This window comes from Nonomuraea sp. NPDC050790 (assembly GCF_044456745.1).
Classification (GTDB): Bacteria; Actinomycetota; Actinomycetes; order Streptosporangiales; family Streptosporangiaceae; genus Nonomuraea.
In genome coordinates, this window is the sequence record NZ_JBITGF010000005.1 from 56,857 (window position 1) to 110,946 (window position 54,090).

Here is a 54,090-nt window from a genome sequence, read left to right on the forward strand (position 1 = left end):
CAGCGCCACCACGCGAGCGTCGCCGACGACCTCCCGCAGCGGTTCGAGGTCGTCCAGGGGCGCGTCGAGGTCCAGCGTGCCGAGGGCGGTTCCGTGCTCGCCGATCCAGTTCGTCAGCTTCATGTTCCCGAGGCTTCCACGCCGGAGCCCGGTCTCTCGTCGTGCCCGTGGAGGCATCCCGGGGCGGCAGCCGTACTACTTCGCCGGTGGTAGGGTCTCGTGAAAATGATTGTCGTTATCGGAGTCATACGTTGCGAACCCTTGTCGTTTTACTGTCGGCCGTCCTCGCGGTCTCGGTGCTGCTGGCGATCGGCGTCGGCGCCGCGGCGGTGCCGCCGGGGCAGACCCTGCGCTACCTGTGGGCGGCGATCTCGGGTGCGGCTATCACGCCCGAGGAGGTGGCCACGTACCAGATCGTCTGGCAGGTGCGCACCCCGCGCGTGATCCTGGCCGTGCTCGTCGGCGCCGGGCTCAGCGCGGCGGGCGTCGCGGTCCAGGCCATGGTGCGCAACGCGCTGGCCGACCCGTTCGTGCTCGGCGTCTCCTCCGGCGCCTCGGCGGGCGCGGTGCTGGTCGGCGTCACGGGTGCGCTCACCGCGCTCGGCATCTACGCCGTCAGCGCGGGCGCCTTCCTCGGCGCCCTGCTCGCCTCCGCCCTCGTCTACGTCGTCTCCCGCCAGGGCGGCGGCCTGTCACCGCTGCGGCTCGTGCTGACCGGGGTGGCGGCGGCGTTCGGCTTCCAGGCCCTGATGAGCGTGATCGTCTACTTCGCGCCGGACGGCGAGGCCACCAGCACCGTCCTGTACTGGTCGATGGGCGGCTTCGGCGCGGCCACCTGGGGCGCCCTGCCCGTCATCGCCGTCGTCACGCTGGCCGCGCTGGCCGTCCTGCGCGGGCTCGGCCGCAACCTGGACGTGCTGGCGCAGGGCGAGGAGACCTCCGCGAGCCTCGGCGTCGACACGGTACGGCTGCGCCGCGGCCTGTTCGTGCTCACCTCCCTGTCCACCGGCGCGATGGTCGCGGTCAGCGGCGCGATCGGCTTCGTCGGCCTGGTCATGCCCCACCTGGTCCGCCTGCTCGTCGGCGCCGCCCACACCCGCGTGCTCACGATCGCCCCGCTGGCCGGCGCGATCTTCATGGTGTGGGCCGACCTCATGGCGCGCACCCTGTTCGCGCCCAGGGAACTGCCCATCGGCGTGATCACCGCCCTGGTCGGCGTGCCGGTGTTCGTCACGCTGCTGCGCCGCCGCGGCTACCTGTTCGGGCGGTCGTGACATGGGCCTGCACCTGGACGGCCTGTCCGTACGCGCGGGCGCGGCCGACCTCGTCCGCGACCTGTCGCTGACCGTCGCCACCGGGCAGGTCGTCGGCCTGGTCGGCCCCAACGGCTCGGGCAAGACCACCGCCCTGCGCTGCGTCTACCGGGCGCTGCGGCCGAGCGGCGGAGTGGTCAGCGTGGACGGCCGGGACGTGGCCGCCCTGCCGATGCGCGAGTCCGCCAGGCTCGTCGGCGCGCTCACCCAGGAGGGACACACCGACCTCGACTTCACCGTCGAGGAGACCGTGGCGCTCGGCCGGGCCCCGCATCTGCGCGGCAACCGCCCCCTCGACGCCCGCGAGCGTGAGCTGTGCCGCCGGGCCATGGAACAGATGGAGGTCGCGCACCTGGCCGGGCGCGGCGTGCTGTCGCTGTCCGGCGGCGAGCGCCAGCGGGTGCTCGTGGCCCGCGCGCTCGTCCAGGAGCCGCGGGTGCTCATCCTGGACGAGCCGGCCAACCACCTCGACCTGCACCACCAGATCAGGCTGCTGTCGATGCTGCGCGGCTCCGGCCGCACGGTGCTGGTCACCCTGCACGACCTCAACCTCGCCGCCTCGGCCTGCGACCGGCTGGCCGTGCTGTACGGCGGCCGGCTCGCGGCCTTCGGGACACCGGGCGAGGTCCTCACCGAGTCGCTGCTGCGCGACGTCTTCGGCGTCGCGGCGGGCGTCGTCCCCCATCCCCTCACCGGCGTGCCCCAGGTCCTGTACGACCTCGGGTCCGCCCACCTGGAAGGAACCCCTTCGTGAACCGCATCCTGACCGCCTGCGCCTTGGCCGGGTCCCTGCTGCTCGCCGGTTGCGGCGCCCGGGTCGAGGGCGGCGCCGCCGTACCGGAGAAGACGCGCGTCAAGCGGTGCGGGCAGGAGGTCGAGTACACGACCCCGCGCCGCGCCGTCGTCTACGAGGCGGGCAGCGCGGACAAGATGTTCGCGCTCGGGCTGACCGCGCACGTCCACGGCTACGTGATGCCGCCCGCCAACCCGCCGGTCGAGGAGTCGCCCTGGGCCGCCGAGTACGCGAAGGTCAAGTTCCTCAGCGACGACCTGCTCAACCGCGAACTGGTCGTGGACGCCAGGTCCGACTTCGTGGTGGCCGGGTGGCGCTCGGGCTTCAGCGACCAGCGCGGCATCACCCCGGCCATCCTCGACGGCCTGAAGATCCAGAGCTTCATGCACGCCGAGTCGTGCTTCAACTACCCCGGCTTCCCCGAGCGCGTCACGCCGTTCGAGGGCCTCTACACCGACCTCGAACGCCTCGGCCGGATCTTCCACGTCGAGGACCGCGCCCGCGCGCTGGTCGACGGGTACCGGCAGCGGGTCGAGGCGGTGCGCGCCAAGGCGCCGAAGGGCGATCCGGCACCCGTCTTCCTGTACGACTCCGGCACCGACAAGCCCTTCACCGCCGGCAGCCAGGTGCCGCCCAATGACATCATCCGCTTCGCCGGCGGCCGCAACGTCTTCGCCGGCCTGGACGCCCGCTGGGGCGAGGTCACCTGGGAGGCGGTCGTGGCGGCCAAGCCCGAGGTGATCATCATCCTCGACTACGGTGACAAGCCCGCCGCCGAGAAGATCCGGTTCCTGAAGGAGTCGCCGGTGACGGCCAAGCTGCCCGCCGTCGTCAACGACCGCTTCTACGTCCTCGACTACAACGAGGGCATCAGCGGCCCGCGCAACATCGACGGCCTGGAGGGCTTCGCCGCCTACCTGCGCGGGCTGCCCGGGTGAGCACGACCGCGGTCCTTCGTGATCCGGGGTTCCTGCGCCTGTGGGCGGGCACGACCGCGTCGGGGCTGGCGACGTGGGCGCTGCCGTTCGTGCTGGGGCTGGCGGTCCTCGACCGCGGCCTCACCGCGACCGGCCTCGGCCTCGTGCTGGCCGCGCGGACCGCGGGGTTCCTGGTCGCGGTGCCGGTCGGCGGCGTGCTCGCCGACCGGTACTCGCGCCGCGCCGTGGTCCTGTGGGCGGGCCTGGCCGGGGCACTGGCCACCCCGGTCATCGCGCTGGGCCTCGGCCGCTCGGTCCTGCTCATGAGCGTGGCCGCCGCGCTGGCCGGGGCGGGCCAGGGGGCCTGCCGTCCCGCCTTCCAGGCGCTGACCGCGGAGGTGGTCGAGCAGGACGCGCGCCAGCGCGCCAACGCCGCCATCACGCTCGCGGTGCGCGCGAGCACGCTGGCCGCCCCCGCCGCGACCGCACTGCTGGCGACCGTCCTCGGCACCCAGGCTTTGCTGACCGGCATCGCCCTGCTGTGGCTGGCCGCCGCCCTGCTACCACCCCGCGGCACTCCCCACGCACCCGCCGCGCTCCCCCTGCCGCAGGGCCGCCGCCGCGCGCTCGCCGCGCCGGTGGCGCTGCTGGGCGAGTTCGCCGAGGGCGTGCGCGAGGCGCGGCGGCACCCGTGGTTCCTGGCCGGGCTGGGCGCGCTGACCGCCGTCGTGTTCACCGGCTACTCGGTCACCGGCGTCGCGCTCCCCCTGATCAGCCGCGACCGCTACGGCACCGAGGCGGTGCTGGCCGCCGCCCTGACCGCCTACACCGCGGGCGCGCTGGCGGGAGCCCTCCTCATGTCGCGCCGGCGACCGCGCTCCCAGGGCTGGGCCGCGCTGGCCGGTCTCGCCCTGTACGGCTGCGCCCCGCTCAGCCTGCTGCTGCCGGTGCATCCGGTGCTGGTGGCGGTGGCGTACCTGCTGGCCGGGCTGGGGATCGAGCTGTTCAACGTCCCGTGGTTCACCGCGACACAGCGCGAGGTGGAGCCCCGCCTGCTCGCCCGCGTCTCCTCGCTGGACTTCCTGCTCTCCTACGGCCTGGCCCCCGTCGGCCTGGCCCTCCTGGCTCCGGCCATGGACCACTTCGGCGCCACCCCGGTCCTGGCCTTCTGCGCGCTGGTCTGCTTCGCCGCCCCGGCCGCCGCCGCCCTCACCCCGTCCGCCCGCCACTTCCGCCGCCGGTGACGCACGCCGACCCCGCCGGCCGCGCCGAGGACGCTCGGATCGAGCGCGGTGATGTCGGCCACGACACCGCCGGGCGCTCGCTGCCGGGTCAGGCCAGGGCGGCGAGCACCCGGCGGTGGCCGCCCAGTCTTCCGGCCCTGCGCGAGCGGGGTCACTGCAGCCTGCTGCTCTCCTCGGGCGGTAGCAGGCTGGTGGCGAGGTCCTTGACGGCGGCGGTGAAGCGGCCGGGGCCCACGTGGCGGATCAGCGCGCCGTCGAAGAGGGCGAGCAGGGCGTGGGCGCGGAAGTCCGGGTCGGGGCCGGACAGCAGGGAGCTCAGGTGGGCGTGCCAGAAGCGGTAGCTCGGGTCGGCGTACTTGTCGTCGGCACAGGCCTGCTCGTGCGCCGACAGCAGGACGGCGTTGCCCTCCGCGATCGCGCACAGCCGGTCGAGGAAGGCGAGCAGCCGCTCCCCGGCCGGAGCTCCCGGGCCCAGGGGCGGCGGGCCGGAGACGACCGCCTCGCGCAGCTCGCGCGAGCGCTCCTCCAGCAGTGCCTGCAGCAGACCGGCCCGGTTGCCGAACCGGCGGAAGACCGTCCCCTTGCCGACCCCGGCCAGCGCCGCGACCCGGTCGAGCGAGACGTGATCGCCGCCGCCCTCGGCGAGCAGTCGCTCGGTGGCCCTGAGCACGGCCTGGCGGTTGCGGGCGGCGTCTGCGCGCTCCACTCGGGCACCCCCTCTAGCAATCGGACCGACGGTCCGCTTATATTACCGGACTATCGGTCCGCATCTTAGGAGACATCATGCTCGCACTCGTCGTCGACCCCGGCGCCCCCGCTTCGCTCCGCCTCGCCGAGGCGCCGGAACCCCAGCCCTCCCCCGGCCAGCTTGTCGTGGAGGTGAGCCACATCTCGCTCAACCGGGGCGAGGTGACCTTCGCCGGCAGCCGTCCGCCGGGCACCGTGCACGGCTACGACGCCGCGGGCGTGGTGGCACGTCCCGCCGCCGACGGGTCGGGGCCCGCCGCGGGCACGCCGGTCGCCGCGTTCGGGGCCGGGGCGTGGGCGCAGCGGATGGCGGTGGAGACCAGCGCGGTGGCCGAGGTTCCGGCCGGAGTGGATCCGGCCGCCGCCGCGGCGCTGCCGATGGCGGGGCTCACCGCGCTGCGCACCCTGCGTACACGTGACATCCTGGGCCGCCGGGTGCTGGTCACCGGGGCGGCGGGCGGGGTGGGGCGCTTCGCCGTACAGCTCGCCAGGATGGGCGGGGCGCACGTGATCGCCTCGGTCGGCTCGCCCGCCCGCGCGGAGGGGCTGGAGGCGGACGAGATCGTGATCGGCCTCGACGGCGTCGACCGGCCCGTGGACCTGATCCTCGACAACGTGGGCGGGCCGCAGCTCAGGGCCGCGTGGGAGCTGCTCGCACCGGGCGGGAGCGTGCGGAACATCGGGTGGGCCTCGGGCGAGCCCGCGGTGTTCGAGCCCTACTCGCTGTTCTCCATCGGGCCGGCCAAGACGATGAGCACGTTCGGCGACGTGCGCGAGGTGGGGCCGGACCTGGCCACGCTGCTCGGGTTCGTGGCCGAGGGACGGCTCTCGCCCCAGGTGGGGTGGCGCGGGAACTGGACGGAGTACGACAAGGCGGCCGCCGCCCTCCTCGCCAGGACCATCCCCGGCAAGGCGGTCCTCTCGCTCGCCTGACCCGGGGAATGCGGAACGCTACATGGGATATAGCGGATGCCAGAGCGCGTCTGGCGCCTGAAGGGTGAGCGAAAAGAACGAGAGGAAACGCGATGAGCATCCGTCCCTTCCGCATCGAGATCCCGCAGGAGCAGCTCGACGACCTGGCCGCCCGCCTGGACGCGACCCGCTGGCCGGACGAGCTGCCCGGCGTCGGCTGGAGCCGGGGCGTGCCCGTCGGGTACCTGCGGGAACTGGCCGGCCACTGGCGTACACGCTATGACTGGCGCGCGCACGAGGCGGAGATCAACGAGCACCCGCAGTACCTCACCGCCATCGACGGGCAGAACGTCCACTTCCTGCACGTCCGCTCCCCCGAGCCGGACGCCACCCCGCTGCTCCTGCTGCACGGCTGGCCGGGTGCGGTGACCGACTTCCTCGACGTCATCGGCCCGCTGTCGGACCCGTGCGCCCACGGCGGCGACCCGTCGGCCGCCTTCCACCTGGTGATCCCGTCGCTGCCGGGCTTCGGGTTCTCCACGCCGCTGGCTGGGCCGGGCATGAACGCGGCCAGGATGGCGGGGGTGTTCGTGCGGCTCATGGCCGAGCTCGGCTACGACCGCTACGGCGCCCACGGCTACGACACCGGCTCCTGGGTGGCGCCCGAGATCGGCAGGCAGGATCCCGAGCGCGTGATCGGCGTGCACATGAACGGCATGATCACCTTCCCGGTCGGCGCCGAGGGCGAGATGGACGGGTTGTCGGCGGACGAGCAGGCGCGGTGGGCGCGGATGCAGGACTTCAACGACGGCTACCTGCAGTGCAACTCCAAGCGCCCGCAGACCGTCACCTACGGCCTGCACGACTCCCCGGTCGGCCAGCTCGCCTGGATCATGGAGAAGTTCAAGGAGCTCACGCTGCCGGAGGACGGCCTGCCCGAGGACGCCATCGACCGCGACCGCATGCTGACCGACGTCTCGATCTACTGGCTCACGGGTACGGCGGGCCCGGCGGCCCAGATCTACTACGAGGAGCTGTCGGCCGTGGAGTGGGGTGGCGTGAGCGAGCGCGGGAAGGTGCCGACCGGGGTGCTGGTCACGGCCCACGACGTGACCGTCCGGCCGTGGGCCGAGCGCGACCACAACGTCGTGCGCTGGACCGAGCTGGGCGAGGGCGGCCACTTCCTGTCGATGGAGCGGCCGGAGCTGCTGGTGAACGACCTGCGCGCGTTCTTCAGTGCTTCGCTTCGATGATCATCTGAGGGCGGCCGGTGACCAGCAGCCACGCGGGCAGCAGGGCCAGGCAGAGCACGGGGATCAGTTCGAGGTCGGTGACGACGGCCGCCGCCATGAACAGGCTCAGCCAGCCCTGCTGGGTCACCGCCAGCGTCATGCCGAGAACGCCGCAGGCGACCGACAGCGGCGTCGGCACGCCGGGCACCAGGGCGGAGGCGAGCAGGCCGACGGCGACGCCGACGAAGACCGCGGGGAAGATCCGGCCGCCGATGAACGCGGAGGTGGAGGCGATGAGCAGGGCGACCAGCTTCACCACGATGATCAGGGTGAGGGAGGCGGCGCCGCCGTGGTCGGCGGCCAGTTCCTTCATCTCCTCCAGCCCCTTGAACAGGGTGATCTGGCCGCCGATCATCCCGGCGACGCCGAGGAGCACACCGGCGAGGGTCAGCCGGAGCACGGGGTGGCGTACCCGATGGAACAGGCGGTGGACGTGCGGGAAGGCGTAGACGGCCGCGAGCCCGGCGAGGACCGCCACGCAGGCGATGACCATGCCGGTGAGCAGGTCGAGGGGCCGCATGGAGTACTCGGGCAGGCCCAGGTGGAAGACCGGGCTGGTGACCAGGACGGTGGTGATCGCCCCGGCGCCGGCCGCGACCAGCGGGGCGAACAGGCGGTCCCACAGCGGCACGTCCTTCGGGCCGAGCGCCAGCTCCGACAGGATCAGCGCGGCGGCCACGGGCGTGCCGAACAGCGCGCCGATCGTGCCGGCCGCGGCCAGCCCCAGCCACGTCGGCGCCTTGATCCCGGGCAACAGGCGCACGCCCAGCGCGACGGCCAGGGCGATGTTGGCGGCGGTGATCGGGTTCTCCGGTCCGAGGCTGACGCCGCCGGCGAGGGTGAGCGCGGTGGCCAGCAGCATGCCGGGAACGACCGACATCGGCAGCGGCTCGCCCACCAGCCCCTCGGTGGCCGGGTCGGGGCCCGTGGGGATCTTCCACACCACGAGCCCGACCGCGAGGCCGGTGAGCGTGAGGATGGTCAGCGTCCACCAGGGCGAGGCGCCGTTGAGGCCCATCGCGGCCGGCAGGTGGTGCCACAGCACCTCCTGCAGCGCCTCGGCGGCGAAGCTGACCGCCATCAGGATGAGGCTGCAGGCCACGCCGACGACCAGCGCGGGCAGCGCGAGCCTGGCCAGCGCGGCGGCGGGTCGGCCGTGCGTCATGCCCTTTCCCTAGCCTGGCCGCCCTCTAGCCAAGATCAAGCCCGCGTAAGCTTTTCCTCCGCGAGGGCGCCGGGGTCCGCGGTGAGCTCGGGCGAGCGGCTCATCAGCCGGAGCATCGCGCGATGGAAGTCCGCGCGCTCCTCAGGCGTCCAGTCACCGGTGAGCCTGGCGAAGACCGCCTCCTGCCAGGCGTGCGCCGCACGCAGCAGGTCCCGTCCGTCCTCGGTCAGCTCCACGGTACGGCGCCGCCCGTCCGCGGCCGAGGCGGTGACCTCCAGGTAGCCGCGCCCGGCGGCCTGGGCGACCAGCCGGGAGGCGCCCGACTGGTCGAGCCCCAGCTCGGCGGCGATCTCGTTGACGGTGATCTCCGGCCGACCGGCCAGCGCGTGGACCGCCTCGGCCACCATGACGTCCCGGCCGCGCTCGGCCCCGGCGTTCCACCGCCGCGCCCAGTGGCGGACGAACTGGAACAGCGCCTGCCCTGGCCCGCTCATTCGGTCGCGGCCAGGTCGGCGTACAGGCGGGCGAACTCGAGCGCGGCCCGCAGCCCGGGAAAGCGCAGCGCGGCTGAGACCCGGTCGCCGCTGGCCCGGAACACGGTGGCGACCCGGCTCCATTCGGCGTCCTGCGGCCAGCGGGCGTCCTGCTCGACGACCACGACTCGCTCGCTGACCGGATGCCACGAGCGGGGACGCAGTTCGATCCCCGACCGCACGATCCACTCGGCGAAGTCGCCCGGCGTGATCGGCCCCGAGCCCTTGGGCCCGTTGACCACGACGGGGTCGGCGACGACCCCGCGCACCCGGTCCGGGTCGCCGTCGTTGACGACCTCGTGCCAGCGGCCGACGGCCGCCTCGGTCCGCTCCGACGCGTTCATGCCCCGATATTACATGCGATTCGCATATATCTAATGCGGAACGAAATATGCCGCCTCAGCTCCTACCGTGGGCGGCATGACGATCACCCACGCGACAGAGCTGCGACTGGCCGCCCGCCCCGGCGCCGAGCTGCGGAAGGACCACTTCGAGCTCGTCCACACCGAGATCGGCCCGCCGGGCGAGGGCGAGTTCCTGGTGCGCAACGACTGGATGCTGCTGTCGGTCGTCATGCGCGATCTGATGGAGGCCGAGCCCCATCCGGAGCTGCCGATGTCCGCCTATGAGCTGGGCCGGCCGCCGTGGGCTCCGGCGGTCGGCACCGTGCTCGCCTCGCGTAGCGCGCGCTTCCGCGCGGGTGATCTGGTCCAGCACGTGTACGGCTTTCGCGACCACGTCCTGGCCGCGGAGGGCGACGCGTCGGTCACCAGGCTCGATCCGGGCCTGCTGCCCGGTCCCGAGTACCACCTCAACCAGGGCGCCACCGCCTGGCGCGGCATGGTGACGCTGGCCGGGGCCGGCCCGGGTGACACCGTGTTCGTGTCGGGCGCCACCACGGGGGTCGGCTCGGTGGCCGGGCAGATCGCCCGCTGCCGCGGCGCCGCGCGGGTGATCGGCAGCACGGGCAGCAAGGACAAGATCGACTACCTGGTCGGCGAGCTGGGCTTCGACGCCGCCTTCGACTACCACGACGGCCCCGTCGCCGCCCGGCTGGCGGAGCTGGCGCCGGACGGCGTGGACGTCTTCTTCGACAACGTCGCGGGAGAGCAGTTCGAGGCCGCGCTGGCGCTGGCCGCGCCCGAGGCCCGCTTCGTGCTGTGCGGCTCGCTGTCGGGCCGCAACCCGGTCCTCGACCTGGAGCCCGCCGTGCTGCGTGACGTGACGATCCGCGGGTTCACCACCCCCTACGAGAACGACCCCGCCTGGACCGAGCACTTCGGCAGGTGGCTGCGCGAGGGCCGGTTCGTCTTCCCGCGCACCGTGGTCGAGGGCGGCCTGTCCGCGGTGCCCGGCGCGCTGGTCGCCCAGTTGAACGGCAGGCACCGGGGCACGACCCTGGTCCGGCTGTGACCTCAGAGCCCTGAGGCGATCTTGAGCGTGATCACCCCGAGGATGATCGCGGCGAACGACAGCAGCTTCGGCAGGGTGATCTTCTCCTTGTAGATCAGGGCGCCGAGGACAACCGTGCCGATCGCGCCCAGCCCCGTCCAGATCGTGTAGCCGACGCCCACGTCCAGGGTCTTGAGCGCGAGGCTGAGGAAGTAGATGCCACCGGTGGCGGCCACCACCGTGAACACCGACGGCCACAGCTTGGTGAAGCCCTTGGTGGCGTTGGTGCCGAGGGCGAAGGCGATTTCGAAGACGACGGCGAGCGCGAGATAGAACCAGGCCATGATGGGTGTGCTCCTCAGAGGTCAGGCGGCGGCGGTGAGCTTGTCGGACAGCTTCAGCCCGAGGACTCCACCGATGATCAGGACGAAGGCGAGCGCCTTCCAGACGTTCATGGACTCGCCGAAGATCAGCGTGCCGAGCACGACGGTGCCGGTGGCGCCGATCCCGGTCCAGACCGTGTAGCCGACGCCCACGTCCAGGGTCTTCAGGGCCAGGCTGAGGAAGAAGATGCCGCCCGCCGCGGCGACGATCGTCACGATGGAGGGCACCAGTTCGGTGAAGCCGTTGGTCGCGTTGGTGCCCAGCGCGAACACCACCTCGAAGACCGAGGCCACGAGCAGATAGATCCAAGCCATAGGGAGAACTCCTTGCACATACAAGCGGTTGAGCAGAAGTATGTATGTGCAAGCAAATGAAGTCAACTCCCGGTACGGCGGCGCTGAACCCTGGCCGCCAGCGACCAGAAGATCATCCGAGCCATGGCCACCGGGCCGTACGAGACGCCGTCCGCGTAGGGGCCGTCGCCGCGCAGGGTCGCGTCGGCCCCGCCGTCGACGTAGATCACCTGGCCGGTCATGAACGCGTTCGCCGGGCTGAGCGTCCAGGCCAGCGCCTCGGCCACGGCGTCGGCCGGGCCGGGGAAGCCGAGCGGCTGCGGCAGGGCCTCGGCCATCAGCTTGGCCTGGGCGGGGGTGGCCAGCATCGTGGTCATGGCCGTCTCGGTGCCGACGATGCCGGGGGCCACGACGTTGAGCGGGATGCCGGATTCGGCCCAGCCGGGGGCGGCGCGGCGTACCCAGCGGTTGAGGGCGATCTTGGTGGAGCGGTAGAGGACGGCGCCGCGCCCGCGCCCGATCGCGCGGCGGGCCGCGGCCACGGCGGCGGGCTCGTCCTCGCGCAGGCAGGCGGCGATCACGTCGCCGTCGCCCGCGGACAGCGACGACGCCGACGAGACCACGACCGCGCGCGGGGCGCTCGACCGGGCGAGCAGCGGGCGCAGGCCGCGCAGGACCGCGAGCGTGCCGAAGTGGTTGACGCGGACCGTCGCCTCGGTGGGCGCGGCGATGCCCGCGACCAGCGCGAGGCCGTCCACGCCCGAGGGGGCCAGGCGTTCCACGGCGCCGAGCAGCGCGGCCCTGCCGTCGGCGGTGCCGAGGTCGGCGCGGACGTCGGCCGACTCCCCCACCCCGCACCTGATCACCCGGGCGCCGCGATCGGCCAGGAGCCCGGCGGTGAGCGCGCCAATGCCGCTGTCGGCCCCGGTCACCACGTAGGTACGCGTCATGATCCATCCTTTCACTGCACTTCTGCATTTATGCACTAATGTAGCGAAAGGCGATAGGATGTGCGGCATGCCGAGATCGACGGGGTTGCGGGAGCACAAGCGGCGGATGACGCGGGAGGCGATCGTCCGGGCGGCGACCGAGCTGTTCACGGGGCAGGGGTTCGCGCGGACCACCGTGGCCGACATCGCCGGGCGCGCCGGGGTGGCGCCGCGGACGTTCTTCCTGCACTTCGCCTCGAAGGAGGACGTGCTGTTCCACCACGTCGAGCGTTACGTCGAGATCGCGCTCGCCCGCGTGGCCGCGCTGCCCGACGGGACGACGCCGTGGGAGGCGGTCCAGCGGGCGGTGGAGTCGCTGGTCGACGCCCTGAACGTGGCCGGCACCAACATCGACGCGCTGGCGCCGGTCCGGGTACAGGTGGCCAGGGAGTCGGGCGGGATGCCGCCGTCGCTGGCCGTACGCCTGCATGGGGTGCAGACGCGCATCCTCGACGCGATCCGCGCCCGCCACCCGGGGCTGGATCCGGTGCGCTGCGCCGCCCACCTCGGCGCGTGCGTGGGCGCGGTCAGCGCGGTGGCCTCGCAGGGAGAGGAGCCTCCGTCAGCCCGCACCGACGCGATGCGCCACGCCATCGTCCTGGCGAGCGCGGGCTTCACCGCCCACTCTGGTGCCCCAACTTTGTGACATTCGCCTCTTCCGCCACCGATCCGCTGTCATCCGGTCAAAGCGCAGGTGAAGGGTGTCTTCCCAGGTGGCGAACAGTGCCGGGACGGCCAGGCATGGTTGCCCGTCTCCAGGGCAGAACCGAAATTCGACCGTCCGTTTACTTCGACCACACGCCCCATCTCTTCTACTAGGAAAGTAACGATTCGGCGCACGAGGAGGTCACAATGAATCCGAACGCGTTAGAGACCAAGGCACAGCAGCGCGGCTGGCAGGTTGTCAGCGAGCACGACGGCGACGGGCCGATGATGACGCTCGTCCGTGATGACTGGGAGATCTGGGTGGCGTTCTCCGGATCCGCCCCAGAGACAGCGACCCTCCGCAAGCCAGGCCGCACCGAGCCGAGAAAGCTCGGGTTGCGTGAAATAGGCATGTGGGTACGGCGCGACCGCGGCCAGATGAGCCGCTTCGCCGTCGGTGACGAGGTCATCGTCGGCGGCAGACCGGGAACGGTCACCGACATCACACTCGCCCGGAGTCCGGGCGGCTCTCCAGGACGAATCCGCCTGACCGTGGTCTACGACGACGGCGGCACCGGCACCCCGTTCAGCGACCAGGTAGAACGACCACGAGCCGGATTGGGCCGCAGATAGCGCCCGGGCAGGCACCCTCGCACCCCCCGGCCCGTTCGTCAACGCCGGGTTGACGGCCCGCAGACGTCAACCTACGGTTGACGCATGTTCATGCGGATCGCCGCCGCCCTGATCCTTCTCGGGCTGGTGTGCGCCATGCTGTGGTGACCCACAGGCGCGTACCGTCTGATAGTCGTGTACGGCCAGCGCCACGGGCCCCGCGAACGAGATCGCGACGACCAGCGCCAGCAGGAACGGCTCCAGCCACCACCGCCGCAGCACCGAGGCCCGCGCCGCCAGCAGCAGCACCAGCGCCAGCGCGGCCGAGGCGAGCGAGACGGCCGGGAACACGATGATCCGTCCCAGCGCCCAGAACACGCTGGACACCACGAGCGCGACCCGCTCGCCGCCCAGGCAGTGGCTGCGCGCCCACCAGGCCAGGCGGACCTCCAGCAGCGTTCCCGCCGTCGCGCACAGCACCGCGATCACCGCGGGGAACGCGCAGCCGAAGGTCCAGCGCACCTCGCGCGGCTCCGGCCCGCGCCGTTCTGTCAGGGTCACCGGGCCAGCACATCAAGCTGGTGTGGGGTGCTTCCGCAGGGTTTGTCGAGATCCTGTCGAGGTTCAGAGCACGGCCTGCGCCAGGGTGATCACCCCTGCCGCCACCAGCGCCGCGGCCCACATGCGGTCCACGTTGAACCACGCCCGGCGCAGGATGGTCAGGCCGGCCAGTTCGTACACGAGGACCGCGGTCACCGCGGCGGCGGCGAACATGGCCAGCGTGTGCAGCGCGGCGGCGCCGAGCCCGCCGGTCATGGCGTGGCCGTGCTCGTGCAGGCCGGAGAAGACGGGCAGGAGCATCAGGCCCGCCCCGTGCGCCGAGGACATGAGGAACGACCACCCGGCCAGTTGCGGCAGCGTCAGCCGCATCCTCGACCAGCGGAAGTGCCGGTCCGACAGCAGCCGCCACAGGCCGAACCCGACCAGCAGGACGCCGCCGCCGACCGCCAGCGCGGTGCCGGTGACCAGCGAGCCGGTGACCGCCACGACCGCGGCCACCAGCGCCACCGACGCGAGGTGACCGGCGGCGATGGCGGGCAGGGAGGCCAGCATGCGCCCGCGCGAGCGCTCCTGAAGGCCGCGGGCGACGGCGAATAGCCAGCCCATGGCCGGGTTGAGCCCGTGGAAGGCGCCGAGCAGGACGATCGCGGCGACCGTCACGGGAAGCAGTAGGAGTCGGAGGAGGCGTCGCCACCCTGGAGCTTGACCTGGTGGGGACGCAGGCCGCGGAAGTCGGTGACGAACAGCCGCTCGTCGAAGGCGAACGCGTCGGTGTCGACCTTGGCCAGCCAGGAGCCGACGCCCTCGGGGTAGAACTGGTCGTCCCAGGCGCCGTACAGGGAGTTGGTGAGGTACACGCGCCTGCCGTCCCGGCTGACCTCGACCATCTGCGGCCCGCCGCGCAGCTCCAGGCCGGGCCGGGCCGGGTGCGGGGTGCGGCCGGTGACGCCGCCGATGCGCAGGGAGCCGATCTCGACCGGGTTGAAGGGGTCGGCGACGTCGTACTGCTTGAGCTCGCCGGTGCCCCAGCAGGAGACGTAGAGGCGCTGGTCGTCCACCGACAGGTCGATGTCGGTGACCAGCGGCGGCACCGCGCCGAACGGCTGCAGCAGCGGCGGCAGGTCCGCGGCGGCGGCGGGCTCGGCGGGGATCGTGATGACCTTGCGCACCGCGAACCGCTCACCTTCGCGGTGCCACAGCCAGACCGAGGCCGACAGGTCCTCGACGCTGGTGACGACGCCGACGAAGCCGTACTGCTGGGTCGGGTCGTGCGCGGGGCGCAGCTCCAGCGGCATCTGGTACTGGTCGCCCAGGTCGATCTCCTGCAGGTGCCGGCCCTTGGGCAGGTCCCAGACGTGCAGGCGGTGGCCGTACTTGCGGCCGAGCAGCAGCTCGCCGACGAGTCCGTCCTCGATCATCGACGGCGTGCCCCACTCCGAGGTGATCAGCACGTCGTGGTTGAGGTGCCACCAGAAGTCGTAGGCCAGGTACTGCGGCCCGCGCTCGCTCTCCCACCGCCTGCGCACCTCGAAGGTCTGATGATCCAGTACGGCGATGCCGCCCGGCCCCTCCTGCCCGCCGGCCCCGCCGAGCGCGGAGACGTAGAGCCCGTCGGGCCCGCAGTGCACGGTGTGCGGCCGCGAGTACCCGGCCTTGGCGGCCAGTTCCTCCGCCTCGATGACCTTGACCAGTTCCGGGCTGATCCGGTCCTTGGTGTCGAAGATGTGGATGCGGGAGCTGCGTAAGCCCGGCACGACGAGGTAGCGCCGCTCGGTGTGCGGGTGCGGGGCCGACGGGCACAGCGCGCTGCTGCACGCGTTCCACCCGAAGTGGTGCAGTTCGTCGCCGGTGTTGGGCAGGTCGGTCCAGCCGACGAGCTCGCCGTAGGTGGCCGAGTCGGGGTCGGTGTCGAGGACGGCGATCGCGTCGGGCCGCTCGGCCTTGCGGTCGAAGGCGGCCACGTAGGCGAGCTTCTCGGGTGGCCCGGCGGCGGCGTCGCGGGGCGAGGCGTAGAAGGTGGGATCAGGAGTCCAGAGCGCCATACCCTCCAGGATTCCGATATTTCCTACAAGGTCAATAGACTTGCGACTCTCAGGTGAACGTGAGCGCCGGGTAGGCGAACAGCATCACGGCGCCGAACCCCATCTTGAGCAGGGCGTCGATGAGGCCGAAGACCTGCATGGGCACCTGCTTGGCCCGCAGCCCGACGAAGGCGTTGACGATCAGCAGGAGGCCGAGCACCACGATGAGCGGCCCGTGCGCCAGCCCCATGGGCAGGAAGTGCACGCCGACGACGAGCAGGATGGCGAGGATGAGCGTGCGCTCGCCCGCGTCCTTGTAGCGGGTCAGCACCAGGTAGATGAGCCCCATTTCGATCACGATGGCGCCGGCCAGGCCGGCGATGTGCACGAACGAGGGCGTGCCGAGCGAGGGCAGCAGGGCGCTCAGCCCGCTGGCGGTCAGGCCGGCGGCGAAGCCGCCGATGACGAAGACCAGCCAGCGCGAGCGGAAGATCCAGCTCAGTAGGAAGCCGAGGCCGAGGAACAGGAGGAAGAGCCCACCCCCGCGGATCAGCGGATAGGGGTGGGACAGAAGGGACTCGACGGTACTCATAGGACGCCAGCTTCCCATGCCCGATGACCGGATTGCCCACTTCTGGCGCGACCGGGTAGTACCTGAGGGTCAGTCCTAGGTCCACCCTCCGGCGGGACGCCGGCGACCTGGGACGATCCCTAGGTTCGTCGGCATGTCGCTCATCAACCGGCTGCTGCCCCGCGCGCTCGTCGCCGCGGCGGTGGCCGTACCGATCTCGGGGGCGGCGGGCTCGTCGGCGGTGCCCGCCCCGGTGCCCGCCGTCCAGCCGCCGCTGTCGTCGGCCGATCCCGCCGTCCTCGCCGGTCGGTACGCGGCCGGCCGTACCTCGATCCGGGCGGCGCGGACGACGGCGGCCGAGGCGGGCCACCCGTCGCGGGCCGCCGCGCTGGGGGTGATGGCGAGCGGGGAGCGCAGGTTCCTGTTCTTCGACGGGCGTGACGGTGGCCGCTCGGCCGAGGTCCTCGGCGATTTGTCCCGGGCCGGCGCGATCGCCGTGCTGGTCCCCGGCTCCGACACCGACCTCGACTCCTACGCCCGCTTCCACGGCAGCGCCACCCGCCTGGCACACCAGCTCAGCCAGGACACCGCACGACCCACCACAGGCGAGGCCCGAGGCAGCGCCGGCGTTGGCGGCAGCGGCAGGGCGAGTGGCATGGGAGGTGGGGCGGTTGTGGCGTGGATGGGGTATCGGACGCCTGCCACCGCGAGCCTGGCGGTGCTGACCACCGATCTGGCCGACGCCGCCGCGCCCGATCTGCGGGCCTTCGTGCGGGGACTGCGGGCCGCGCGGCCGGAGGCGCGGATCTCGCTCGTGTGCCACTCCTACGGCGCCGTCGTCTGCGGCAGCGCCGCGCCCGGCCTGCCCGTCGACGCCATCGTCCTGTACGGCAGCCCCGGCACCGGCGCGGACACCGCCGCCGCCCTGCGGACCACCGCCGCCGTCTGGGCCGGGCGCGGCGCGCGCGACTGGATCGCGTCCGTGCCGCACGCCCGCGTGCCGCTGCCGTTCGCGACCCTGGGCCTGGGCGCCGACCCGATGTCGCCCGGCTTCGGCGCCCGGATCTTCCCCGCGGGCCGGGCCGCCCACGGCGACTACCTGAACACCGGCTCGCCGTCCCTGCGCGCCATCTCCGCGATCGTGGCCGGGGCATGACGGCTGAGCCCACGCCGGCCGGGCGCGTCGGCGCGGCCACCCCGCCGGGCCGCGACCGCGCCGTGGACGGGCTGCGCGCGCTGGCCATCCTCGGCGTCGTGCTGGGCCACTGGCTGGTGACCGCGCTGGTCGCCGACAGCGGTTCGATCCGGGTGACCAGCCCGCTCCAGGCGGTGCCCGAACTGGCCCCGATCTCCTGGGTGTTCCAGACGCTCGCGCTGTTCTTCCTGGTCGGCGGCATGACCGCGGCCCGCTCCTACGCCTCGGCCACCGGCTACCTGCCCTGGCTGCGTGCCCGCCTGACCCGGCTGGCCAGGCCGGTCGTGCCGGTGCTGCTGGTGTGGTCGGTGGCCGCGGGCGGCATGCTCGCCGCCGGAGCCGACGTGCCGACCGTGACCGCGCTGGTGAAGCTGGTGGTCTCGCCGCTGTGGTTCCTGCTGGTGTTCGCGGCGCTGACCGCGGCCACGCCACTGGCCGTGCGGCTGCACCCGGGGTGGCCACTGGCCGCCGTCGCCCTGATCGACCTCCTCCGGTACGGCCTGGCCGCCCCCGACTGGCTCGGCTGGGCCAACCTGGCCACGGGCTGGCTGGTGCCGTACACCCTGGGCACGGCCTGGACACGCGGTGGGTTGCGTGGCAGGGGCACGGCGTGGGCGCTGTTGGTCGGCGGTGCGGTGAGCGCGGCGGCGCTTGTCGTGTGGGCGGGGTATCCGGCGTCCATGGTGGGTGTGCCGGGCGCGGCGATCTCCAATCTGAACCCGCCCACCCTCGCCGCGGTCGCCTTCGGCCTGGCCCAGTGCGGCGCGGCGCCGCTCGCGCACGGGCCGCTGACGCGGGCGCTGCGCAGGCCCGCGGCCTGGGCGGCGGTGGCGCTGGCGAACCTGTCGGCGATGACCGTCTTCCTCTGGCACCAGACGGCGATGATCGCGGTCACCGCCCTGGGCCTGGCCGCGGCCGGACCCCTGCCCGGCCTGCACACCGCACCGCTCGCATCGGGCTGGGTGGTGGCGCGGGCGGCCTGGCTGCCGGTGTTCGCGGCGGCGCTGCTGGTGTGCGTGGCGGCCTTCCGCGGCACCGAACTCACCCACCGCAAGAACCTGCCGCAAGAACCCGCCGCTAGAACCGGACACAAAGACCGGACATAAGGGCCGGACATAAACGGCCGAGCGTAAGGGCATCACGCCCGACTCCGCCCAGCACAAGCCGGGCATAACACGGTGATAGGGGCAATCTGGCGGGGCCCGCTGGACAGGAGGAGCCGCATACCGTGACAGGACCCCCCACTTCGAGGAGGATCCATGTCACGAATCCTTCGACTGTCGGTATCCCTCATCCTGTCCCTCACCTTCCTCCTGCTCAGCTCCCCCGCGCAGGGTTCGGTGGTGAGGGTGCTCCGGTACGACGCCAGCCGGGCGCAGGAGTTCAGGGCCACGGTGGACCAGGCGGCGCAGATCTGGAACAGCAGCGTCGTCAACGTCCGCCTCGTCCCGGGCACCCCCGCCCACTTCACCGTCTACGCCGACAACGGCTGGCCGCGGGCGCAACCCACCAGCCTGGGCCGCGGCTCGATCTGGATGGGCCGCCAGGCCACCGCGCAGGGCCACAACCCCCTGCGCATCGCCACGCACGAGATCGGCCACATCCTCGGCCTGCCCGACCGCCGCACGGGACGCTGCACGGACCTGATGTCGGGGTCGAGCGCGGGCACGAGTTGCACCAACCCCAACCCGAACGCGGCCGAACGGGCCGAGGTGGACAGGAACTTCGCCGGCGGCGTCCCGGCCGTCGAGTTCGGCAAGGTCTACGTCAACCGCTGAGGTCCCTCAGAGAGCGGCGGCCAGCCAGGGCCGGATGAGGGGCACGACCGTGGCCGCCTGCATGGCGCTCATGTGGTCGAGCCCGTCGAGCAGGCGCACGTCCCAGCCGTGCGCCTCCATCTCCCCCCGCCGCTCTCTGAACGGCCCGGCGATGTCCACGATCGTGTCGCCCCAGGCGGGGCCGTACTCGATCACGTCGCGCGTCCCGGCGAAGGCCAGCCTCGGGCAGCTCACCCGGTCCTGGACGGCGGCGTCGTCGAAGCCCTTCAACGCCTGGTAGAGCGTGGCGAACTGGCGGGTCTGCGCGGGCGACAGCGTCATCGTGGCGCTCGACCAGTCCCCCGGCTCGCCCGCTTCCGCGGGCTCCGCGGGCGCCTCCAGCGCCATCTGGTACGTGGCCATGGTGACGGCCAGCATCGCCTCGTACGGCCCGCCCAGCGGCGGATACCCGCCCATGACCAGCGCGGAGAGCCGGTCGGTGCGGATGGCGAGCTGCAGCCCGGTCAGGGCCAGCCACGAGTACCCGTAGTAGGCGAAGGTCTCCGCCCCCGCCGCGTCGGCGACGGCGAGCAGGTCGCGGGCGAGGTTGTCCGGCGTGAGCGTCTTGGGCTTGGGCCGGCTGAGCACGTGCCCCTCGTAGTCGAAGGCGACGACCCGCAGCCCGTCGCTCAGCCCCTCGACGAGGTGGTGGCCGAGGGAGAGGTCGGCGCCCCACTTGGCGGCCTCCTCGGCCTTGGCCGGGTCGTCGGCGGGACGCGGGTTGACCGGCAGCAGCAGCGCCGGCCCGTCCCCGTGGATCTCGAACTCGATCGTCTGCCCGTCGTGGAGGGTGGCGTTCGGCATGACACATCCCTTATCTCTTTACGGCGTAAGCGATTACCACAATACCTTAGGCCGTAAAGAGTTGCGTCATCCGGCGCCGAACGCCTGGAACGACCAGCCCGTCGCCACCGCCACCGGGTCGTCCGCGCCCGCGCGGCGGGCGGCCAGCAGCGAGGCCGGCAGCCCCGCCCCGGCGCGCAGCTCCCGGTGCAGGGCGACCATCAGCGGCACCGCCGCGGCGTCGTTGACCGGGACCACGCTGGCCACGATCCCGGCCGTGCCGAGCTGCACCAGGCAGGCCACCAGCCCGAGCAGGTCGTCGGCTCCCGCCGCGGCGCCCCGCCCCGACTCGCAGCTCGACAGCACCACCTGGCGCGGCGGGCGGCGCAGCCGTTCCAGGTCGTAGACGGTCAGCGGCCCGTCGTCCACGCGCAGCGCCGAGAACAGCGGGCTGTCGGCGCGGAAGGTCCCGTGCGCCGCGACGTGCGCGAGCCGCCGCCCCTCCATCGCCTCCAGGATCCTCGGTACGGTCGCCGTCCCGTCCTCCAGCACGACCGGGCGGTCGTGCCCGGCGGCGATCTTCGGCACCTCGGCGCCGTTCGAGGTCAGGCCGGGGCCGCGGACCAGGACCACGCCCTCCCCCGGCGGGCCGGGCTCGCGGGCGCGCAGCCAGGAGGCCGCCGACGGCGCGACGCTCACCACCCGCTCGCGCAGCGACGGCAGCAGGCTCCACGGCACCCCGTGCAGGCGGCCCGGCGGCACGATGATCACGTCCCGCCCGCCGAGCGCCCGGCCGGCCGCGCCCAGCAGCAGCCGCTCCAGCTCGGCCCCCGCGCTCTCCACCTGGGCCAGCAGCAGGCCCGGCGTGAGCGTGGAGCGGCCGTGCGCCAGGCGCGACAGCGCGAACCTGGCCAGGTGGAGCCGCCGCGCCGCCTCCTCGACCGGGCCCGCGGGCAGCCTGCGGACCCGCCCGTCGCCGCACACCAGGACGTGCAGGCGGCCGTCGACCTCGACGAGTTCGAGCAGGACGTCCTCGCCCAGCGCCGCCAGCAGCCTGCCGGGGTCGAAGGGCGGGCCGGCGATCCTGTCGCCCCGCGCGCGCAGAGCTCTGGCCCGTGCCGTCCGCTCCAGCCGTACCTGCTCGGCCTGGAGGAGCGCGGTCGGCAGGCCGCGGGCGTGCGCGTCGGCCAGCCGACCGGCGACGGCGCGGATCGCGGCGAGGTCGGCCTGCAGCTCGGGGTCGTCGGGCGGGCGCACCGGCGGGACGGCCAGCGCGCCCGCCCGCCACCGCTCGCTCCACGTCAGCAGCGTGCGCGGCCGGCCCGCGCGCAACGCGTGCCGCTGGCCGAGCGCGGCCAGTTCGACGCCCTGCGCGGTGGCCTGGGCGCGCAGTTCCGAGGAGCCGAGCGTGCCGCGGTGCTCGTCGATGACGGCCAGGCCGCGCCCGCAGGCGTGCAGGAGCGCCCGCGCGTCGCCTTCGAGCTGCGCGAGCAGGGCCTGGGCGAGCCAGCCCGTGGTCCGTGCCAGCGCGGGTCCGCCGCGCCGCGCCCGCGCCGCCGCCGTGAGGTGCTCGCGCGCCACCGCGGTACGGCCCAGCGCGAGCGCGACCCGCCCGGCCAGCAGGTGGCCGAGCGGCAGGTGCGGCGAGGACAGCGCGGCCAGTTCGCGCGCGCACGCCAAGGCGGCCCGCAGCAGCGCCCCGGTCGGCGTCCCGGCGGCGAACTCGGCCCGCACCATCACCAGCCGGGCGTGCGCCCGCCACCACCGGCGGCGCTGGCGGTCGAAGAGTCTGGCGGCCCCTTCGGCACGTTCCAGCGCGGCGGCCGGCCGGCCCGCCGCCAGGGCGCACTCGGCCGCGGTCAGCATGAGCTCGGCCTGCTTGGAACGCTGCCCGCGCACGCCCAGCAGGCGCTCGATCGCCTCGTCCGCCTCGGCCAGCGCCTCCTCGGGCAGCCCCGCGGTCAGCAGGGCGGCGCAGCGGTGCAGGCTCAGGTTGGCGTCGGCGGCGCCGAGCCGTTCGTAGCGGCGGGCGGCGGCGTCGAAGTGGCCGAGGGCGGCGGGCAGGTCGCCGACCCGCAGCGCCAGCACGCCGCGGTTGGCGGTGGCGTCGGCCGACTCCAGCTCCTGACCGGTCCTGCCGAACAGCTCCTCGGCCCGGCCGAGGTCGGCGGCGGCGCGGGCCAGCGAGCCCAGCGCCAGGTGGCAGAAGGCCCGTTCGGTGCGCGCGCGGGCCTCCCACAGCAGGTCGCCCGCCACACGCAGCACGGAGATGGCGGCGTTCAGGTCGGCCAGCGCGGCCCGGTGCCGGCCGAGCACGAGCAGCACGCCGCCGCGCCTGAGCAGGATCCTGCCGTGGGTCAGCCCGGTGGACAGCTCCACGGCGGTGTTGAGCGCGGTGCGGCCCGAGGCGGTACGGCCGGCGAAGACGAGCGCGACGCCGAGCGTGGCCAGCACGTCGGCCTCCCGCTCCGCCGAACGGGACCTCCTGGCCAGCCGCCGGGCCGCGCGCAGCTCGCGTACCGCCTGCTCGATGTCGCCGAACTCGCGCAGCACGATGCCGATGGCCTGGCGGGCGAGCGAGGCGGCGTAGGGGCCGGGGTTGTCGGCCAGCAGCCGCCTGGCGCGCTCCAGCGCCTCGTTGGGGCGCGACAGGGCGAGGGGGAGCAGGTCGGCCGCCATGAGTCCGACAATGCGCGCCGTCCGTAGCGCCCGCAAGCCTTATGGCGATGTACAGGCTATGGATGCGGTCTTCGAGGCGCAGTTCCGGGCCATCCAGCGCAGGATGGCGGCGAGCGGGGTCATCGCCGAGGTGGCGTGGACCCCCGACGGGCAGGTCGACTACGTGTACGAGGCCGATCGCCTGCTGGTGATCGACGAGGGCGACAACAGGAGCAGGGTCGAGGATCTGCTGCCCGGCGCCGAAGTGGTGCCGGAGGAACGGCAGCGCTCGGAGGGCGACGACCGCCAGCCGGGCAACACCACGACGCTGCTGTCCATCGAGAACCTCGCGGAGGGGCGCCGGAGCGTGCCGGAGGCGCTGGACCTGCTGGAGGCGCGTGACGGCGTGGCCCGCGAGACGCCGCTGGCCACGCCCAACCACGTCCTGCACATCACCCGGCTGTGCCCCGCGGTCGAGCCGGAGGTGCCGAGCGGGCCGCCAGGACAGCCCTGGCCGCCCCAGCGCGCCGCGGCGCAGAACGCGCAGCCGGTCCTCATCGGGATCCTGGACACCGGCCTGCTGGAGGACCTCCCGCACCCCTGGCTGGCGGGGGTGCGCGGCGACGTGGAGCGGCTCGGGCCGGCGCTGCCCTCCGGGCTGGCGCACATCGAGCAGTTCCAGGGCCACGGCACGTTCGCCGCCGGGGTCGCGCGCTGCACGGCGCCGGACGCGTCCGTGTACGTCGCCGACCACTTCGCCGAGTCCGGGGCCGAGCGGGAGAACGTGATCATCAACAAGCTGATCCGGCTGGTGCGCGAGCACCGCCCGCAGGTCGTCAACCTGTCCGCGGGCACCTACACCCGCGGCCACTGGAGCTCGCTCGGCTTCTCCCTGTTCCCCGAGCTCTTCCCCGACGTGCTGCTCGTGGCCGCGGCGGGCAACGACGGCACCAGCCGCCCCTTCTACCCCGCCGCCTTCCCGTGGGCGCTGGCCGTGGGCGCGCTCGGCCCCGACCAGAACCACCGCGCCTGGTTCAGCAACCACGGCCCGTGGGTGGACGTGTACGCGCTCGGCGAGGGCCTGGTCAACGCCTACGCCACCGGCACCTACACCTACCGCGAGCCGCCACGCCGCCCGGCACGGCAGGACTTCACCGGCATGGCTCGCTGGGACGGCACCTCCTTCGCCGCCCCGCTGGTCGCCGGGATCGCCGCCGCCCACCTGGCCGAGCACGGCGGCGGGCCCGAGGAGGCCAGGCGGGCGGTGCTGGAGGCCACCCGGCACGAGCAGGGAGTCGGCGCCGTTCTGCGGGTCTGACGTATCAGGGCGCCCCTGTCCGCCTCCGTAAGGAGTGAGAGCGGGCGCTTTCCTGGTGGCGCCGGCCGTACGAAAATGGCGTGATGCGGGATGATCCAACGGTCGTTTCCCTTGTCCGGCGCGCGTACGCCGGTGACAAGGACGCGTGGGACGAGATCGTCGAGCGCTACGCCCCGCTGGTGTGGGCGACCTGCCGGGCCTTCCGCCTCAGCCGGGACGAGGCCGACGACGTGGCCCAGACCGTGTGGCTGGCGCTGCTGGACCACCCGCTGCGCGAACCGGCGGCGCTGCCGGGCTGGCTGGCCACGGTGACGCGGCGCGAGTGCGGCAGGCGGAGCGCGTCCGCCGCCTGGCAGCGTACGCACCTGAAGCCCTGGGCCGAGCACGACGCCCCCGCCGACGACAGGCCCGTGGACCGCGAACTGCTGGAGGCCGAGCGCGACGCCGCCCTCCACGCGGGCTTCCGCCAGCTCGGCGAGCGGTGCAGGGCGTTGCTGTCCTTGCTGGTACGGCTGCCGCCGGCGCCGTACGAGGAGATCAGCGCGACGCTCGGCATCCCCGTGGGCTCGATCGGGCCCACACGCGGACGTTGCCTGGCGGAGCTGCGGCGGCGCCCCGAGATCGCGGCGCTGATCCGCGCGGAAGGAGGCTAGCGCGATGGACCGGCCCTGGTGGGAGGACGACGAACGGCTGCTCGCCGCGCTCGGGCAGGCCAGGCGCGCGGCGGAGGAGGTGCCGCCGGAGTTCGTGAGCGCGGCCAAGGGCGCGTACCTGTGGCGTGACGTGGAGGCCGAACTGGCCGCGCTCGTCTACGACTCGGCCCTGGACAGCGAGCTCCTGGCCGTCACCAGGGGTGGGCAGCGGGTGCTGATCTTCCGCACCGGCGAGGACACGATCGAGGCCGAGGTGGGGCCCGAGACGCTGCTCGGGCAGTTGCTCCCACCCCGGCCGGGTAGCGCCGAGTGCCAGCTCGCGACCGGGCAGTCCGAGACCACCCCGATCGACGAGAGCGGCTGCTTCGTCTTCCCCTCGGCGCCGCCGGGCGCCTTCCGGATCCGCTGCCGCACCGATGCGGGCGTCGTGCGGACTCCTTGGGTGACCGGCGGGCCGTACTGAGGTCACGACCAGCCGTTGCTCGGCGCGGTCTGCCAGCGGTGCCACAGGGCCGAGTCGGCGCCCTTGATGAAGACCTCCAGCCGCCCGTCGTGGTTGACGGTGGCCAGCGGGCCTTCGAGCAGCTCGCCGCCGAGCCCTGACCAGCCGGACCAGCCGCCGCCGGGCGTGACCTGCCAGATGTGGTAGACGGTGTTGTCTAGCCCGCGGACGAAGACCTCCAGCCGGCCGTCGCCGTTGCGCGCCACCGAGGGCTCGTCGACCCAGCCGCCGAGCGTGGCCCAGCCCGACCAGCCGCCGCCGGGGGTGACCTGCCAGATGTGGTGCAGCGCGGCGTCGGAGCCCCTGACGAACACCTCCAGCCGGCCGTCGGGGTTGACGCCGACCACGGGGTCCTCGATCCAGCCGCCGAGCCCGGACCAGCCGGACCAGCCGCTGTTCGGGGCCGTCTGCCAGTTGTGGTAGAGCGCGCCGTCGGTGCCCCGGCCGAAGATCTCCAGCCGCCCGTCGTGGTTGCGCCCGACCGCGATCCGCCCCTGGATGACGCCGCCGAGCCCGTGCCAGCCCGACCAGCCGCCGCCGGGGGTGACCTGCCAGTTGTGGTAGACGGCGCTGTCGGTGCCGCGCACGAAGACCTCCAGGCGGCCGTCGGCGTTGCTGCCCACGGCCGGGTCCTCGATCCAGCCGCCCAGCCCGTGCCAGCCCGACCAGCCGCTGTTCGGGGCCGTCTGCCAGTTGTGGTAGAGCGCGCCGTCGGTGCCCCGGCCGAAGATCTCCAGCCGCCCGTCGTGGTTGCGTCCGACCGCGATCCGCCCCTGCAGGACCCCGCCCAGGCTCGACCAGCCGCTCCATCCGCCGCCGGGACTCGTCTGCCAGTTGTGGTGCACGGCGTTGTCGGTGCCGCGTACGAAGACCTCCATGCGGCCGTCGGCGTTCGTGCCCGCCGCGGCCGCGTAGACGACGCCCTGCAACGACGACCACTGCGGGCGCGCGCCGTAGATGGAGCGGATGCCCTGGATGTCGTCGTCGCTCAGCTCGCGGCGCACGCCCTGGTAGGACGGGAACATGACCGCGCCGGCCTCCGCCGAGTGCGCCAGGCCCAGGCCGTGGCCGATCTCGTGCAGCGCCACCGTGTACAGGTCGAACCCGCTCGGCGGCAGGTTCACCGACCAGGTCTCCGCCTCGTCGAAGTGGCAGTCGCCGGCGATGTCGCCGCCGTTGGGCGGCGGGTAGAAGCAGTGCGCCAGCACGTTGCCCTGGCCGTCGAAGGGGAAGCCGTCGCCGTGGTCGGCGGCCACCCACGCGATGCGGATCTGGCCGTTGTGGCCGACCTCGGTGAAGGACAGGTTCGTGACCGCCGCCCAGCGGTCGAAGGCCGCGCGCAGCGCCGCGCGCTGGTCGGCCTCCGACACGTCGGGGCTGAAGGGCGGGGTGAAGCTGTAGGTGACCTCGTCGCCCGGCCACCGGTTGCCCTGCGCGACGAACTGGCCCGCCGACGGCTGGTCGGGGAAGCCGCAGCGCGGCCTGCGCATCATCGTCAGCGTTTCCTCGTTCAGCGCGCCGGTCGGCTCCAGTCCGTGCTGGCGCTGGTACTCCGACAGCGCCAGCTCCATCCGCTCGTCGAACAGCGTCAGGTCCTCCGGGGCGAAGACGACCGCCGGGCGGAACAGCGCGTTGCCGGTGCGCAGCCCCGGGTTGGGGAAGTAGCCGAAGCGCTTGAGGAACAGGTAGAGCTGCCGCACGTCCGGACCGGAGTCGCCGTGCTTGAGAGGGATCATGGAGATCGCCTTCCTCCGTGGGAACGTTCCGTTCACCTGTACGGAGGCGGGGCGGGCGCCGCTGATACATCCTCCTTCACGGCTTCGGGGGGATGGATGTCGCGTACCTCCGGACGGTGGAGCAGATACTCCTTGGCCTCCCTGGCGCTGGAGCCGCGCCGGTGGGCCAGGCCCGCGATGGCGCCGCTGACGGCCGCCGCGGCGAACGAGGTCCCGCTCCAGGTGGCGGCGCCGCAGTAGTGGGCCTCCTCCCCCTTGGGCAGGCTCACCCTCCCCTCCAGGTAGGTGGAGGTGACGCCGGTCCCCGGGGCGTGCAGAGCCACCCAGGGCGCCTTGGGGCTGAACTCCGCCTCCGTCCCCACCGCGACCACTCCCTCGCACGCGGCCGGGAACGCCTTCGCGTGCCGCCGCGCGCCCGGCTCCGCCGCGTGGTTGCCCGCCGCCGCGACCAGCACGGCCTGCTCCCTCAGGCGCGCCACCGCGCGCTCGACGACCAGCGGGGGCTCGTCGTCGGCGGTGAAGCAGGCGAACGACAGTTGCAGCAGATCCACCTCCTCGGCCCCGAAGCCCACCATGCGGGTGGCGACCTCCCAGGAGTCGGCGCAGACCGCGCCCTCGTCCAGACCCGCCCGAACCACCAGCTCCGCGTCGGGGGCGTGGGCGGCGATGATCCCGGCGACGAACGTGGCGTGGCCCGCCAGCATCGGCGTCGGCGCCTCCCTGACCCGGGGCAGCAGGGCGTCGGAGTCCGCCATGAACCGCCCCGCGAGCTGGTCGTGCGGCCAGATGGGGGTCCCCAGCACCCCGACCCGCACCCTGGGATGCTCGGTGGGCCCCCGCCGCTCCAGCCGCATCCCCGCCGGCGCGTTCCGCGGCACGCTCGTGCCCTCGACGTTCTCGACCAGCCGGTGCTTGCCGATCACGAACTCCGGCCGTTCCTCCCTGAGGGCGTGCAGCAGCAGATCCAGATCCTCGACCGGCCCTTTGCGGTGTCTCCCCGCCCGCGCCACCAGTTCCGCCCGCCCGCGCAAGGTCCCGGCCACCGCCTTGAGCCCGGCCACCTCGATCCACGCGAGCCCGAGCAACGCGCTGCCCGCCTCGTCATCCCGCCGCACCCAGGCAGGTCTGCCGGTGCCCGCCCAGGCGTCGATCAGGTTGGTGACCGCTCCGAGGTGCACCAGATCGACCACGAGCTCGTCGTCGTAGTACTGCTCCACGCCGGTGTCGGTGATCCGGCCGCCCATGTTCCCTCCGCGGATGCAAAAGACTCGCCACCTGTACGGAGGGCGGCCGGCGCCCGGTGATACACCCGAATTCCCGTGGGGCGCCGGGTGGTTGGGGTGGGGGCCACCCGGCGGGCCGGTGGGGTCAGGAGCGGGTGATGCGGATCGTGTCCACGCCTGCCTCCACGAGGCTGGCGGTCGCGGTGTCGGCCGCCTGGATCTCCAGTTGGACGGTCTGGCCCGCGTACGCGGTCAGGTCGGCCGTCGACTGCTGCCAGGCGCCCGCCACCTGGGTGGCGGCGCCCAGGCGTTCGTACACCGTGGTGCCGGCCACGCGGACGCGGAGGTAGTCGGCCGAGGTGGCGTTGTTGAGGTGGGACAGGTAGGAGGAGAAGGTCAGGGTCAGGCGGGTGGCCGTGGGCAGCGTGATCTGGGGGGAGCGCATGGTGGTCAGGCCGCCGTCGATGTCGTTGGCACCCGCCTGGGACCCGGCGGTGCGGCCGGTGATCAGGGCGTTGGCGCCGGTCGCGGCGTTGCCGGGCTGGATGGTGGCGCCCGAGTAGGTCGTGGGCTCGGGGTCGCCGCGTTCCCAGCGGCCGGAGGTCGCGGTGTCCGCCGGGCCTGCGGTCCAGCCCTTGTCGGTTTCGAAGTCGTCCTCGAAGACCGTTTCGCCGCCGCCGCCGTCTCCTGGTGGGAAGCGGACCACGCGGTCGTCCTGGGGGGCGGGGGTGCCGCGGCCGTCGCGGTTGCCGGTCAGGATCCAGAGGTGGCCGTCGGGGGCGACCGCGGCGTGGCGGAGCCTGCCGTACGTGCCGCGCAGGACGGAGTCGGGGGTGCCGCCCGGCAGGGGTACGCGCCACAGCCGGGTGCCGCGCAGGGCGGCGGCGAACAGGGTGTCGCCGATGATGGCGGCCCCGCTCGGCGAGGCTTCCGCCGTGGTCCAGGTCACCAGGGGGTTGCGGTAGCGGGGGTCGCTGCCGTTGCCCTCGACGACGGGCCAGCCGTAGTTGCCGCCGGCGACGATGTGGTTGACCTCGTCCCAGGTGTTCTGGCCGAACTCGGTGGCGTACATCTGGCCGGCGGCGGTCCAGGCGAAGCCCTGCACGTTGCGGTGGCCGAGGGTGTAGACGAGCGAGCCGGCGTAGGGGTTGTCGGGAGGGACGGTGCCGTCGGGGCGCAGGCGCAGGATCTTGCCGGCGAGGCTCTGGAGGTTCTGGGAGTTACCGGTCTGGTTGGCGTCGCCGGTGCTGGCGTAGAGCATGCCGTCGGGGCCGAAGTGGATGCGGCCGCCGTTGTGGATGCCGGCCTTGGGGATGCCGCCGCGGATCAGCGTGGGCGTGCCGGGCGCGGACAGGGTGAAGCGGACGATCCGGTTGTCGGAGGCGGCGGTGTGGTAGGCGTAGACGTAGCGGTCCTGGGCGTAGTTCGGGCTTACGGCGATGCCGAGCAGACCGCCTTCACCGGAGGCCGAGACGCCGGGTACGCGGGCCACCTCCACCGGGGCGGCGCCGGGGCGTACCTGGAGGATCCTGGCGCTGTTGCGTTCGGAGACCAGCGCGCTGCCGTCGGGCAGGAAGGCCAGGCCCCACGGGATCTGCAGGTTGCCCGCCACCACTTCCGGGCGGGTGAAGTCGATGTCGGCCGGCTGTGCGTGGGCCGGGGCGTGGAAGGCCGTCGCGATGAGGGTGGTCGCGATCAGCGTGCGAATGAGCACCATACCGCTGACATGACAAAAGCCCATAAAAACTGTCAAGGCCCGAAACCCCCGCCCGCCAGCCGAATATCCAGCCATATATCCACTCATCAGGTGGTATTTCGGGTTTTTCAGGGTTTCAGCGTTAGCCACCGCCCCACCAGCCCCGGCCACACCACCAGCCGCCCCTCCGCCCAAGATTCCCACCTCACGGCCACACCACACCAAACGCCATGCCGCGAGGTCGGCCGAACGGCCATTCCGTCTCCGTCCTCCGGCCGATACGCGGCCGAAAGCACCGCGACTAGCGTCGCCGGACATGATCCACACCTTCTTCCGAACGTCCGTGAGCCAGGCGGTGGTGGCGCTGTCGCTGCCCTGGCTCGCCCTCCCGGCCGCGGCCGCCGCCGAGCCCGTCGCCTGGGGCGCCTGCGCGGACAAGCAACTCAGGCAGGCGGGCGCCCAGTGCGCCAAGGTGGCGGTGCCGCTGGACTACGACGACCCGGCGGGCCGTACCATCGAGATCGCGATCTCGCGCGTCAGGGCCAAGCCCTCGGCGAAGCGCAGGGGCATCCTGCTCGCCAACCCCGGCGGGCCCGGCGGGGTGGGGCTGGGGTTCGCCGCGCACCTGCGGGCCACGATGAAGGACGTCGCCGACCGGTACGACCTCATCGGCTTCGACCCGCGCTTCCTCGGCGAGAGCACCCCGATCACCTGCGGCAGAGCGGCGCCCAAGCCGGAGCCGCCGCGCACGACCTCGCCCAGGAGGGAGTTCGAGGAGTCGCTGCGCGCCGCCCGCGACACCGCGCGCCGCTGCCTGGACCACGGCGGCAACAGGGAACTGCTCCCCCACGCCTCCACCCGCAACGTCGCCAGGGACATGGACGCCGTCCGCGCCGCGCTGGGCGAGCGGAGGCTGTCCTTCTTCGGCGTCTCCTACGGCGCCGACCTGGGCGCGGTCTACGCCCAGATGTTCCCCGGCCGGGTGGACCGCATGGTCATCGACTCCTCCAGCGACCCGAGGGCCACGCAGTACGAGCTGTTCCAGAAGTCGGGAAGGCCGCTGGAGCAGGCCCTCGACCAGTGGGCGCGCTGGGCCGCCGACCGGCACGAACGCTACGGGCTGGGCCGTACCGGAGCGCAGGTGCGGGCGGCGGTGCGGCGGGTCGTCGAGCGGGCCGAGCGCAGGCCGCCGGTGGTGGACGGCGTGCGGCTCGACCCGGGTGTGCTGCGGCTGCTGCTGAGGCAGCTCGTCCAGCACCGGGAGCAGGACGAGGCGCTGGCCGGGGTCGTGCGCGACCTGGCGCGCCCGCCGGTCAGGCCGGGGCCGCACCTGCGGGCGATGCTGGACCTGCTCCGCTCGCCGGAACTGGCCGACAGCATGCTGGGCGCGACGTTCTTCATGTGCGGCGACGCGGGCTGGCCCGCGGGCGGGTGGCCGCGCGACCCGGAGACGTACTGGCGCAACATGCGGCGCAGCCGGGCCACGCAGCCGGTGTTCGGGCCGCTGGTCAACGGCATGATGGCGCCGTGCCCCTACTGGGACGCCGAGCCGCGCGAGCCGGTGACCGCGATCGGCAACGCCGTACCCGTGCTGATGCTGCAGGCCAGGTCGGACAACCTGGAGGGCGCGCGCGTCCTGCACCGGCGGCTGCGCGGGTCGCGGCTGCTGACGGCGGAGATCCGCGCGCACGGCGTGTACGGCAGAGCCGCCGACGGCGGCAGCCCGCTGCCCTGCGCGGACCGCGCCGTCAACGCCTACCTGGGCGGGGGCGCGCTACCCGCCAGGGACTTCAGCTGCCGCCCGTGACCAGGCGCGCCTGGGACGCCTGCGTACCGGGCCCCGACTGCCAGCCCGCCACCACCGCGGCCCTGCCGGAGACCGCCCGGTCGAGGGGCACGCTCACCGTCGTGCTCCCCCGCCCGGACACGGTGGCCACGCGGCCGCCCGCCGTCCCCTTGGCGTCGCGCACGAACAGGTGCGCCTTGCCCGCCGCGCCCGTGACCAGCGTGACCTTGACCGCGTCCCCGCGCACCACGGCCGAGACGACCCGCCCGAACGCCCCGCGCGCCACCGGCGGGCCGCCCGCGAGCGGCAGGCCCAGCCGTACGGCCTGCTCCAGCGACTGCGGCGAGTCCAGGCTGGACAGCCCGGTGTCCGGGATGACCGGGTCGGGCGGCGTGGTGGGCCGTCCGGGCGGCGGCCGGTAACCGGGCATCGTGGCCAGGCCCCACCGGTACGGGTCCCCTTGGACGCCGCCCCACGTGGACCAGCCGATCCGGGTCTGGCCGGTCTTGTCCTGGGTGTCGGAGTCGTAGAAGAGGATGTTCAGCCCGAGCCGGGCCGGGTCGACCGCGCCCGGCACCTGCTCCAGCGGGATGGCCAGCTCGATCGTGTAACCGCCGTCCCCGGCCTTGGCGGCAACCGGCAGGTCCACCGGGCCCTGCCGGTTGTCGGCGTCGCGCAGCACGCACGGCGGCCCTTCCGCGGTCACCGGCAGCACCGCCGCCTTGAACGTGGTGGAGGTGTTCTCCGAGACGCCGCGCGGATCGAGCGTCACCTCCAGCGCGTCGGTACGCCAGTGCCGCTTGCAGTCGGCGGCCGCAAGCCTGGTGCCCACCACGTCGTCCTTGATCCGGGCCAGGACATGAAGGGTGTCCTCGCGCCAGGCGAGCTTGGCCGTGCCCGAGCAGTCGGCCGGGGTGGCGCAGGCGGCGCCCTCCCACAGCCGGGAGAGGTCGAGCGCGGGCCCCGGGTACTCGCCGGGCGCCTCGGTCCCGTCGACGACGGGCGTGGCGGCCGGGATCACGGTCGCGGGCACCAGCTCCAGCGCGGGCCTGCTCACGCTGGAGCCGTCGGCGCTGGTGGCGGTGATCGTGTAGGCGTAGTCGCCGCCTTCGTTGGAGGTCTTCAGCGACGGGTCGGAGTTGGTGACGGTGAACGGCACGGTCACCGAGGCGCCGGGCGCCAGCCCGCTGTAGGGGGCCTCGACGCGGTCGGCGGTGAACCCGGGCGGCAGCTCCACCTTGACGCTGCCCGACTGCGCGGCGGCGGAGACGTTCGTGACCACGACGCCGACCTGCCGCGATCCGCCGGAGGCCAGCGTGAGCACGGGCGTCACCAGGCCGCGTAGCTGCGGCGCCAGCTCGCCGGCCCACGTCTCGTACTGGCCGACCTGGGGGAGCAACTGCTGCGTCGCGCGTACGGCCGCGCTCACCTCGACCTGCCGGTCGGTGTAGCCGCCGCCCCGCTCGGTGGCCAGGGTGGCGGCCAGCCGTACCCTCTGGCCGGTGGGGGCGTCGCGCGGCGGCGTCACCGTGAAGACGGCGGAGCCCCCGCGCCCGAGCTCGCCCGAGCCGCTGACCCGCCACCCGACGGGCGCCCGCAGCGTCACCGACGAGCGGCCGAGTTGCGCCCGGCCGCGCACGGTGGCGCGCACGGTGAACGCGGTGCCCGGCCGCACGTCGAAGGCGCTCGGCGTGAGCGTGAACTCGGTGCCGAGTGGCACCGTCCCCGGCGCCCTGACCAGCGCGCCGTCGAGGATCGCGGTCGGCGCCGCGGCCGCCTGGCCACCCGGCGCCGGGATCGGCACCCGCGCGTCCACCTGCGTGAACAGGTCGCAGCCGAGCTTGGCCGGATCGGCGGGCACGTCGGGGAACCCGGCCCAGCCCTGCGAGGCGTAGACCCGCTGCGCGTCGCGCTCGATCGCCGCCCAGGTGCGGCCCTGGCCGGGCGAGGTGCGCCCGCTCCACACGCCGTAGACGTTGCGGACGGGGTCGGTGACGGCCGCGCAGCCGGGTCCGACCGGCGCGGTGATGCCGCGCGCGCCGCCGAGCAGCAGCCGGGCGGGCGCGAACGGCCGCAGCCCCTCCTCGCGTAGTTGCCCGGGGAACGCCTTGGGGTCGGCGGCGGCGTAGAACGCCTCGACGGCCAGCCTGGCGGCCTGCTGGTGGTTGCCGTGGTTGCCGGGCGAGGGCGCGGGGTCCATGGTGAGCAGCACCTCGGGCCGGGTCTGCCGGACGATCCGGACGACCTTGGCGAGCGTGTCGCCGCCCCAGATCCGGTCGGTGAGCGGGGCGCTGACGGTGTAGTAGAAGTCGACCTCGTCGAGGTTGAACACGTCGGTGACGCCCGCCTTGGCGACCGCCCCGCGCTCCTCGCCCTCGCGCAGCAGCCCGAGCGCGGGCCCTTCATCCGGCCCGACGGCGTTGCCGCCGCCCTCGCCGCGGGTGACGGTCACGACGCCGGTGCGCACGCCGTGGTCCTCCTTCCACTGGCCGAGCGTGGACAGGCTGAACGCCTCGTCGTCGGGGTGCGCGCCGACGAAGAGCGCGTCGAGGTCCTCCCGCGCGTCCGCCTGAGCCGGTACGGCGGGCGTCAGCGAGAGCAGCGTGATGAGTAAGGCAGTCAGCAGGCGCATGGAACCTCCGGAAGGCTATTCGCGGACCGCCCCCTGGAGCAGCCCTCGGATGAAGTGGCGCTGGAGGAACAGGTAGAAGATCACGACCGGCGTCGCGACGATCACGGATCCGGCGGCGAGCAGGGCGAAGTCGGAGGTGTACTGGCCCTGGAAGAAGGCCAGCCCGAGCGGCGCGGTGCGCAGCCCCTCGCTGGTCACCATGATCAGCGGGATCAGGAACTCGTTCCACGTCCACATGAAGACCAGCAGGACCAGGGTGACGATCGCGGGCCTGGCCGGGGGCACGAGCACCTGCCAGAGTGTCCGCCAGACCGAGGCCCCGTCGATGCGGGCGGCCTCGACGATGGCGCGGCTGGAGGAGCGGAAGTAGGCCCGCATCCAGAACGTGCCGAACGCCACCGACAGCGCCACCTGCGGCAGCGCCACCGCCCAGAAGGTGTCGGTCAGCCCGAGCGTGCGCAGGTCGAAGTAGAGGGGTACGGCGATGGCCTCGCTCGGCATCATGATCCCGAGCAGGAACAGGTAGAACAGCGCGTTTTGCCCGCGAAAGCGCATGGTGCCGAAGGCGTACCCGCTCATGATCGACAGGGTGACGCTGACGACCACGACGAACGCCGACACCCCGAGGCTGGTGCGCAGGTAGGTGTGGAAGTGCCCGGTCTCCCAGGCGACCGCGAACCCCTCGACGCCGCCCCCGGCCGCGGCCCGCAGGACGGTGAGGATGGGGAAGAGGGCGAACACCGCGAACACCGACAGGATCGCGTAGTTGCCCAGCCGCTCGGCGCGTGAGATCACGGGGCGCTCCTGTCGGCGAAGCGGTTGATCGCGAAGGAGATCGCGAAGATGACGAGGGTCAGCGTGACCCCGATCGCCGCCGCGGAGCCGACCTGGCCGAGTTCGAAGGCGCGGTGGTAGACCTCGTAGGACGGCACCGAGGTGGAGTTGCCCGGCCCGCCCCCGGTGGTGATGTAGACCAGGTCGAACGTGCGCAGCGCGGCGATCACCGTCAGCGTGAGCGCGACCGCGATCTCCCCGCGCACGGACGGCAGCGTGACGGCGAAGAACTCGCGCACCGCGCCCGCGCCGTCGAGCCGGGCAGCCTCGTACAGCTCCAGCGGGATCTTGCTCATCCCGGCCAGCATCAGCACGGTCACCAGCCCGGTCTCGAACCAGGTGCCGACCACGCCGACGGCCGGCAGCGCGAAGGTGTAGTCGCCCAGCCAGCCCCGCGCCAGCCCGCCGAGCCCGACCGCTTCGAGCAGGGCGTTCAGCGAGCCGTCGGAGGAGTACACCTGCCGCCAGGCGACGGCCACCACGACCATGGCCACCACCTGCGGCAGGAACACCACCGTGCGGAAGAACCCCAGCCCGCGCACCTTGGCGTGGTTGAGCACCGCCGCCAGCATCAGCCCGATCGCCAGCGGCAGCACCGCGTAGAAGAACATGAGCACCAGGGCGTGCCCGAAGGCGGCGCGCAGTTCCCCGTCGGCCACGATCGCCGCGTAGTTGTCCAGCCCCGCCCACGTGCCGAGCGTCAGCCCGTCCCAGTCGTAGAGCGACAGTTGCACCGCCCGGCCGATCGGGTAGAGCAGGAAGGCGGCGTAGACGGCGAAGGCGGGCAGCAGGAACAGGTACGCGACGCGGCGGGGCTCGCCTGGCGGCCGGGTCATCCGTTGCTGTCCACGAACTTCTTGTAGTCGGTCTCCAGCGTGCCCAGGAACTCCTCGGGCGTCGCCTTCTTGGCCAGCAGGTCCTGCAGCGCCGCGCCGAGCGTGTCGGCGAAGGTCGGGGTGGCGTAGTCGAGGTACGGCAGCAGCCCGTCCTGCTTGGTGACGGCGGCGAAGGCGGTGAACATGTCCTTGTCCGGCCCCTCGGCCACCGTCTGCTGGTCGGTGTCGGCGACCGGCAGCAGGCCGTTCTGGGTGAGCACCTTCATGGCGTCGGCGTTGGTGATGAAGTCGACGTAGGCCGCCGCCGCGTCCGGGTTGGGGCTCTTGGCGGTGACCGCGAACGGCAGGCCGGTGCCGCCGGTGGCCGCCGGCGTGCCGGGAGGCAGGACGAAGCCCAGCTCCTTGCCCATGGACTTGCCGAGCTCGCCGATCAGCCAGCTCCCGCCGATGTAGAAGACGCCCTTGCCCTTGCCGAACGCCTGCCAGGAGGCGTCGTAGCCGAGGCCGTTGACGTCCTTGTTGAGGTAGCCCTTGTCCATCCACTCGACGAGTTGCTGGGCGGCCTTGGTGTTCTCCGGCGTGGACCAGGTGGCGCCCTTGCGGCCGAAGCCGAGCGTGGCGATCTGCTCCTTCGGCGCGAACTGGCCCTGGACGGTGCCGAACACGTGCACGGCGGGCCACTTGTCGAGGTTGCCGAGCATCAGCGGCTGCTCGCCCGCCTGCTTGGCCTTCTCCAGGGCGCTCTGGAAGTCGGCCCAGGTCGTCGGCGGCTGGAGGCCCAGCTTGGTGAGCTTGGTGCGGTTGTAAAGCAGGCCGACGACCTCGCCGGCCTGGGGCAGGCCGTACACGCTGCCCTGCCCGAAGTCCTTGCCGTCGGGGGTGTAGCTGACGTACTGCAGGACGGACTGGGGGAAGCGCTTCTTCCAGCCGTAGGCGTCGGCGTAGGCGTCGAGCGGGCGGAGCTGGCCGGCCTTGACGAAGGCGCCCATCTGGGGGCGGCCGTTGTTGGCCTGGACCACGTCCGGCGGCTCGTTGCCGCTCAGGGCCAGGCGCAGCGTGGTGTTGAGGTCGTCGAAGGAGCGCGAGACCCGCTTGATCGTGATGTTGGGGTACTTGGTCTGGAAGGCGGTGTTGAGCGCGGTCATCTGGGCGTTCTGCGCGCCGCGTACCTCCTGGTCCCAGACGGTCAGCGTCACCTTGCCGAGGGCGGCGGCGTCGGTGCGTACCGCGGCCGGGCTCGACGGGGCCGCCGACGAGGCGGGCGGAGCCGAGGAGCCGGGGGCGCAGGCGGCCGCGGCGAGCGCCACGGCACCGGCGGCCAGCGCGGCGCGCGTGGAGGCTTTCATGGTTGCTCCTTCTGGGCGGGCGGCTGGGGAGCCATCCCCAGGTCGGCGTAGCGGGCGATGGTCGCGGCGGCCCGGCGGACCGCGCCTACCGGCACCGCGGGGACCAGGGTGTCGAGGAAGGCGTAGCGCCGGGCCAGGGACTCGCCGTACGCGCCGGTGTGCCCGGCGGCGGCCCGTACCTCGTGCCACCAGTCGGCGATGTCGCCCCAGCCCGGCGCGGCCAGCGACCCGCCGAACTGCTGGACGGCCAGCGCCGCGCAGAGCCCCGCGAACGACAGCCGGTCGGTCAGCGGCCACTCGCACAGCGTGCCGAGCACGAACGCGGCGCCGAAGACGTCGCCGGCGCCGGTGGGGTCGAGCGCGTTGACCCGCGGCGAGGGCGTGAACGCCTCCTCGCCGGTCGTGGAGTCGATGGCCATCGCGCCGTTGGCGCCGTCGGTGACCACGGCGACCGGGACCCGGTCGGCGATGGCGTAGAGCGCGTCGCGCGGGGTGTCCATGCCGGTGTAGGCCATGGCCTCGACGGCGTTCGGCATGAAGGCGTGGCAGACGGCGAGCTGGTCGAGCAGCGAGCGCGGCCACGCGCCCGAGGGGTCCCAGCCGACGTCGGCGAAGACCAGCGAGCCGTCGCGGTAGGCCAGGTCGGCCCAGTTGGGCTCGCTCTCCACACCGCCGAGCGGCTGGTCGGGCGAGAGCGTGACGATGACGGCGCGGGTGTGCGGCGGCTTGCCGATCATCTCGGAGGCGGCCATCGGCGAGGGATGACCGTGGGTGACCATGCTGCGGTCGCGGTCGACGGCCATGGAGACGGTGACGGGTGAGTGCCAGTGCTCGAAGCGGCGTGACCTGGACAGGTCGACGCCCTCCTGCTCCTCCAGCGTCCGCCAGCAGAAGTCGCCGTAGTCGTCGTCGCCGAACGCGGCGGCCAGCGAGGTGCGCAGGCCCAGGCGGCTGGCGGCGATGGCGAGGTTGGCGATGCCGCCGGGGCACGAGCCCATCCCCTCGGCCCACACCTCACTGCCGGCGGTGGGCATCGCGGGCAGGCCGGTGAAGACGATGTCCAGGAAGACCGTGCCTGCCAAGAAGACGTCGAACTGGGGGCCCTCGGAGCTTCGCCGCTGGGCGAGAGGGTCGTACACGATAGCCGGTCCTCCTCGACAGATCGAAGATGTGCGCAATCTTGCACGTTTGCTGGCTCATAGCAAGGGCCAGTGGTAAATCGTGCTCACTCATGCGCGAAAATGACTGATACGATCCGTACGTGCTTCAGCGCCTCCGGCATGAAGAGATCATGCGCCGCGTCCGGCTGTCCGGCGCCACGAGCGTGCACGACCTGGCCAGGCAGCTCGGCGTGAGCCCCTCCACCATCCGGCGCGACCTGGAGGTCCTCGACCGCGACGGCACGCTCAAGCGCGTGCGCGGCGGCGCCCTGCCCACCGTCGACGCCGACACCGACATGCCGTTCGCGCAGGTCGCCGCCATCCACGAGGGCGACAAGGAGGCGGTCGCGGTGCGGGCGGGGCATCTCGTGCGCGAGGGCGAGGTGGTCCTGCTCGACATCGGCACCACCACGATGCGCCTGGCCAGGCAGTTGCGCGGGCGCCGGGTCACCGTGGTCACCTCCAGCCTGGCCGTGCTCGACGTGCTACGCGCCGATCCCGAGGTGGAGCTGCTGCTGCTCGGGGGGATGGTGCGGCGGCCGTACCACTCGCTGGTGGGGGTGCTCACCGAGGAGGCGCTGCGCCAGGTGGTCGCCGACCGGGTCTTCCTCAGCGCGAGCGGCGTGCGCCGCGACGGGCAGGTCGTCGACACGACGCTGGCCGAGGTGCCGCTGAAGCGGGCCATGATCGCCGCGGCGGGGCAGGTGGTGCTGCTGGCCGACCGGCACAAGTTCCCCGGCACCGGCGCGCTGCGGGTGTGCGGTCCGGAAGACCTCGACGTCGTCGTCACGAACGACGGCGCCGACGACAGCACGCTGCGCGCCTGCGCGGCGTCCGGCGCGGAGGTGGTGCTCGCATGAAACTGGCCGTTCTCGGCGGCGGGGGCTTCAGGGTCCCTCTCGTGTACGGCGCGCTGCTGCGTGACCAGGCGAAGCCGCGCGTGGAGGAGGTGGTGCTCCACGACGTCTGCGAGCAGCGGCTGGCGGCCATCGAGCACGTGCTGGGCCAGCTCGCCGCCGGGCACGAGCGCCCGCCGCGGGTGCGCGTGACCACCGACCTGGACTCCGCGCTGGCCGACGCCGGCTTCGTCTTCTCCGCCATCCGCGTGGGCGGGCTGGCGGGCCGTACCGCCGACGAGCGGGTGGCGCTGGAGTTCGGGCTGCTCGGACAGGAGACGACGGGGCCGGGCGGCGTCTCGTTCGGGCTGCGCACGATCCCGGTGGCGGTGCGCGTGGCCGAGCGGGTGGCCGCGGTGGCGCCGCGGGCCTGGGTCATCAACTTCACGAACCCGGCCGGGATGATCACCGAGGCCATGCGGGGCGTGCTCGGCGACCGGGTCGTCGGCATCTGCGACTCGCCGATCGGGCTGATCAGGCGGACCGCGGCGGCGCTCGGGCTGGAGCCGTCCCGGGTCTCCCCCGACTACGTGGGGCTCAACCACCTCGGCTGGCTGCGCGGGATGGTCCACGACGGCCGTGACGTGCTGCCGGGGCTGCTGGCCGACGACGTGGCGCTGCGGCAGGTGGAGGAGGCGCGGATCTTCGGCGGCGACTGGGTGCGCACGCTCGGCGCGCTGCCCAACGAGTACCTGTACTACTACTACTTCAACCGCGAGTCCGTGGCCGCGGCCCAGGCCGCCGGGCAGACCAGGGGCGAGGCGCTGGTCGCGCAGCAGGACCGCTTCTACTCCGCGGTGCGCGAGCGTCCCGGCGACGCGCTGGCCGAGTGGACCAGGACCCGCCGCGAGCGCGACGCCAGCTACATGGCCGACACGCGCGACCTCACCGGCGCCGGTGAGCGGGAGACGGCCGACCTCCAGGCGGGCGGGTACGAGGGGATCGCGCTGGCGCTCATGGCGGCGATCGCGCGGGGCGAGCCGTCCACGATGATCCTCAACGTGCGCAACGGCGGCGCCGTACCCGGGCTGCCAGCCGAGGCCGTGGTGGAGATCCCGTGCGCGGTGAGCGGCGCGGGGATCCACCCGCTGGCCACCCGGCCGCTGCCCGGCCGGTTCCTGGGGCTGATGCAGCAGGTCAAGGCGGTGGAGCAGACGACCATCGAGGCGGCGCTCACCGGGTCCTCCGCGCTGGCGGTCGAGGCGCTGGCCCTGCATCCGCTGGTCGACTCCGTGGGTACGGCCCGCCGGCTGCTCGACGCGTACCGGGGACGCATCCCCGAGCTGGCCGCCGTCCTCCCCCGCTGAAAAGCCTCTTGCCAGGAGACCGCTCTATCTCTACTGTAAACCTCAGTATCCGGTGGACACAAAGTCTCCGGGGGACGAGTGAAAGAGATAGGGGACACTCATGTCGCTCTTCGTCAACCTGCACGTCAAGGACCTGCCCGCCAGCCTCGGTTTCTTCGAGAAGCTCGGCTACAGCGTCGACGAGCAGATGACCACCGACGACGCCGGCTGCGTGAACCTGGGCGAGGGCGTCTCCCTCCTCCTGGTCACGGAGCCGTTCTTCACCTCCATCACCCGCAGGGCGATCCCGGACACGGGCGCGAGCACCGAGGTGGCGCTCGCGCTGCAGGTGGAGGGCGAGCGCGGCAAGGTGGACGAGATGCTCGCGACCGCGCTGGCCAACGGCGCGACCGAGGCGGGCGAGCCCGAGGACAACGAGTACATGTACAGCCGCAGCTTCCGGGACCTCGACGGTCACCTCTGGAGCGTTCTCGTCATGGGCTGACGTGTCTTGTGTAAACAGAGGTATCCTCAAGACACACCGTCTGGTGGAGTCCGAGGAGGAGCGCATGGCGACAGGAAGCAAGATCGAGGAACTCCTGTGGGAACAGCCCGCGCCCGCCCGGCCGTCGCTCAGCCTTCCCAGCATCGCCCAGGCGGCCATCGCGATCGCCGACGCCGAGGGCATCGAGGCGGTCTCGATGCAGCGGGTGGCGGGTGACCTGGGGTTCACCAAGATGTCGCTCTACCGGTACGTCTCCAGCAAGGCCGACCTCGTCGCCGTGATGATCGAGCGGGCGGTGGGCGATCCGCCCGATCTGTCGGGCATCGAGGGCGGCTGGCGGCCCAGGCTGGAGGAGTTCGCCCGGCTCGTGGCGGCGGTGTGGGCGCGGCACCCGTGGCTGCCGTGGGCCACGGTGGGCGACCGGATGATGGGGCCGCGCGAGATCGGCTGGACCGAGGCGGCCGTGGGCGCCCTGGCCGGCACCGGTCTGAGCGGCGGCGAGCGCATGGACGCGGCGCTGCTGATCTTCGGCCATCTGCGCAACACGCAGTCGCTGGCCACGGCCGGGACCCAGCCGTGGGCCGAGGACCGTCAGGCCAGCCCGGCCCTGGCCCGGATACTCGACCGGCACGCCGACCGCTTCCCCGCCCTGGTGGAGGCGCTGGCCGACGTGGGCGACGCGCCGCGCGACTCGGGCCGCTCGTTCGGCCTGGCCTGCGTCCTGGACGGCCTCGCCACCCGCATCACCCCCCACCCCTAACCCCACACCAAACCCCACCACCCGGCCCCACACGCGCCCCCGACCCACCCGGGCCGACCCCGCGCTGGTGGTGCCGAGCGACCGTCCCGGCCCGCCCCTGGGCGCGGCGCCTCACGGGTCGCGCCGGAACGGGCGCGCCACGGGTCACGGGTCACGCCGGAGCTGCAGCACGGCGCGTCATGCCCGAGCGGGTCGCGCCGGAGTGCCGGCACCACGGGGCGGGACCAAGCGGGCACACCACAGGGAAACCCGGCGAAGCGGGCGCATCACCGGAAACCCGGGTTGCCCTGGTGGGGTCAGGGTGGGGTGGTCAGGCGGCGGGCGTAGTTCTGCATGGGGCGCTCGAGGTAGCGGTAGGTGAGCCAGCTCGCCGGCAGGATCAGCAGCAGGCACAGCAGGCTGACCCCGATCTGCAGGGGCGCGGGCGCCCAGCGCAGGTCGCCGGTCACCGCGATCACCCCCGTCAGGATCGGCAGGTGCAGCAGGTACAGCGAGTAGCTGATCACCCCGAGCCACACCAGCGACCTGGGCAACCGCCGATCACGCAGGAGCATGCCGACCGCGAACGTGGCCGCCGCCAGCACGATCGTGGTGATCCACACCCGCGGCTGCACCCACCACCACCCCGCGTCGCGCGCCCACACCGGGGTCAGCGCGACGAGGATCGCGGCCACCGCCACCGGCCACAACCGCCCGATCCCGTGCGCCCACCGGTGGATCGCGGTCCCGGCGAACATCACCGACAGGATCGCCGCCCCGAACCACGGCGTGGGGCTGGCGGTCAGCAGCAGGGAGAGGGCCATGACGCCGAGGACCACGGCGGCAGCAGTACGGAAATATCCGGTCATGACGCAGGTGAGGCCCAGCACGAAGACGGCCAGCGACACCCAGGACAGCCACGCGCCCGTCAGGGGCGCGTTGGTCAGCATGAGCCCGGCGGCCATCGCGGCGGCGGCGAAGGCCACCGCGACCGCGCCGCGCCCCACCCGCACCCCCGCCACGAACAGCGCGGCGACCAGCAGGTAGAAGACCATCTCGTACGACAGGGTCCACATGGTGTTGACCAGCCCGCCCGCCCCGACCACGTCGAGGAGCATGGTGGCGTGCGAGGCCAGCGCCGACGGATCGCGGGGAACCTCGCGCCGCACCGGCAGCCAGAACGACAGGATCAGCACGATCGCGATCACCGCCAGGTAAAGCGGGTAGAGGCGGAAGAAGCGGCTGATCCAGAAGGCGCGCACGTCGCCCTTGCGTTCCAGGGAAACGGGGATGATGTAGCCGCTGACCAGGAAGAAGACGAGCACGCCGTACATGCCGAGGTTGAAGGACGTGGGGCGCAGCCAGGGCATCGCCCAGGTCAGCAGGTGCTCGCCCACGACGGCGAGCGCGCCGAGACCGCGCAGGGCGTCGAGCCAGGCCAGCCGCGCGGTCGTCCCGGTGGCGACGGCGGCGGGGGGAGCGGACGCGGGCAGGGCGGCGGCGACGTCGTCAGGACGGGCGGCAGGCATATAGACCAACGTACCGAAGTGTCGGGAAAATCACCTTCAGTCCTGGATCAAGGTTCTTGCGGAGAAAATAGGTTAGTCTTACCTAACTTGCGAGGCACCGCTGGTTTCGCCGTGCCGTTCCATGATGCACAAGGATCAATCCATGCCGTTGAGGTTCCCCCGTGCGCGCCGCCATGCGCTCACTCTGTCCACCGCCGTCGCCGCGGCCGCCCTCGCGCTCGGCGCCTGCTCCGCCCCGGCGGAGAAGCCCGCCGCGGAGCAGCCCGCCGAGCAGCCCGCCGCGCAGAAGGCCACCGGCGCCTTCCCCGTCACCATCGACAGCGCGCTCGGCCAGGCGAAGATCACGCAGCAGCCCAAGCGCGTGGTCACCCTCGGGCAGGGTTCGGCGGAGACCGCGATCGCGCTCGGGATCGTGCCCGTCGGCATCGAGAGCTACGCCTGGGGCAGCGACCAGTCCGGCTACCTGCCCTGGATCCACGAGGCGGTGACCAAGTCCGGCGGCACGCTGCCGAAGCAGTTCACCGGCGGCGAGGACATCGACGTCGACACCATCGTCGAACTCGAGCCCGACGTGATCCTCGCCCCGTGGTCCGGCATCACCAAGGAGCAGTACTCGGTGCTGTCCGGCATCGCGCCCACCGTGGCCTACCCGGACCTGCCGTGGAGCACGAACTGGGACCAGCAGATCGAGATCGTCTCCAAGGCGCTCGGCAAGCCGGAGGAGGCGCCCAAGCTCATCTCCGGCATCAAGCGGCGCCTCGCCGACGCCGCCGCGACCCGCCCGCAGTACAAGGACGTGAGCTTCTCCTACATCTACACCACCGGCCCCGGCACGCTCGGCGTCTTCAAGCCCGAGGAGCAGCGCGTGGCGATGGTCTCCATGCTGGGCCTGACCCCCGACCCGGTGGTGAACGAGTTCAAGGAGACCGAGGGCACCGACTCGGCCCTCATCGGCCTGGAGAACGCGCAGAAGCTCGCCAAGAGCGACCTCGTCTTCACCTTCTACACCGACGCCAAGACCCGTAAGGAGATCGAGGCGCAGAAGCTCTACGCCGCCATCCCCGCGATCAAGCGCGGCGGCGTCGTCGCCGGCGACGACACCCCGTTCGTCACCGCGTCCTCGATCATCAACCCGCTCACCGTCCCGTGGGTGGTCGACCGCTACCTCCCGCTGATCGACAAGGCCGTCGCCACCGTCGAGAAGTGACCGCCCTGTCGAAGGCGCCGGCGTTGCTCGCCGCGCTCGCCGTGCTCGCCCTCGCCGTCCTGGCGAGCGTCGCGTTCGGCAGCCACCCCACCACCCCGGCCGACGTTCTCGACGTCCTGTACGGCACCGCCGACCAGAACACCACGACGGTCGTCGAGAGCCGCTACCCACGCACCGCGCTCGGCCTGCTGGCTGGCGCCTGCCTGGCCGTGGCGGGGACGCTCATGCAGGGCGTCACCCGCAACCCGCTGGCCGACCCGGGCCTGCTCGGCGTCACCGCGGGCGCCTCGGCCGCGATCGTGACCGCGATGGCCTTCCTCGGCGCCTCCGGGCAGGCCGGCGCCGTCTGGTGGGCGCTGCCCGGCGCGCTGCTGGCCGGGCTGCTCGTGCACGTCATCGGCTCGGCCGGGGCGGGAGCCGGGCTGTCGCGGCTGGTGCTGGCGGGCGCGGTGGTCTCGGCCGTGCTGACCGCGTACGTGCAGGCGGTGACGCTCAGCAACCCCAAGGTCTTCGACAGCTACCGCTACTGGGTGGTCGGCGCGCTCGGCGGGCGCGACTTCCCGGTCCTGACGTCGGTGCTGCCGCTGGCCGCCGCCGGTCTGGTGCTGGCGCTGGTGAGCGCGCCCGGCCTCAACGCGCTCGCGCTCGGCGAGGAGTCCGCCGCGGCGCTCGGCGCGAGCCCGGCGCTGACGCGCTCGGGCGGGATGCTGGCGGCGGTCCTGCTCAGCACGGCGGCGACCGCGGCCGTGGGGCCCATCGCGTTCGTGGGGCTGGCGGTGCCGCACGTCGTGCGGGCGCTGGCCGGCGTGGACTTCCGCGCGCAGGTGGTGTTCTCGCTCGTGGCGGGGCCCGCGCTGCTCCTGCTCGCCGACGTCGCCGGGCGGCTGGTGCTGCGCCCGCAGGAGCTCATGGTGGGCGTGGTGACCGCGTTCATCGGGGCGCCGGCGCTGCTGCTGGCCGTACGGAAGATGAAGGGGGGCGCATGAAGGCGCGCGGCCGTCTCACGGCCGGGCGGGCGGTGGCGCTGCCGGTGGCCCGCGCCTCGGTGCTGGCCGCCCTGCTCACGCTTTCGCTCCTGCTCGTGGCGGCGCTCGCCACGCTGTCGCTGGGCCGGCTCGGCATCGCGCCGGCCGACCTGCTGGGCGCGCTGACGCGGGGCGCGACGGGCAAGCAGGCGTTCGTGCTCGAACGGCTGCGCGGCCCCCGCCTGGTCGTGGCCGTCGGCACCGGGGCGGCGCTGGGCCTTTCGGGCGCGCTGTTCCAGACCGTCACCCGCAACCCGCTGGCCAGCCCGGACGTGATCGGGCTGAACGCCGGCGCGGGCGCCGGCGCCGCCGTGGTGGTGCTGATGCTGCCGGGAGCGCTGCCCGCCCCGCTGGGCGCGCTGCTCGGCGCGGTGCTGGCGATGGCGCTGGTCTACGGCGCGACCGGCACCGGATTCCGCAACCCCGGGCGGCTCATCGTGGCCGGCATCGGCGTCAACGCGATCGCGATCGCCTTCACCCACTACGTGGTCTACGCGGTGGAGCGCGACAAGGCGAGCGTGCTGACCGCCTACGTCAACGGCAGCCTGGCCGCCCGCTCGTGGGAGCACGCCCTGACCGTCTGGGTGGTGCTGCTGGCCGTGACGCCGCTGGTGGCGCTGCTGTCCGGGCGGCTGACCATCGCGGAGATGGGCGACGAACTGGCCGCGAGCCTCGGCGCCGAGCCGGTCCGCACCAGGACCGCCGCGGTGGTGCTGTCGGTCGTGCTGTCGGCCGCGGCAGTCGCCGTCGCCGGGCCGATCGCGTTCGTCGCGCTGACCGCCCCGCAGATCGCGCGCCGCCTGACCCGCCTGCCGGGACCGCACCTGACGCTGTCGGCCCTGGCCGGCGCGCTGCTGCTGGTGCTGGCCGACCTGGCCGCGCAGCAGTCGCCGCTGCCGGTCAACCTGCCCGTCGGCGTCTACACCCTGGCCGTCGGCGGCCTCTACCTCGGCTACCTGCTGGTCCGCGAATGGAAGAAGGGCACCCTGTGAGCACCGGCCTGGCCGCGCGCGGCCTCACCGTCTCCTACGGCGGCGACCCCGTCGTACGCGAGGTCAGCCTGGACATCCCGCCCGGCGGCTTCACCATGGTCATCGGCCCGAACGGCTGCGGCAAGTCCACCCTGGTCAAAGCCCTGGCCAGGGTACTGAAGCCGGCCGAGGGCACGATCACGCTGCACGGGCGCGACCTGTGGTCGTACCGGGCCAGGGAGGCGGCCAGGCACCTGGCGCTGCTGCCGCAGAACCCCGTCGCCCCCGACGGCATCACCGTCGGCGGCCTGGTACGGCGTGGCCGCTACCCCCACCACACGCTGCTGCGCCAGTGGTCACCCGACGACGACGCCGCGATCGGCTTCGCCCTGGAGCGCACCGGCCTGCGCGAGCTGACCGGGGCGCAGGCCGGCCGGCTGTCCGGCGGCCAGCGGCAAAGGGCGTGGATCGCGATGGTCCTGGCCCAGCAGACGGACCTGCTGCTGCTCGACGAGCCGACGACGTTCCTGGACATCTCCCACCAGTACGAGCTGCTGGAGCTCTGCCGCGAGCTGCACGAGGAGGGCCGGACCATCGTGGCCGTCCTGCACGACCTCAACCAGGCGGCCCGCTTCGCCACCCACCTGGTCGTCATGGACGCCGGCCGCGTGATCGCCGAGGGCGCGCCGGCCGAGGTGCTCACGCCGGAGCTGGTCAAGCGGGTGTTCGGGCTCGACTGCGACATCGTGCCCGACCCGCGCAGGTCCACGCCGATGGTGATCCCGCACTGACGGGCACTTGCGCGGGCCGCGCCCGGCCTGCCATCCTGGCTCACATGATCGTCATCAGAAAGGGCGTGCGCGCCCTCGCTCCGTGAGTGAGCGGCGGCGGCCGGTGGCCGCCGACCTCCACGACGAATGGCTGGGCTGGGCGTTGTCGACGCGGCCCGCCGACCGACCCGCCGCAGAGGCGGCCGTCACCTCCCTGTACGCACGGCTCGGCCGTCCCGCGCCCGCGTTCGTCTGGGCGGACTCCCCCGGCGCCGCCCTGGAACACGTGCCACGCGGCATCCCCCTCCGGGCCTTCAACCGGCTGAACTCGGCCGCCGACCTGTCCGCGGGCCAGCGCCTCGCGACCCTCGTCTCCGGACTGCGCCACGCCCTCGACCAGCGCGTCGGCCACGACTGGAACCCCGGCTGGTCGCCCGGCAGGCCCCACCGGCTCGACGCCGTCGTCCGCGACCCGCTGCGCGAGACCCTCCGCGACGGCGTGTGCTCCCCCATCCGCCTGGCGCTCCCCCTCGCCGACCGCCTCACCTGGTACGGCCAGCACGACGCCTACTGGATCGCCCACTACGACGCCTGGAGTCGCATCGGCGGACGCCACTACGGCTCCCTGTCCGCCCACCTCGAACCCTGGGCCGACCTGGCCAGATCCTGCGGCTGGTGGTGGCCGCTGGAGGACCGCTGCGTGCTCGCCGAGCGCCCGCGCTCCATCCGCCTGCGCGACGGCCGCCTGCACCACGACGACGGCCCGGCCGTCACCTTCCCCGACGGCTGGTCCGTGCACGCGCTCGGCGGCTTCGTCGTCCCCGAGTGGGTCATCACCGGCCCCACCCCGGAGAAGATCGCCGCGGAGCCGAACGTCGAGGTCAGGCGGCTGGCCATCGAACGCCTCGGCTGGACCCGCTACATCGAGGAGGCCGGGCTGCGCCTGGTCGCCGCCGCCCCCGACCCCGGCAACCCGGGCTTCGACCTGGAACTGTACGACCTGCCCCGGACCGCGCTCGGCCGCCGCCCCAGGGTCCTGCTGGCGGTGAACGGCTCGGCGGAACGCGACGGCCGGCGCCGCCGCTACGGCCTCGGCGTCCCCCACTTCATCGACGACCCCGTGGCGGCGGCCGCCTGGACCTACGGCCTGTCCGCCCACCACTACGCCCTGCTGGCCCGGCGCACATGAAAGGAGAGAGCGTGAACCTCGAGACCCTGTCCCTGCGTACCGGCCTGGCCGTCCTGGACCACCTGGAACGGCAGGTCGCCATCCCCGTCCTCGACGGCCTCCAGGCCCAGGGCGACCTGCTGATCGCCCCGATGCCGATGGTCGCCGTGGCCGTCACGTTCCCGCCGTGGGCCGGGTGGGCGGACGTCTTCGGCGCCGGCCTGGAGGTGCTGCGCGGCGCCGCGGGCGGCAATCCGCACACGCTGGTGGCCGACGACGGCGTCTGCGCGTGGACCTGGCACGTGCGCGACACCATGGACCTGGCCCTGGGCGCCTTCCGGTGCACCGCGCCGGTCTACCTGCTGCATCCCGAGCACGGGGCGACCGGGTTCACGCCCGGCACGTGGGTGGTGCGCCGCCAGCGCGAGTTCGACCACCGGGGCTGGCGGCGCGGCGGCGGAGGAACCCGCCTGGTCGCCGACTGACCAACCTGATCGCGGGCAGTGGTCAGCCGCGGCGGGCTCTGGCCAGGAGCCACAGGAGCAGCGGGGCGCCCAGGACGCCCGTCACCACGCCCACCGGCAGCTCAAGGTCGGGGATGAGGCGCCTGGCCACCAGGTCGGCCGCGAGCACCAGGAACGCCCCGGTGAGCGCGGAGGCCAGCGGGGGCGGCCAGGCCGTACCGGCGAGGCGGCGGGCGATCTGCGGGGCGGCGAGCGCGACGAACGCGACGGGACCCGCGGCGGCGGTGCCGAAGGCGACCAGCCCCACGCCCGTCGCCAGCAGCGCGAGCCGCGCCCGCTGCACCGGGGTCCCCAGCACGACCGCGACGTCCTCGCCCAGTTGCAGCGCCCTAGACGTGCGCCCGAGCAGGAGGGTGAGCGGCCCGAGCACGGCGAGGGCGAGGGCAAGCGGCGTCACCTGGTTCCACGTGCGGCCGTTGAGGTTGCCGAACAGCCAGCCGAGCGCGGCCTGCGCCTGGAACGCCTCGGTGATCACCATGAGGTACTCGGTGGCGCTGGTGAACACCCACGACAGCCCGACGCCGACCAGCACGACCCGGTAGCCGGTGACCCCGCGCCGCCAGGCGAGCAGGTAGGTGAGCACCGCGGCGGCCACGGCGCCGGCGACGGCGAGCACCTGCGCGCCGGGCCCGGCCTCGACGCCGAGCACGATCCCCGCCACGACCGCCACCCCTGCGCCCTGCGTGACGCCGATCATGTCGGGGCTGGCCAGCGGGTTGCGGGTCATGGTCTGGAACAGCGCGCCCGACAGGCCGAAGGCGGCCCCCGCCATGAGCCCGACCAGCGCCCTGGGCAGGCGTAGCTGCCAGACGACGAAAAGCCGGCCCTGCTCGCCCTGCCCGAACAGCGCGCCGACGACCTCGCCGAGCCCGAGCGGGATGTCGCCGAGCCCGACCCCGAGGCAGAACGCCAGGAACGCCAGCACGGCCAGGCAGAGGCAGACGGCGACGAGCCGGATCCGCACCTGCCACGAGACGGGCGGGGCGGGCAGGCGGACGGTGAGGTTGGCCATCAGAGCTCCGCGAGACGGGCGCGGCGGGCCAGGATCACGAAGATCGGGCCGCCGATGAACGCGACGATGATGCCGGCCTGCACCTCGATCGGCGCGACGATCATCCGTCCGGCGACGTCGGCGGCCAGCAGCAGGCAGGGGCCGAGCGCCGCCGACAGCGGCAGCAGCAGCCGGTGGTCGCTCTCGCCGCCGGCCCAGCGGGCGACCAGCCTGGCCAGGTGCGGGATGACCAGGCCGACGAAGACCACGGGCCCGATCGCCGCGACCGCGGCGCCGGTCAGAAGCGTCACGGCGGCGGCGCCCTGGAGCCTGACCAGCCCCACCCGGCGGCCCAGCGCCACGGCCACGTCGTCGCCGAGCGCGAGGCTGTTGAGCGCGGGGGCCGAGGCCAGCGCCAGCACCGTGCCCGCCGCAACGAACGGCATGAGCTGCGTGCCCTGACCGGCCAGCGAGCCGGCCGACCAGAAGCGGTAGCGGTTCAGCGACTCGGGGTCGGCCAGCACGACGGCGCTGGTCAGCGAGCTGAGCATGACGGTGACGGCGACGCCGGCCAGCGCCAGCTTCACCGGGGTGAGGCCCTCGCGGCCGAGCCCGCCCAGCACGTACACGGCGACGCTGACCGCCAGCGCGCCGCCGAAGGCGAACCAGACGTAGCCGTAGAGCGAGCCGATGCCGAACGCCGCGATGGCGACGACGACCGCGAACGCGGCGCCGGCGCTGACGCCGAGGATGCCGGGGTCGGCCAGCGGGTTGCGGGTCAGCGCCTGCATGAGCGCGCCGGACAGGCCGAGCGCCGCCCCGGCCATGAGGCCGAGCAGCGTGCGCGGCACGCGTACCGACCAGATGACGTCGTGCACCGCCTTGGCGACCTCGCCGCCGGTCAGCGCCCGCGCGACCTGGTCGAGCGGGATCGCGCGGGCGCCGACCGACAGCGACAGCGCGCACAGCACGACGAGCGCGGCGATCGGCACCCCGAGCAGGATGGCGCCGCGTCCCAGGCGCGCCGCGGGCTGGAGCCCGGCACGTCCGGGCTTCAGCGCGGCGGTCCTCACGAGGAGGGTTCTGGGGTGGTCTCCGGCTTGCCGTCGACCGCCGCCGCGAGCCTCGGAACCAGCCGGTCCAGCAGGTACGGCAGGCTGAGCACCGTGATGAAGGAGGCGGAGTCGGCGAAGTCGGTGCCGTCCACGACGAACACCTCGCGGGCCTGCTTGGCCACCTTGAGGTCCTTGTAGACGTTGTCGCCGCGCAGCGCGGCCACGTCCTTGCCGGCGTTCGTGACGCTCCAGATGAGCACGTCGCGGTCGAGCAGGTCGAGCCGCTCGCGGCTGATGTTGGCGCCGAACTTGTCGCCGATCACCTTGTCGAGGTCGGGCGGGAGCTGGAAGCCGAGCGAGGCCAGCAGGCGGCTGCGCGGGTCCTGGCTGCCGAAGACGAAGTACCCCTCGTACATGCTGGCCATGAGCGCGCCCGCGCCGACGAAGGCGGGATTGTCCTTCTTGACCTGCTCGAAGCGCGCCTCGACACCCTTGACCAAGGTGTCCGCCTCGGCGGGCTTGCCGACGATCGAGCCGACCGTCCTGGTGAGCTCCTGCCACGGGATGCCGTAGTCGATGTACTGCTTCGGCTGGGCGACGGTCGGGGCGATCTGCGACAGCGTCGTGTACTGCTCCTTGGTCAGCCCGGAGTACAGCCCGATGATCAGGTCGGGGCGCAGCGCCGCGATCTTCTCGGCCTGCGGTCCGGTGCCGGTGTCCTTCAGCACCTGGGGTACGGCCGCGCCGCCCAGCCTGCCCGCGGCCCAGGGGCCGACCGCGCCGGGGTGCTCGCCGAACCACTCGGTGGTGCCCACGGGGACCACGCCCAGGGCGAGCAGGGCGTCCTGCTCGACGAGGCCGACGGTGACCACGCGCTGGGGCGGGGCCTTGACGGTGGTGCTGCCGTACTTGTGCTCGACGGTGACCGGGGTGAACCCCTTGGCCGCCGGGGCGCTCGTGGCGGGGGCGGAGGTGAGGTTGTCCGGCGCGCAGGCGACCGCGCCGAGGAGGACGGAGAGCGCCAGGATGACGCGCTTCACGAGTTGTTCTCCGCCCTGCCCATGCGCCAGTAGCCCATGAAGGCCACGGCGCGCTTGTCCATTCCGCGCTCGGCGACCAGGTGCCGCCGCATCGCCCTGATCATGGCCGCCTCTCCGGCCAGCCAGGCGTAGAGGGGTCCTTCCGCCTGCTCTTCGGGCACCTCCCAGAGCTCGTCGACGTCGACGTCGATGTCCTGAATGTCGATGTCCTGGAAGGCGTCGGCGGGCTTCTGGTCGGGCAGCAGGCGTCCCGCGGCGGCCTCGACGGCCGGGATGAGCTTCTCGCCGTGCTCGCCGCCCTCGCGGGCCAGCCAGGTGACGGTGACCTCGCTCGGGGAGTCGACGGGCAGGAAGTCGCCCGCGTGCGGCACCTCGATGAGCGCCTCGCCGCGGGCGCCGGCGGGCAGCCGCTCCAGGGTGGCGCAGATCGCGGGGGCGGCGGTCTCGTCGCCGGCCATCAGGAGGGCGCCGGTGCCCTCCGGCGGCCGGAACTCCAGGCCGCCGTGCGGCTCGCCGTAGCGGGCGTCGGGGCCGAACAGCCCGATCTCGTCGCCGGGCCGGACGGCGCCGGCCCAGCGCGCGGCGGGGCCGCCGTCGCCGTGCAGCACCACGTCCACGTCCACCTCGCGCAGGTCCGGCCGCACGTTGCGGACGGTGTAGGTGCGCATCGGGTTGCAGCGCTCCTCGGGCAGGGACCGCCAGCGCTGGAACCAGTCGGGGCCGGTCGGGAAGTGCGCGAGGCCGTGCCCGGGCAGGGGGAAGATGAGCTTGATCCGCTGGTCGTACCCGTTGTCGGCGAAGAGGTCGAGGTCCTCCCCCGTGAACGTCACGCGCAGGAAGGACGGGCTGAGCAACTCCAGCCCCCGCACCCGCACATCGAACAAGCGAAAGGGTTCAACCACGGCAAACTCCACTGATCACCCGGGGATTTAGGTTAGGCTAACCTATCGCACCCGTCACCGGCTAGGCCGGGGGCAGGGTGGCCCGCCAGGGCACCGGGCTGGACAGGACCATCGAGCTGGTCGGCGTGCCGTACCCGGCCAGGCGGTCGATCAGCTCCTCGAAGTCGGCCATCGTCGCGACCGCGACCCGCAGCACGCAGCAGGCGCCGCCGGTCACGCGGTGCACCTCGAAGATGTCGGAGGAGTCGAGCGCCTCCGGGTGCCGCAGCACGCACCCCGGCCCGTAACAGGACATCGTGACCAACGCCACCACGCCGCGCCCGGCCGCCCTCGGGTCCACGTGCGCCCGGTAGCCGCCGATCACCCCGGACTCCTCCAGCTTGCGCACCCGCTCGGCCACCGCCGGCGGGGACAGGTGCACCCGCCGCGACAACTCGCTGAACGACAGCCGCGCGTCCGCCTGCAGCTCGCGCAGCAACAGCCAATCCATCTCGTCCACTTTCACCGCCGAAACCCGGAAGCCGAAATCAGGCGCCGACCGCCTGGTGGAACAGCCTAAAGGCCGTTGAATCGGCATTCCGCGCACAGGGTTCGCGCGGGCATCATGGCCGCATGGATGTCACCCCGATCACCGCACTCCAACGGCAGGAGCGGGCCGAGGCGAACGGCGGCGCACCCACGCTCGAGTTCGACCGGCAGGCGCCCTACGACCGTTACGTCCGCGCCAGCACCCTGCACGCCCTGCAGAGCCCGCTCAGCGATGACCCGGGCGAGATGTCCTTCCTCATGGTCAGCCAGGTCATGGAGCTGTACTTCGGCCTGATCCGCTACGAGCTGCGCCACGCCCAGGACCTCCTGGCCCGCGACGACGTCTGGGCCTCGCTGGCGCCGCTGCGCCGGGCCGCGCTGCATCTGGAGGCGCT

Annotated in this window: 55 protein-coding genes and 1 pseudogene (2 of these 56 cut by a window edge); 27 read left to right on the top strand and 29 right to left on the bottom strand. The window is 73.2% G+C overall.

Annotated features, from left to right (window positions below; all coding sequences use genetic code 11):
* A protein-coding gene (locus ACIBEJ_RS25520) for an erythromycin esterase family protein (protein WP_397185334.1) crosses the window boundary here: on the bottom strand, positions 1–123 show its beginning. The gene continues 1,119 nt to the left of window position 1, outside the view; only the first 123 of its 1,242 coding nucleotides appear in the window; it begins with the start codon at positions 121–123; its stop codon lies off the left edge, out of view.
* A gap of 128 nt (positions 124–251) precedes the next feature.
* On the opposite strand from ACIBEJ_RS25520, the gene ACIBEJ_RS25525 reads away from it, so the two are divergent.
* From ACIBEJ_RS25525 to ACIBEJ_RS25540, 4 genes are read left to right on the top strand one after another with little or no spacing between them, the layout of a single operon-like run.
* Positions 252–1,274 carry a FecCD family ABC transporter permease gene (locus tag ACIBEJ_RS25525; RefSeq protein WP_397185335.1) on the top strand — a complete coding sequence of 341 codons (1,023 nt, stop codon included), beginning with the start codon at positions 252–254 and terminating at the stop codon, positions 1,272–1,274.
* A 1-nt stretch (position 1,275) separates the two neighbouring features.
* Entirely contained in the window at positions 1,276–2,067 is a 792-nt protein-coding gene (locus ACIBEJ_RS25530; RefSeq protein ID WP_397185336.1) for an ABC transporter ATP-binding protein, read from the top strand.
* Complete coding sequence (locus ACIBEJ_RS25535; protein WP_397185337.1) at positions 2,064–3,044, top strand: ABC transporter substrate-binding protein; 981 nt, start codon at positions 2,064–2,066, stop codon at positions 3,042–3,044. The genes ACIBEJ_RS25530 and ACIBEJ_RS25535 overlap by 4 nt, the downstream gene beginning before the upstream one ends.
* Positions 3,041–4,267 (top strand): MFS transporter, encoded by a 1,227-nt coding sequence (locus tag ACIBEJ_RS25540; RefSeq protein WP_397185338.1) that lies wholly within the window; start codon positions 3,041–3,043, stop codon positions 4,265–4,267. The genes ACIBEJ_RS25535 and ACIBEJ_RS25540 overlap by 4 nt, the downstream gene beginning before the upstream one ends.
* 151 nt (positions 4,268–4,418) lie before the next feature.
* Here ACIBEJ_RS25540 and ACIBEJ_RS25545 read toward each other — a convergent pair whose 3' ends face one another.
* On the bottom strand, positions 4,419–4,973 hold the full coding sequence (locus ACIBEJ_RS25545) for a TetR/AcrR family transcriptional regulator (protein WP_397185339.1): 555 nt from the start codon (positions 4,971–4,973) through the stop codon (positions 4,419–4,421).
* Positions 4,974–5,050: 77 nt separating this feature from the next.
* On the opposite strand from ACIBEJ_RS25545, the gene ACIBEJ_RS25550 reads away from it, so the two are divergent.
* Both ACIBEJ_RS25550 and ACIBEJ_RS25555 read left to right on the top strand, forming a co-directional pair.
* Positions 5,051–5,947, top strand: coding sequence for a zinc-binding dehydrogenase (locus ACIBEJ_RS25550; RefSeq protein ID WP_397185340.1), 897 nt, complete (start codon positions 5,051–5,053; stop codon positions 5,945–5,947).
* Between the two features lie 92 nt (positions 5,948–6,039).
* Positions 6,040–7,179 carry an epoxide hydrolase family protein gene (locus ACIBEJ_RS25555; protein ID WP_397185341.1) on the top strand — a complete coding sequence of 380 codons (1,140 nt, stop codon included), beginning with the start codon at positions 6,040–6,042 and terminating at the stop codon, positions 7,177–7,179.
* Here ACIBEJ_RS25555 and ACIBEJ_RS25560 read toward each other — a convergent pair.
* Genes ACIBEJ_RS25560 through ACIBEJ_RS25570 form a run of 3 tightly spaced genes read right to left on the bottom strand, consistent with a single transcriptional unit; the run spans position 7,160 to position 9,260 of the window.
* Positions 7,160–8,383: an ion channel protein gene (locus tag ACIBEJ_RS25560; RefSeq protein ID WP_397185342.1), complete on the bottom strand. Its 1,224-nt coding sequence runs from the start codon at positions 8,381–8,383 to the stop codon at positions 7,160–7,162. The genes ACIBEJ_RS25555 and ACIBEJ_RS25560 overlap by 20 nt on opposite strands.
* A 35-nt stretch (positions 8,384–8,418) precedes the next feature.
* On the bottom strand, positions 8,419–8,877 hold the full coding sequence (locus tag ACIBEJ_RS25565; RefSeq protein ID WP_397185343.1) for a MarR family winged helix-turn-helix transcriptional regulator: 459 nt from the start codon (positions 8,875–8,877) through the stop codon (positions 8,419–8,421).
* A complete protein-coding gene (locus ACIBEJ_RS25570) occupies positions 8,874–9,260 on the bottom strand; it encodes a hypothetical protein (RefSeq protein WP_397185344.1) in 387 nt (128 codons plus the stop codon). Before ACIBEJ_RS25570 ends, ACIBEJ_RS25565 begins: the two co-directional genes overlap by 4 nt.
* A 76-nt stretch (positions 9,261–9,336) precedes the next feature.
* Between ACIBEJ_RS25570 and ACIBEJ_RS25575 the strand changes: the two genes are divergently transcribed.
* Positions 9,337–10,329, top strand: coding sequence for a zinc-binding dehydrogenase (locus ACIBEJ_RS25575; RefSeq protein ID WP_397185345.1), 993 nt, complete (start codon positions 9,337–9,339; stop codon positions 10,327–10,329).
* A gap of 2 nt (positions 10,330–10,331) precedes the next feature.
* On the opposite strand, the gene ACIBEJ_RS25580 is transcribed toward ACIBEJ_RS25575, so the two are convergent.
* The 3 genes from ACIBEJ_RS25580 to ACIBEJ_RS25590 form a co-directional block, all read right to left on the bottom strand.
* Positions 10,332–10,652 (bottom strand): DMT family transporter, encoded by a 321-nt coding sequence (locus ACIBEJ_RS25580; RefSeq protein ID WP_397185346.1) that lies wholly within the window; start codon positions 10,650–10,652, stop codon positions 10,332–10,334.
* 21 nt (positions 10,653–10,673) lie between these two features.
* Positions 10,674–11,006, bottom strand: a complete 333-nt coding sequence (locus ACIBEJ_RS25585; protein ID WP_397185347.1) for a DMT family transporter — start codon at positions 11,004–11,006, stop codon at positions 10,674–10,676.
* Between the two features lie 62 nt (positions 11,007–11,068).
* Complete coding sequence (locus tag ACIBEJ_RS25590) at positions 11,069–11,935, bottom strand: SDR family oxidoreductase (protein WP_397185348.1); 867 nt, start codon at positions 11,933–11,935, stop codon at positions 11,069–11,071.
* A 67-nt stretch (positions 11,936–12,002) separates the two neighbouring features.
* On the opposite strand from ACIBEJ_RS25590, the gene ACIBEJ_RS25595 reads away from it, so the two are divergent.
* Positions 12,003–12,620, top strand: coding sequence for a TetR/AcrR family transcriptional regulator (locus ACIBEJ_RS25595; RefSeq protein ID WP_397185349.1), 618 nt, complete (start codon positions 12,003–12,005; stop codon positions 12,618–12,620).
* Between the two features lie 206 nt (positions 12,621–12,826).
* The gene (locus tag ACIBEJ_RS25600; RefSeq protein ID WP_397185350.1) at positions 12,827–13,252 is read left to right on the top strand and encodes a hypothetical protein; all 426 of its coding nucleotides are present in this window, start codon (positions 12,827–12,829) and stop codon (positions 13,250–13,252) included.
* A gap of 66 nt (positions 13,253–13,318) precedes the next feature.
* On the opposite strand, the gene ACIBEJ_RS25605 is transcribed toward ACIBEJ_RS25600, so the two are convergent.
* The 4 genes from ACIBEJ_RS25605 to ACIBEJ_RS25620 all read right to left on the bottom strand — a co-directional run bounded on the left by ACIBEJ_RS25605 (position 13,319) and on the right by ACIBEJ_RS25620 (position 16,405).
* Entirely contained in the window at positions 13,319–13,792 is a 474-nt protein-coding gene (locus tag ACIBEJ_RS25605) for a hypothetical protein (protein WP_397185351.1), read from the bottom strand.
* Between the two features lie 63 nt (positions 13,793–13,855).
* Positions 13,856–14,461, bottom strand: a complete 606-nt coding sequence (locus ACIBEJ_RS25610; RefSeq protein WP_397186083.1) for a hypothetical protein — start codon at positions 14,459–14,461, stop codon at positions 13,856–13,858.
* On the bottom strand, positions 14,449–15,834 hold the full coding sequence (locus tag ACIBEJ_RS25615) for a selenium-binding protein SBP56-related protein (RefSeq protein ID WP_397185352.1): 1,386 nt from the start codon (positions 15,832–15,834) through the stop codon (positions 14,449–14,451). Before ACIBEJ_RS25615 ends, ACIBEJ_RS25610 begins: the two co-directional genes overlap by 13 nt.
* 49 nt (positions 15,835–15,883) lie before the next feature.
* Positions 15,884–16,405: a DUF6609 family protein gene (locus tag ACIBEJ_RS25620; RefSeq protein ID WP_397185353.1), complete on the bottom strand. Its 522-nt coding sequence runs from the start codon at positions 16,403–16,405 to the stop codon at positions 15,884–15,886.
* Between the two features lie 133 nt (positions 16,406–16,538).
* Between ACIBEJ_RS25620 and ACIBEJ_RS25625 the strand changes: the two genes are divergently transcribed.
* From ACIBEJ_RS25625 to ACIBEJ_RS25635, 3 genes are all read left to right on the top strand, one after another.
* The gene (locus tag ACIBEJ_RS25625; RefSeq protein WP_397185354.1) at positions 16,539–17,540 is read left to right on the top strand and encodes an alpha/beta hydrolase; all 1,002 of its coding nucleotides are present in this window, start codon (positions 16,539–16,541) and stop codon (positions 17,538–17,540) included.
* The gene (locus ACIBEJ_RS25630; protein ID WP_397185355.1) at positions 17,537–18,685 is read left to right on the top strand and encodes an acyltransferase; all 1,149 of its coding nucleotides are present in this window, start codon (positions 17,537–17,539) and stop codon (positions 18,683–18,685) included. The genes ACIBEJ_RS25625 and ACIBEJ_RS25630 overlap by 4 nt, the downstream gene beginning before the upstream one ends.
* A 153-nt stretch (positions 18,686–18,838) precedes the next feature.
* Positions 18,839–19,357 (top strand): snapalysin family zinc-dependent metalloprotease, encoded by a 519-nt coding sequence (locus ACIBEJ_RS25635; RefSeq protein WP_397185356.1) that lies wholly within the window; start codon positions 18,839–18,841, stop codon positions 19,355–19,357.
* 6 nt (positions 19,358–19,363) lie between these two features.
* Here the strand turns inward: ACIBEJ_RS25635 and ACIBEJ_RS25640 are convergent, their stop codons facing one another.
* Together ACIBEJ_RS25640 and ACIBEJ_RS25645 are read right to left on the bottom strand one after the other, a co-directional pair.
* Positions 19,364–20,200 carry an alpha/beta fold hydrolase gene (locus ACIBEJ_RS25640; RefSeq protein WP_397185357.1) on the bottom strand — a complete coding sequence of 279 codons (837 nt, stop codon included), beginning with the start codon at positions 20,198–20,200 and terminating at the stop codon, positions 19,364–19,366.
* A gap of 66 nt (positions 20,201–20,266) precedes the next feature.
* Positions 20,267–22,858, bottom strand: a complete 2,592-nt coding sequence (locus tag ACIBEJ_RS25645; protein WP_397185358.1) for a CHAT domain-containing protein — start codon at positions 22,856–22,858, stop codon at positions 20,267–20,269.
* A gap of 58 nt (positions 22,859–22,916) precedes the next feature.
* Here ACIBEJ_RS25645 and ACIBEJ_RS25650 point away from each other — a divergent pair, with 58 nt between their 5' ends.
* From ACIBEJ_RS25650 to ACIBEJ_RS25660, 3 genes are all read left to right on the top strand, one after another.
* Entirely contained in the window at positions 22,917–24,155 is a 1,239-nt protein-coding gene (locus ACIBEJ_RS25650) for a S8/S53 family peptidase (protein WP_397185359.1), read from the top strand.
* 83 nt (positions 24,156–24,238) lie between these two features.
* Positions 24,239–24,808 (top strand): RNA polymerase sigma factor, encoded by a 570-nt coding sequence (locus ACIBEJ_RS25655; protein ID WP_397185360.1) that lies wholly within the window; start codon positions 24,239–24,241, stop codon positions 24,806–24,808.
* A gap of 4 nt (positions 24,809–24,812) precedes the next feature.
* Entirely contained in the window at positions 24,813–25,271 is a 459-nt protein-coding gene (locus ACIBEJ_RS25660; protein WP_397185361.1) for a hypothetical protein, read from the top strand.
* A gap of 2 nt (positions 25,272–25,273) precedes the next feature.
* Here ACIBEJ_RS25660 and ACIBEJ_RS25665 read toward each other — a convergent pair whose 3' ends face one another.
* The 4 genes and pseudogenes from ACIBEJ_RS25665 to ACIBEJ_RS25680 form a co-directional block, all read right to left on the bottom strand.
* Entirely contained in the window at positions 25,274–26,803 is a 1,530-nt protein-coding gene (locus ACIBEJ_RS25665) for a matrixin family metalloprotease (RefSeq protein WP_397186084.1), read from the bottom strand.
* Positions 26,804–26,809: 6 nt separating this feature from the next.
* Positions 26,810–27,046 (bottom strand): annotated as a pseudogene (locus ACIBEJ_RS25670) (peptidoglycan-binding domain-containing protein); the annotation flags it as partial.
* 32 nt (positions 27,047–27,078) lie between these two features.
* Entirely contained in the window at positions 27,079–28,290 is a 1,212-nt protein-coding gene (locus ACIBEJ_RS25675) for a S8 family serine peptidase (protein WP_397185362.1), read from the bottom strand.
* A 124-nt stretch (positions 28,291–28,414) separates the two neighbouring features.
* On the bottom strand, positions 28,415–29,986 hold the full coding sequence (locus ACIBEJ_RS25680) for a PQQ-dependent sugar dehydrogenase (RefSeq protein WP_397185363.1): 1,572 nt from the start codon (positions 29,984–29,986) through the stop codon (positions 28,415–28,417).
* Positions 29,987–30,281: 295 nt separating this feature from the next.
* On the opposite strand from ACIBEJ_RS25680, the gene ACIBEJ_RS25685 reads away from it, so the two are divergent.
* A complete protein-coding gene (locus tag ACIBEJ_RS25685; RefSeq protein ID WP_397185364.1) occupies positions 30,282–31,772 on the top strand; it encodes an alpha/beta hydrolase in 1,491 nt (496 codons plus the stop codon).
* Here ACIBEJ_RS25685 and ACIBEJ_RS25690 read toward each other — a convergent pair.
* Genes ACIBEJ_RS25690 through ACIBEJ_RS25710 form a run of 5 tightly spaced genes read right to left on the bottom strand, consistent with a single transcriptional unit; the run spans position 31,756 to position 38,538 of the window.
* A complete protein-coding gene (locus tag ACIBEJ_RS25690) occupies positions 31,756–34,383 on the bottom strand; it encodes a sugar-binding protein (RefSeq protein ID WP_397185365.1) in 2,628 nt (875 codons plus the stop codon). The two genes, ACIBEJ_RS25685 and ACIBEJ_RS25690, sit on opposite strands and share 17 nt — an antisense overlap.
* 15 nt (positions 34,384–34,398) lie before the next feature.
* Complete coding sequence (locus tag ACIBEJ_RS25695; protein ID WP_397185366.1) at positions 34,399–35,178, bottom strand: carbohydrate ABC transporter permease; 780 nt, start codon at positions 35,176–35,178, stop codon at positions 34,399–34,401.
* Positions 35,175–36,053 (bottom strand): carbohydrate ABC transporter permease, encoded by an 879-nt coding sequence (locus tag ACIBEJ_RS25700; protein ID WP_397185367.1) that lies wholly within the window; start codon positions 36,051–36,053, stop codon positions 35,175–35,177. Before ACIBEJ_RS25700 ends, ACIBEJ_RS25695 begins: the two co-directional genes overlap by 4 nt.
* Positions 36,050–37,399 carry an extracellular solute-binding protein gene (locus tag ACIBEJ_RS25705; protein WP_397185368.1) on the bottom strand — a complete coding sequence of 450 codons (1,350 nt, stop codon included), beginning with the start codon at positions 37,397–37,399 and terminating at the stop codon, positions 36,050–36,052. The genes ACIBEJ_RS25700 and ACIBEJ_RS25705 overlap by 4 nt, the downstream gene beginning before the upstream one ends.
* A complete protein-coding gene (locus ACIBEJ_RS25710; RefSeq protein WP_397185369.1) occupies positions 37,396–38,538 on the bottom strand; it encodes a carbohydrate kinase family protein in 1,143 nt (380 codons plus the stop codon). Before ACIBEJ_RS25710 ends, ACIBEJ_RS25705 begins: the two co-directional genes overlap by 4 nt.
* A 122-nt stretch (positions 38,539–38,660) precedes the next feature.
* Between ACIBEJ_RS25710 and ACIBEJ_RS25715 the strand changes: the two genes are divergently transcribed.
* The 4 genes from ACIBEJ_RS25715 (at position 38,661) to ACIBEJ_RS25730 (ending at position 42,006) form a co-directional block, all read left to right on the top strand.
* Entirely contained in the window at positions 38,661–39,419 is a 759-nt protein-coding gene (locus tag ACIBEJ_RS25715; RefSeq protein WP_397185370.1) for a DeoR/GlpR family DNA-binding transcription regulator, read from the top strand.
* Entirely contained in the window at positions 39,416–40,762 is a 1,347-nt protein-coding gene (locus ACIBEJ_RS25720; protein WP_397185371.1) for a 6-phospho-beta-glucosidase, read from the top strand. Before ACIBEJ_RS25715 ends, ACIBEJ_RS25720 begins: the two co-directional genes overlap by 4 nt.
* 100 nt (positions 40,763–40,862) lie before the next feature.
* The gene (locus ACIBEJ_RS25725; protein ID WP_397185372.1) at positions 40,863–41,246 is read left to right on the top strand and encodes a VOC family protein; all 384 of its coding nucleotides are present in this window, start codon (positions 40,863–40,865) and stop codon (positions 41,244–41,246) included.
* A 64-nt stretch (positions 41,247–41,310) separates the two neighbouring features.
* Positions 41,311–42,006: a TetR/AcrR family transcriptional regulator gene (locus tag ACIBEJ_RS25730; protein ID WP_397185373.1), complete on the top strand. Its 696-nt coding sequence runs from the start codon at positions 41,311–41,313 to the stop codon at positions 42,004–42,006.
* Between the two features lie 296 nt (positions 42,007–42,302).
* Here ACIBEJ_RS25730 and ACIBEJ_RS25735 read toward each other — a convergent pair whose 3' ends face one another.
* Positions 42,303–43,514, bottom strand: coding sequence for an acyltransferase family protein (locus ACIBEJ_RS25735; protein ID WP_397185374.1), 1,212 nt, complete (start codon positions 43,512–43,514; stop codon positions 42,303–42,305).
* A gap of 142 nt (positions 43,515–43,656) precedes the next feature.
* Here ACIBEJ_RS25735 and ACIBEJ_RS25740 point away from each other — a divergent pair, with 142 nt between their 5' ends.
* The 6 genes from ACIBEJ_RS25740 to ACIBEJ_RS25765 all read left to right on the top strand — a co-directional run bounded on the left by ACIBEJ_RS25740 (position 43,657) and on the right by ACIBEJ_RS25765 (position 49,140).
* Complete coding sequence (locus ACIBEJ_RS25740; RefSeq protein WP_397185375.1) at positions 43,657–44,721, top strand: iron-siderophore ABC transporter substrate-binding protein; 1,065 nt, start codon at positions 43,657–43,659, stop codon at positions 44,719–44,721.
* The gene (locus ACIBEJ_RS25745) at positions 44,718–45,707 is read left to right on the top strand and encodes a FecCD family ABC transporter permease (RefSeq protein ID WP_397185376.1); all 990 of its coding nucleotides are present in this window, start codon (positions 44,718–44,720) and stop codon (positions 45,705–45,707) included. The genes ACIBEJ_RS25740 and ACIBEJ_RS25745 overlap by 4 nt, the downstream gene beginning before the upstream one ends.
* Positions 45,704–46,738 (top strand): FecCD family ABC transporter permease, encoded by a 1,035-nt coding sequence (locus tag ACIBEJ_RS25750; RefSeq protein ID WP_397185377.1) that lies wholly within the window; start codon positions 45,704–45,706, stop codon positions 46,736–46,738. Before ACIBEJ_RS25745 ends, ACIBEJ_RS25750 begins: the two co-directional genes overlap by 4 nt.
* On the top strand, positions 46,717–47,508 hold the full coding sequence (locus ACIBEJ_RS25755) for an ABC transporter ATP-binding protein (protein WP_397185378.1): 792 nt from the start codon (positions 46,717–46,719) through the stop codon (positions 47,506–47,508). Before ACIBEJ_RS25750 ends, ACIBEJ_RS25755 begins: the two co-directional genes overlap by 22 nt.
* Positions 47,509–47,590: 82 nt before the next feature.
* Positions 47,591–48,676 (top strand): DUF6745 domain-containing protein, encoded by a 1,086-nt coding sequence (locus tag ACIBEJ_RS25760; RefSeq protein WP_397185379.1) that lies wholly within the window; start codon positions 47,591–47,593, stop codon positions 48,674–48,676.
* Between the two features lie 11 nt (positions 48,677–48,687).
* Entirely contained in the window at positions 48,688–49,140 is a 453-nt protein-coding gene (locus ACIBEJ_RS25765) for a hypothetical protein (protein ID WP_397185380.1), read from the top strand.
* Positions 49,141–49,162: 22 nt separating this feature from the next.
* Here the strand turns inward: ACIBEJ_RS25765 and ACIBEJ_RS25770 are convergent, their stop codons facing one another.
* The 5 genes from ACIBEJ_RS25770 to ACIBEJ_RS25790 all read right to left on the bottom strand — a co-directional run bounded on the left by ACIBEJ_RS25770 (position 49,163) and on the right by ACIBEJ_RS25790 (position 53,657).
* On the bottom strand, positions 49,163–50,191 hold the full coding sequence (locus ACIBEJ_RS25770) for a FecCD family ABC transporter permease (RefSeq protein ID WP_397185381.1): 1,029 nt from the start codon (positions 50,189–50,191) through the stop codon (positions 49,163–49,165).
* On the bottom strand, positions 50,191–51,243 hold the full coding sequence (locus tag ACIBEJ_RS25775) for a FecCD family ABC transporter permease (protein WP_397185382.1): 1,053 nt from the start codon (positions 51,241–51,243) through the stop codon (positions 50,191–50,193). The genes ACIBEJ_RS25770 and ACIBEJ_RS25775 overlap by 1 nt, the downstream gene beginning before the upstream one ends.
* Positions 51,240–52,265 carry an iron-siderophore ABC transporter substrate-binding protein gene (locus ACIBEJ_RS25780; RefSeq protein ID WP_397185383.1) on the bottom strand — a complete coding sequence of 342 codons (1,026 nt, stop codon included), beginning with the start codon at positions 52,263–52,265 and terminating at the stop codon, positions 51,240–51,242. Before ACIBEJ_RS25780 ends, ACIBEJ_RS25775 begins: the two co-directional genes overlap by 4 nt.
* Complete coding sequence (locus ACIBEJ_RS25785; protein WP_397185384.1) at positions 52,262–53,167, bottom strand: siderophore-interacting protein; 906 nt, start codon at positions 53,165–53,167, stop codon at positions 52,262–52,264. The genes ACIBEJ_RS25780 and ACIBEJ_RS25785 overlap by 4 nt, the downstream gene beginning before the upstream one ends.
* 61 nt (positions 53,168–53,228) lie before the next feature.
* The gene (locus ACIBEJ_RS25790) at positions 53,229–53,657 is read right to left on the bottom strand and encodes an Lrp/AsnC family transcriptional regulator (protein WP_397185385.1); all 429 of its coding nucleotides are present in this window, start codon (positions 53,655–53,657) and stop codon (positions 53,229–53,231) included.
* 122 nt (positions 53,658–53,779) lie between these two features.
* On the opposite strand from ACIBEJ_RS25790, the gene ACIBEJ_RS25795 reads away from it, so the two are divergent.
* Positions 53,780–54,090: the beginning of a tryptophan 2,3-dioxygenase gene (locus ACIBEJ_RS25795; RefSeq protein WP_397185386.1), read on the top strand. Its footprint extends 514 nt past the window's final position; the window shows 311 of its 825 coding nt (coding positions 1–311); the start codon lies at positions 53,780–53,782; the stop codon falls past the right edge of the window.

Bases quoted from the DNA above. Each gene is read 5' to 3' on its own strand.
- ACIBEJ_RS25625 (WP_397185354.1), top strand. From the start codon at position 16,539: ATGTCGCTCATCAACCGGCTGCTGCCCCGCGCGCTCGTCGCCGCGGCG.
- ACIBEJ_RS25550 (WP_397185340.1), top strand. From the start codon at position 5,051: ATGCTCGCACTCGTCGTCGACCCCGGCGCCCCCGCTTCGCTCCGCCTC.
- ACIBEJ_RS25530 (WP_397185336.1), top strand. From the start codon at position 1,276: ATGGGCCTGCACCTGGACGGCCTGTCCGTACGCGCGGGCGCGGCCGAC.
- ACIBEJ_RS25665 (WP_397186084.1), bottom strand. From the start codon at position 26,803: ATGATGCGCAGGCCGCGCTGCGGCTTCCCCGACCAGCCGTCGGCGGGC.
- ACIBEJ_RS25680 (WP_397185363.1), bottom strand. From the start codon at position 29,986: ATGGTGCTCATTCGCACGCTGATCGCGACCACCCTCATCGCGACGGCC.
- ACIBEJ_RS25565 (WP_397185343.1), bottom strand. From the start codon at position 8,877: ATGAGCGGGCCAGGGCAGGCGCTGTTCCAGTTCGTCCGCCACTGGGCG.
- ACIBEJ_RS25645 (WP_397185358.1), bottom strand. From the start codon at position 22,858: ATGGCGGCCGACCTGCTCCCCCTCGCCCTGTCGCGCCCCAACGAGGCG.
- ACIBEJ_RS25750 (WP_397185377.1), top strand. From the start codon at position 45,704: ATGAAGGCGCGCGGCCGTCTCACGGCCGGGCGGGCGGTGGCGCTGCCG.
- ACIBEJ_RS25580 (WP_397185346.1), bottom strand. From the start codon at position 10,652: ATGGCCTGGTTCTATCTCGCGCTCGCCGTCGTCTTCGAAATCGCCTTC.
- ACIBEJ_RS25640 (WP_397185357.1), bottom strand. From the start codon at position 20,200: ATGCCGAACGCCACCCTCCACGACGGGCAGACGATCGAGTTCGAGATC.
- ACIBEJ_RS25615 (WP_397185352.1), bottom strand. From the start codon at position 15,834: ATGGCGCTCTGGACTCCTGATCCCACCTTCTACGCCTCGCCCCGCGAC.
- ACIBEJ_RS25720 (WP_397185371.1), top strand. From the start codon at position 39,416: ATGAAACTGGCCGTTCTCGGCGGCGGGGGCTTCAGGGTCCCTCTCGTG.
- ACIBEJ_RS25600 (WP_397185350.1), top strand. From the start codon at position 12,827: ATGAATCCGAACGCGTTAGAGACCAAGGCACAGCAGCGCGGCTGGCAG.
- ACIBEJ_RS25595 (WP_397185349.1), top strand. From the start codon at position 12,003: ATGCCGAGATCGACGGGGTTGCGGGAGCACAAGCGGCGGATGACGCGG.
- ACIBEJ_RS25770 (WP_397185381.1), bottom strand. From the start codon at position 50,191: ATGGCCAACCTCACCGTCCGCCTGCCCGCCCCGCCCGTCTCGTGGCAG.
- ACIBEJ_RS25740 (WP_397185375.1), top strand. From the start codon at position 43,657: ATGCCGTTGAGGTTCCCCCGTGCGCGCCGCCATGCGCTCACTCTGTCC.
- ACIBEJ_RS25620 (WP_397185353.1), bottom strand. From the start codon at position 16,405: ATGAGTACCGTCGAGTCCCTTCTGTCCCACCCCTATCCGCTGATCCGC.
- ACIBEJ_RS25700 (WP_397185367.1), bottom strand. From the start codon at position 36,053: ATGACCCGGCCGCCAGGCGAGCCCCGCCGCGTCGCGTACCTGTTCCTG.
- ACIBEJ_RS25630 (WP_397185355.1), top strand. From the start codon at position 17,537: ATGACGGCTGAGCCCACGCCGGCCGGGCGCGTCGGCGCGGCCACCCCG.
- ACIBEJ_RS25685 (WP_397185364.1), top strand. From the start codon at position 30,282: ATGATCCACACCTTCTTCCGAACGTCCGTGAGCCAGGCGGTGGTGGCG.
- ACIBEJ_RS25660 (WP_397185361.1), top strand. From the start codon at position 24,813: ATGGACCGGCCCTGGTGGGAGGACGACGAACGGCTGCTCGCCGCGCTC.
- ACIBEJ_RS25730 (WP_397185373.1), top strand. From the start codon at position 41,311: ATGGCGACAGGAAGCAAGATCGAGGAACTCCTGTGGGAACAGCCCGCG.
- ACIBEJ_RS25570 (WP_397185344.1), bottom strand. From the start codon at position 9,260: ATGAACGCGTCGGAGCGGACCGAGGCGGCCGTCGGCCGCTGGCACGAG.
- ACIBEJ_RS25590 (WP_397185348.1), bottom strand. From the start codon at position 11,935: ATGACGCGTACCTACGTGGTGACCGGGGCCGACAGCGGCATTGGCGCG.
- ACIBEJ_RS25690 (WP_397185365.1), bottom strand. From the start codon at position 34,383: ATGCGCCTGCTGACTGCCTTACTCATCACGCTGCTCTCGCTGACGCCC.
- ACIBEJ_RS25585 (WP_397185347.1), bottom strand. From the start codon at position 11,006: ATGGCTTGGATCTATCTGCTCGTGGCCTCGGTCTTCGAGGTGGTGTTC.
- ACIBEJ_RS25555 (WP_397185341.1), top strand. From the start codon at position 6,040: ATGAGCATCCGTCCCTTCCGCATCGAGATCCCGCAGGAGCAGCTCGAC.
- ACIBEJ_RS25655 (WP_397185360.1), top strand. From the start codon at position 24,239: ATGCGGGATGATCCAACGGTCGTTTCCCTTGTCCGGCGCGCGTACGCC.
- ACIBEJ_RS25790 (WP_397185385.1), bottom strand. From the start codon at position 53,657: ATGGATTGGCTGTTGCTGCGCGAGCTGCAGGCGGACGCGCGGCTGTCG.
- ACIBEJ_RS25755 (WP_397185378.1), top strand. From the start codon at position 46,717: ATGGAAGAAGGGCACCCTGTGAGCACCGGCCTGGCCGCGCGCGGCCTC.
- ACIBEJ_RS25705 (WP_397185368.1), bottom strand. From the start codon at position 37,399: ATGAAAGCCTCCACGCGCGCCGCGCTGGCCGCCGGTGCCGTGGCGCTC.
- ACIBEJ_RS25725 (WP_397185372.1), top strand. From the start codon at position 40,863: ATGTCGCTCTTCGTCAACCTGCACGTCAAGGACCTGCCCGCCAGCCTC.
- ACIBEJ_RS25560 (WP_397185342.1), bottom strand. From the start codon at position 8,383: ATGACGCACGGCCGACCCGCCGCCGCGCTGGCCAGGCTCGCGCTGCCC.
- ACIBEJ_RS25635 (WP_397185356.1), top strand. From the start codon at position 18,839: ATGTCACGAATCCTTCGACTGTCGGTATCCCTCATCCTGTCCCTCACC.
- ACIBEJ_RS25675 (WP_397185362.1), bottom strand. From the start codon at position 28,290: ATGGGCGGCCGGATCACCGACACCGGCGTGGAGCAGTACTACGACGAC.
- ACIBEJ_RS25735 (WP_397185374.1), bottom strand. From the start codon at position 43,514: ATGCCTGCCGCCCGTCCTGACGACGTCGCCGCCGCCCTGCCCGCGTCC.
- ACIBEJ_RS25575 (WP_397185345.1), top strand. From the start codon at position 9,337: ATGACGATCACCCACGCGACAGAGCTGCGACTGGCCGCCCGCCCCGGC.
- ACIBEJ_RS25650 (WP_397185359.1), top strand. From the start codon at position 22,917: ATGGATGCGGTCTTCGAGGCGCAGTTCCGGGCCATCCAGCGCAGGATG.